This is a genomic window from Thermoanaerobacter thermocopriae JCM 7501, from assembly GCF_001310975.1.
GTDB classification, from domain to species: domain Bacteria; phylum Bacillota; class Thermoanaerobacteria; order Thermoanaerobacterales; family Thermoanaerobacteraceae; genus Thermoanaerobacter; species Thermoanaerobacter thermocopriae.
The window spans coordinates 1-57346 of record NZ_BAZY01000005.1; the positions used below are offsets into that span (position 1 = coordinate 1).

58 protein-coding genes, 13 pseudogenes and 1 riboswitch are annotated in these 57346 nt (G+C 38.8%); of the genes and pseudogenes, 51 read left to right on the top strand and 20 right to left on the bottom strand.

From position 1 onward, the window contains the following. The first annotated feature begins 103 nt into the window (after positions 1-103). The 17 genes and pseudogenes from JCM7501_RS03050 to hypE all read left to right on the top strand — a co-directional run bounded on the left by JCM7501_RS03050 (position 104) and on the right by hypE (position 16244). Positions 104-1225 carry a betaine/proline/choline family ABC transporter ATP-binding protein gene (locus JCM7501_RS03050; RefSeq protein ID WP_281169092.1) on the top strand — a complete coding sequence of 374 codons (1122 nt, stop codon included), beginning with the start codon at positions 104-106 and terminating at the stop codon, positions 1223-1225. 19 nt (positions 1226-1244) lie between these two features. Further along, positions 1245-1883 carry an ABC transporter permease gene (locus JCM7501_RS03055; protein WP_012995600.1) on the top strand — a complete coding sequence of 213 codons (639 nt, stop codon included), beginning with the start codon at positions 1245-1247 and terminating at the stop codon, positions 1881-1883. 19 nt (positions 1884-1902) lie between these two features. Further along, the gene (locus JCM7501_RS03060) at positions 1903-2817 is read left to right on the top strand and encodes an ABC transporter substrate-binding protein (protein WP_028992587.1); all 915 of its coding nucleotides are present in this window, start codon (positions 1903-1905) and stop codon (positions 2815-2817) included. A 148-nt stretch (positions 2818-2965) separates the two neighbouring features. Continuing rightward, positions 2966-4527 (top strand): annotated as a pseudogene (gene cimA, locus JCM7501_RS03065) (citramalate synthase). Positions 4528-4622: 95 nt separating this feature from the next. After that, positions 4623-5525 carry a DUF1848 domain-containing protein gene (locus tag JCM7501_RS03070; protein ID WP_028992589.1) on the top strand — a complete coding sequence of 301 codons (903 nt, stop codon included), beginning with the start codon at positions 4623-4625 and terminating at the stop codon, positions 5523-5525. Positions 5526-5712: 187 nt separating this feature from the next. Then, positions 5713-7596, top strand: a pseudogene (locus JCM7501_RS15755) (NADH-quinone oxidoreductase subunit 5 family protein). Continuing rightward, positions 7593-8445: pseudogene (locus tag JCM7501_RS15760) on the top strand (respiratory chain complex I subunit 1 family protein). Before JCM7501_RS15755 ends, JCM7501_RS15760 begins: the two co-directional pseudogenes overlap by 4 nt. A 5-nt stretch (positions 8446-8450) precedes the next feature. Then, the gene (locus tag JCM7501_RS03085; protein ID WP_028992592.1) at positions 8451-8918 is read left to right on the top strand and encodes an NADH-quinone oxidoreductase subunit B family protein; all 468 of its coding nucleotides are present in this window, start codon (positions 8451-8453) and stop codon (positions 8916-8918) included. Continuing rightward, positions 8915-9292, top strand: a complete 378-nt coding sequence (locus JCM7501_RS03090; RefSeq protein ID WP_012995593.1) for an NADH-quinone oxidoreductase subunit C — start codon at positions 8915-8917, stop codon at positions 9290-9292. Before JCM7501_RS03085 ends, JCM7501_RS03090 begins: the two co-directional genes overlap by 4 nt. Continuing rightward, the gene (locus JCM7501_RS03095; RefSeq protein ID WP_013150574.1) at positions 9285-10367 is read left to right on the top strand and encodes a hydrogenase large subunit; all 1083 of its coding nucleotides are present in this window, start codon (positions 9285-9287) and stop codon (positions 10365-10367) included. The genes JCM7501_RS03090 and JCM7501_RS03095 overlap by 8 nt, the downstream gene beginning before the upstream one ends. 9 nt (positions 10368-10376) lie before the next feature. Continuing rightward, on the top strand, positions 10377-10748 hold the full coding sequence (locus JCM7501_RS03100; protein ID WP_028992593.1) for a 4Fe-4S binding protein: 372 nt from the start codon (positions 10377-10379) through the stop codon (positions 10746-10748). After that, on the top strand, positions 10749-11090 hold the full coding sequence (gene hypA, locus JCM7501_RS03105; protein WP_013150573.1) for a hydrogenase maturation nickel metallochaperone HypA: 342 nt from the start codon (positions 10749-10751) through the stop codon (positions 11088-11090). A gap of 1 nt (position 11091) precedes the next feature. Continuing rightward, positions 11092-11748, top strand: a complete 657-nt coding sequence (hypB, locus tag JCM7501_RS03110; RefSeq protein ID WP_028992594.1) for a hydrogenase nickel incorporation protein HypB — start codon at positions 11092-11094, stop codon at positions 11746-11748. Then, positions 11706-13959, top strand: a pseudogene (gene hypF, locus JCM7501_RS03115) (carbamoyltransferase HypF). Before hypB ends, hypF begins: the two are co-directional and overlap by 43 nt. Positions 13960-13961: 2 nt before the next feature. Next, on the top strand, positions 13962-14204 hold the full coding sequence (locus JCM7501_RS03120) for a HypC/HybG/HupF family hydrogenase formation chaperone (RefSeq protein WP_028992596.1): 243 nt from the start codon (positions 13962-13964) through the stop codon (positions 14202-14204). Continuing rightward, positions 14182-15239: pseudogene (gene hypD / locus JCM7501_RS03125) on the top strand (hydrogenase formation protein HypD). Before JCM7501_RS03120 ends, hypD begins: the two are co-directional and overlap by 23 nt. 15 nt (positions 15240-15254) lie before the next feature. Then, entirely contained in the window at positions 15255-16244 is a 990-nt protein-coding gene (hypE, locus tag JCM7501_RS03130) for a hydrogenase expression/formation protein HypE (RefSeq protein WP_013150568.1), read from the top strand. Positions 16245-16576: 332 nt separating this feature from the next. Here hypE and JCM7501_RS15765 read toward each other — a convergent pair. Then, a pseudogene (locus JCM7501_RS15765) lies at positions 16577-16718 on the bottom strand (peptidase T); the annotation flags it as partial. A gap of 116 nt (positions 16719-16834) precedes the next feature. Then, positions 16835-17332 (bottom strand): nitroreductase family protein, encoded by a 498-nt coding sequence (locus JCM7501_RS03135; RefSeq protein WP_013150567.1) that lies wholly within the window; start codon positions 17330-17332, stop codon positions 16835-16837. A gap of 179 nt (positions 17333-17511) precedes the next feature. Here JCM7501_RS03135 and JCM7501_RS03140 point away from each other — a divergent pair. Next, positions 17512-18866: pseudogene (locus JCM7501_RS03140) on the top strand (glucose-6-phosphate isomerase). A gap of 45 nt (positions 18867-18911) precedes the next feature. On the opposite strand, the gene glgP reads toward JCM7501_RS03140, so the two are convergent. Further along, positions 18912-20537 (bottom strand): alpha-glucan family phosphorylase, encoded by a 1626-nt coding sequence (glgP, locus tag JCM7501_RS03145; RefSeq protein WP_028992613.1) that lies wholly within the window; start codon positions 20535-20537, stop codon positions 18912-18914. Between the two features lie 285 nt (positions 20538-20822). Beyond that, positions 20823-20926: riboswitch (SAM riboswitch) on the top strand. 63 nt (positions 20927-20989) lie between these two features. Between glgP and JCM7501_RS03150 the strand changes: the two are divergent. From JCM7501_RS03150 to JCM7501_RS03160, 3 genes and pseudogenes are all read left to right on the top strand, one after another. Further along, a pseudogene (locus JCM7501_RS03150) lies at positions 20990-21899 on the top strand (methylenetetrahydrofolate reductase). A gap of 14 nt (positions 21900-21913) precedes the next feature. Continuing rightward, on the top strand, positions 21914-24337 hold the full coding sequence (locus tag JCM7501_RS03155; protein WP_028992615.1) for a homocysteine S-methyltransferase family protein: 2424 nt from the start codon (positions 21914-21916) through the stop codon (positions 24335-24337). Continuing rightward, entirely contained in the window at positions 24306-24806 is a 501-nt protein-coding gene (locus JCM7501_RS03160; RefSeq protein WP_028992616.1) for a YbaK/EbsC family protein, read from the top strand. The genes JCM7501_RS03155 and JCM7501_RS03160 overlap by 32 nt, the downstream gene beginning before the upstream one ends. A gap of 18 nt (positions 24807-24824) precedes the next feature. On the opposite strand, the pseudogene JCM7501_RS12515 reads toward JCM7501_RS03160, so the two are convergent. The 3 genes and pseudogenes from JCM7501_RS12515 to JCM7501_RS12520 all read right to left on the bottom strand — a co-directional run. Beyond that, positions 24825-25394, bottom strand: a pseudogene (locus JCM7501_RS12515) (manganese catalase family protein); the annotation flags it as partial. A 13-nt stretch (positions 25395-25407) separates the two neighbouring features. After that, complete coding sequence (locus JCM7501_RS03165) at positions 25408-25665, bottom strand: spore coat protein CotJB (RefSeq protein ID WP_012995577.1); 258 nt, start codon at positions 25663-25665, stop codon at positions 25408-25410. Between the two features lie 4 nt (positions 25666-25669). Next, entirely contained in the window at positions 25670-25843 is a 174-nt protein-coding gene (locus JCM7501_RS12520) for a spore coat associated protein CotJA (RefSeq protein ID WP_012995576.1), read from the bottom strand. Positions 25844-26117: 274 nt separating this feature from the next. Between JCM7501_RS12520 and rlmD the strand changes: the two genes are divergently transcribed. After that, positions 26118-27431: a 23S rRNA (uracil(1939)-C(5))-methyltransferase RlmD gene (rlmD, locus tag JCM7501_RS03170; RefSeq protein WP_407701864.1), complete on the top strand. Its 1314-nt coding sequence runs from the start codon at positions 26118-26120 to the stop codon at positions 27429-27431. Positions 27432-27640: 209 nt separating this feature from the next. Here rlmD and JCM7501_RS13260 read toward each other — a convergent pair whose 3' ends face one another. From JCM7501_RS13260 to JCM7501_RS03205, 10 genes are all read right to left on the bottom strand, one after another. Continuing rightward, positions 27641-27946, bottom strand: coding sequence for a hypothetical protein (locus tag JCM7501_RS13260; protein WP_218184425.1), 306 nt, complete (start codon positions 27944-27946; stop codon positions 27641-27643). Between the two features lie 88 nt (positions 27947-28034). After that, positions 28035-30146 (bottom strand): DEAD/DEAH box helicase, encoded by a 2112-nt coding sequence (locus tag JCM7501_RS03175; RefSeq protein ID WP_218184426.1) that lies wholly within the window; start codon positions 30144-30146, stop codon positions 28035-28037. Next, positions 30147-30803 (bottom strand): hypothetical protein, encoded by a 657-nt coding sequence (locus JCM7501_RS13265; protein ID WP_162199497.1) that lies wholly within the window; start codon positions 30801-30803, stop codon positions 30147-30149. Between the two features lie 161 nt (positions 30804-30964). Next, on the bottom strand, positions 30965-31390 hold the full coding sequence (locus JCM7501_RS13270; RefSeq protein ID WP_162199498.1) for a DNA methyltransferase: 426 nt from the start codon (positions 31388-31390) through the stop codon (positions 30965-30967). 104 nt (positions 31391-31494) lie between these two features. Further along, the gene (locus JCM7501_RS13275) at positions 31495-32454 is read right to left on the bottom strand and encodes a DNA methyltransferase (protein ID WP_218184427.1); all 960 of its coding nucleotides are present in this window, start codon (positions 32452-32454) and stop codon (positions 31495-31497) included. Between the two features lie 20 nt (positions 32455-32474). Continuing rightward, positions 32475-34112, bottom strand: coding sequence for a DUF2326 domain-containing protein (locus tag JCM7501_RS03185; RefSeq protein ID WP_028306830.1), 1638 nt, complete (start codon positions 34110-34112; stop codon positions 32475-32477). Continuing rightward, the gene (locus tag JCM7501_RS03190; RefSeq protein WP_014451309.1) at positions 34087-34329 is read right to left on the bottom strand and encodes an ABC-three component system middle component 7; all 243 of its coding nucleotides are present in this window, start codon (positions 34327-34329) and stop codon (positions 34087-34089) included. The genes JCM7501_RS03185 and JCM7501_RS03190 overlap by 26 nt, the downstream gene beginning before the upstream one ends. Beyond that, entirely contained in the window at positions 34313-35302 is a 990-nt protein-coding gene (locus tag JCM7501_RS03195) for an ABC-three component system protein (protein ID WP_175576949.1), read from the bottom strand. The genes JCM7501_RS03190 and JCM7501_RS03195 overlap by 17 nt, the downstream gene beginning before the upstream one ends. Before the next feature lie 65 nt (positions 35303-35367). Next, the gene (locus JCM7501_RS03200; protein ID WP_054644783.1) at positions 35368-35550 is read right to left on the bottom strand and encodes a hypothetical protein; all 183 of its coding nucleotides are present in this window, start codon (positions 35548-35550) and stop codon (positions 35368-35370) included. A 16-nt stretch (positions 35551-35566) separates the two neighbouring features. After that, the gene (locus tag JCM7501_RS03205; protein WP_028306832.1) at positions 35567-35794 is read right to left on the bottom strand and encodes a helix-turn-helix domain-containing protein; all 228 of its coding nucleotides are present in this window, start codon (positions 35792-35794) and stop codon (positions 35567-35569) included. A 272-nt stretch (positions 35795-36066) separates the two neighbouring features. On the opposite strand from JCM7501_RS03205, the gene JCM7501_RS03210 reads away from it, so the two are divergent. The 17 genes from JCM7501_RS03210 (at position 36067) to JCM7501_RS03280 (ending at position 47124) form a co-directional block, all read left to right on the top strand. Beyond that, on the top strand, positions 36067-36276 hold the full coding sequence (locus JCM7501_RS03210) for a hypothetical protein (RefSeq protein WP_038002252.1): 210 nt from the start codon (positions 36067-36069) through the stop codon (positions 36274-36276). A 152-nt stretch (positions 36277-36428) separates the two neighbouring features. Beyond that, positions 36429-36818: an RNA polymerase sigma factor gene (locus JCM7501_RS03215; RefSeq protein ID WP_028992620.1), complete on the top strand. Its 390-nt coding sequence runs from the start codon at positions 36429-36431 to the stop codon at positions 36816-36818. 408 nt (positions 36819-37226) lie between these two features. Continuing rightward, positions 37227-37649: an SNF2-related protein gene (locus tag JCM7501_RS13280; protein WP_256201071.1), complete on the top strand. Its 423-nt coding sequence runs from the start codon at positions 37227-37229 to the stop codon at positions 37647-37649. Continuing rightward, positions 37607-38584 (top strand): DEAD/DEAH box helicase, encoded by a 978-nt coding sequence (locus JCM7501_RS03225; protein WP_256201072.1) that lies wholly within the window; start codon positions 37607-37609, stop codon positions 38582-38584. The genes JCM7501_RS13280 and JCM7501_RS03225 overlap by 43 nt, the downstream gene beginning before the upstream one ends. After that, a complete protein-coding gene (locus JCM7501_RS03230) occupies positions 38574-38990 on the top strand; it encodes a gp33 family protein (protein ID WP_028992621.1) in 417 nt (138 codons plus the stop codon). Before JCM7501_RS03225 ends, JCM7501_RS03230 begins: the two co-directional genes overlap by 11 nt. A gap of 121 nt (positions 38991-39111) precedes the next feature. After that, positions 39112-39864, top strand: coding sequence for a hypothetical protein (locus tag JCM7501_RS03235; RefSeq protein ID WP_028992622.1), 753 nt, complete (start codon positions 39112-39114; stop codon positions 39862-39864). A 58-nt stretch (positions 39865-39922) separates the two neighbouring features. Beyond that, complete coding sequence (locus JCM7501_RS16415) at positions 39923-40561, top strand: 3'-5' exonuclease family protein (protein WP_256201073.1); 639 nt, start codon at positions 39923-39925, stop codon at positions 40559-40561. A gap of 29 nt (positions 40562-40590) precedes the next feature. Next, the gene (locus tag JCM7501_RS03240) at positions 40591-41844 is read left to right on the top strand and encodes a bifunctional 3'-5' exonuclease/DNA polymerase (protein WP_256201074.1); all 1254 of its coding nucleotides are present in this window, start codon (positions 40591-40593) and stop codon (positions 41842-41844) included. Positions 41845-41848: 4 nt separating this feature from the next. Continuing rightward, positions 41849-42646 (top strand): phage antirepressor, encoded by a 798-nt coding sequence (locus tag JCM7501_RS03245; protein WP_028992624.1) that lies wholly within the window; start codon positions 41849-41851, stop codon positions 42644-42646. A gap of 15 nt (positions 42647-42661) precedes the next feature. Then, positions 42662-43087 (top strand): DUF7768 domain-containing protein, encoded by a 426-nt coding sequence (locus JCM7501_RS03250; RefSeq protein WP_028992625.1) that lies wholly within the window; start codon positions 42662-42664, stop codon positions 43085-43087. Then, positions 43084-43665 carry a hypothetical protein gene (locus tag JCM7501_RS13895; protein WP_054644784.1) on the top strand — a complete coding sequence of 194 codons (582 nt, stop codon included), beginning with the start codon at positions 43084-43086 and terminating at the stop codon, positions 43663-43665. The genes JCM7501_RS03250 and JCM7501_RS13895 overlap by 4 nt, the downstream gene beginning before the upstream one ends. Further along, positions 43653-43934 carry a phage NrS-1 polymerase family protein gene (locus JCM7501_RS13900; protein ID WP_054644785.1) on the top strand — a complete coding sequence of 94 codons (282 nt, stop codon included), beginning with the start codon at positions 43653-43655 and terminating at the stop codon, positions 43932-43934. Before JCM7501_RS13895 ends, JCM7501_RS13900 begins: the two co-directional genes overlap by 13 nt. A 93-nt stretch (positions 43935-44027) precedes the next feature. Next, positions 44028-44696, top strand: coding sequence for a hypothetical protein (locus JCM7501_RS13905; RefSeq protein WP_256201075.1), 669 nt, complete (start codon positions 44028-44030; stop codon positions 44694-44696). Further along, positions 44696-45634: a hypothetical protein gene (locus JCM7501_RS13910; protein ID WP_256201076.1), complete on the top strand. Its 939-nt coding sequence runs from the start codon at positions 44696-44698 to the stop codon at positions 45632-45634. Before JCM7501_RS13905 ends, JCM7501_RS13910 begins: the two co-directional genes overlap by 1 nt. Before the next feature lie 300 nt (positions 45635-45934). Further along, positions 45935-46222, top strand: coding sequence for a VRR-NUC domain-containing protein (locus JCM7501_RS03270; protein WP_028992627.1), 288 nt, complete (start codon positions 45935-45937; stop codon positions 46220-46222). A 105-nt stretch (positions 46223-46327) separates the two neighbouring features. Then, entirely contained in the window at positions 46328-46783 is a 456-nt protein-coding gene (locus JCM7501_RS03275; RefSeq protein WP_028992628.1) for a hypothetical protein, read from the top strand. Positions 46784-46908: 125 nt separating this feature from the next. Beyond that, positions 46909-47124 carry a hypothetical protein gene (locus tag JCM7501_RS03280; RefSeq protein ID WP_054644786.1) on the top strand — a complete coding sequence of 72 codons (216 nt, stop codon included), beginning with the start codon at positions 46909-46911 and terminating at the stop codon, positions 47122-47124. Positions 47125-47170: 46 nt separating this feature from the next. Here the strand turns inward: JCM7501_RS03280 and JCM7501_RS16105 are convergent, their stop codons facing one another. The 4 genes and pseudogenes from JCM7501_RS16105 to tnpA form a co-directional block, all read right to left on the bottom strand. After that, positions 47171-47329, bottom strand: a complete 159-nt coding sequence (locus tag JCM7501_RS16105; RefSeq protein WP_409373523.1) for a transposase domain-containing protein — start codon at positions 47327-47329, stop codon at positions 47171-47173. Between the two features lie 84 nt (positions 47330-47413). Beyond that, positions 47414-48740 (bottom strand): annotated as a pseudogene (gene tnpC, locus JCM7501_RS03285) (IS66 family transposase); the annotation flags it as partial. Positions 48741-48817: 77 nt separating this feature from the next. Then, positions 48818-49174, bottom strand: coding sequence for an IS66 family insertion sequence element accessory protein TnpB (gene tnpB / locus JCM7501_RS03290; RefSeq protein ID WP_028992631.1), 357 nt, complete (start codon positions 49172-49174; stop codon positions 48818-48820). After that, the gene (gene tnpA, locus JCM7501_RS03295; RefSeq protein ID WP_028992632.1) at positions 49168-49488 is read right to left on the bottom strand and encodes an IS66 family insertion sequence element accessory protein TnpA; all 321 of its coding nucleotides are present in this window, start codon (positions 49486-49488) and stop codon (positions 49168-49170) included. The genes tnpB and tnpA overlap by 7 nt, the downstream gene beginning before the upstream one ends. A 330-nt stretch (positions 49489-49818) precedes the next feature. Between tnpA and JCM7501_RS03300 the strand changes: the two genes are divergently transcribed. From JCM7501_RS03300 to JCM7501_RS16425, 12 genes and pseudogenes are all read left to right on the top strand, one after another. After that, the gene (locus JCM7501_RS03300; protein WP_256201094.1) at positions 49819-50091 is read left to right on the top strand and encodes an HNH endonuclease; all 273 of its coding nucleotides are present in this window, start codon (positions 49819-49821) and stop codon (positions 50089-50091) included. A 120-nt stretch (positions 50092-50211) separates the two neighbouring features. Then, the gene (locus JCM7501_RS03305) at positions 50212-50619 is read left to right on the top strand and encodes a hypothetical protein (RefSeq protein ID WP_457921083.1); all 408 of its coding nucleotides are present in this window, start codon (positions 50212-50214) and stop codon (positions 50617-50619) included. Next, positions 50517-50762, top strand: a complete 246-nt coding sequence (locus JCM7501_RS16420; RefSeq protein WP_457921079.1) for a hypothetical protein — start codon at positions 50517-50519, stop codon at positions 50760-50762. The genes JCM7501_RS03305 and JCM7501_RS16420 overlap by 103 nt, the downstream gene beginning before the upstream one ends. A gap of 156 nt (positions 50763-50918) precedes the next feature. Further along, the gene (locus JCM7501_RS03315; RefSeq protein WP_004400065.1) at positions 50919-52217 is read left to right on the top strand and encodes a site-specific DNA-methyltransferase; all 1299 of its coding nucleotides are present in this window, start codon (positions 50919-50921) and stop codon (positions 52215-52217) included. A 5-nt stretch (positions 52218-52222) separates the two neighbouring features. Further along, positions 52223-53474: pseudogene (locus tag JCM7501_RS03320) on the top strand (site-specific DNA-methyltransferase). 115 nt (positions 53475-53589) lie between these two features. Next, positions 53590-54282, top strand: a complete 693-nt coding sequence (locus JCM7501_RS03325; protein WP_004400069.1) for a hypothetical protein — start codon at positions 53590-53592, stop codon at positions 54280-54282. Continuing rightward, positions 54275-54610: a DUF6329 domain-containing protein gene (locus JCM7501_RS03330; RefSeq protein WP_004400070.1), complete on the top strand. Its 336-nt coding sequence runs from the start codon at positions 54275-54277 to the stop codon at positions 54608-54610. Before JCM7501_RS03325 ends, JCM7501_RS03330 begins: the two co-directional genes overlap by 8 nt. After that, positions 54607-54836 (top strand): annotated as a pseudogene (locus tag JCM7501_RS03335) (DUF4314 domain-containing protein). Before JCM7501_RS03330 ends, JCM7501_RS03335 begins: the two are co-directional and overlap by 4 nt. A 141-nt stretch (positions 54837-54977) precedes the next feature. Further along, positions 54978-55877, top strand: coding sequence for an amidoligase family protein (locus tag JCM7501_RS03340; protein WP_004400072.1), 900 nt, complete (start codon positions 54978-54980; stop codon positions 55875-55877). Between the two features lie 61 nt (positions 55878-55938). Further along, entirely contained in the window at positions 55939-56406 is a 468-nt protein-coding gene (locus JCM7501_RS03345) for a gamma-glutamylcyclotransferase family protein (RefSeq protein ID WP_004400073.1), read from the top strand. Positions 56407-56409: 3 nt separating this feature from the next. Next, complete coding sequence (locus JCM7501_RS03350) at positions 56410-56604, top strand: DUF5049 domain-containing protein (protein WP_028992635.1); 195 nt, start codon at positions 56410-56412, stop codon at positions 56602-56604. Positions 56605-56835: 231 nt separating this feature from the next. After that, positions 56836-57318, top strand: a pseudogene (locus JCM7501_RS16425) (terminase large subunit domain-containing protein); the annotation flags it as partial. Positions 57319-57346 lie beyond the last annotated feature (28 nt).

The window sequence follows — 57346 nt, forward strand, 5'->3', positions numbered from 1 at the left end:
AAATAAGAATAAAAAAAGGAGGAAATAACCTAGCTGGTAATGCCTTTTATTGACATACTGACAACTTTATTATATAATATAGGTTGTCACTTAGAAAGGAGGCGTGGTAGCATTGATAAGATTTGAAAATATAGTAAAAACATATGGAGAAACTGAAATATTAAAAGGAATAAATTTAGAAATAAAAGATAATGAATTGGTGGTTTTGATAGGACCGAGTGGTTGTGGGAAAACCACTTCGTTGAAAATGATAAATCGCTTAATTGAACCAACTTCTGGTAAAATATTTATAAACGGCCAAGATATTTCTCAGATAGACCCAATACAACTTCGCAGGAATATTGGATACGTGATTCAGCAAATTGGTTTACTTCCCCACATGACAGTAGGGCAAAATATAGAATTAGTTCCTTTGCTTAAAAATTGGCCAAAAAAGAAGAGAATTGAAAGAGTAAAGGAATTAATGCATCTTGTAGGAATGCCTCCAGAAGAGTATATGAACAGATATCCAAAAGAATTATCTGGTGGGCAACAACAGAGGATAGGAGTTGCACGGGCTTTGGCTGCAGATCCAGACATCATTTTAATGGATGAACCTTTTAGTGCCCTGGACCCTATTACAAGGTCTCAGTTACAAGAAGAACTTTTTGAATTGCAGCAAAAGTTGCAAAAGACCATTGTATTTGTAACTCACGACATGGATGAGGCGTTAAAATTAGGTGACAGGATCTGTATAATGAAAGATGGAAAAGTAGTGCAATTTGATACTCCCGAAGAAATATTGAAAAATCCAGCAGATGAATTTGTGGAGAATTTTATAGGGAAAAAACGAATGTGGATACAACCAGAGCATGTTTTAGCAAAAGATATTATGATTACCAATCCAATAAAGGCTCTTCCTTCCAGGACTCTTGCACAAGCGATAGAAATTATGAGTAATAGTGGTGTTGACAGTATTTTAGTGGTTAATAAAGAAAATCAACTTTTAGGCATAGTAACAGCGGAGGATATAAGGGCTAATAAAAACACTGCAAAACGGATAGAAGAGATTTATACTCGAAATGTTTATACAGTCAAACCTGATGATTCAATTTTAGATGTTCTTAAATTAATGGCGCAAAAAAATATAGGATATGTACCAGTAGTGAATGAAAATAATTTGCTCCAAGGCTTGATCACGCGTAGTGCCCTGGTAAATTATTTAGGTGCAAATTATGCAGAATAGGAAGGAGGACTTTTAAATAGTGTTGGCAGAATATATAAATTTTATGAAAGATAGAGCTGACGATATTTTAATTTTAACAACTCAGCATATTCAATTATCTGTTATGGCTCTGATTATAGCTATAGCTATAGGAGTACCATTAGGTATCTTGATTGCAAAATTTCCTTCAACTTCTTCATTTGTCATTGGATTAGCCAATGCTGTACAAGCAATTCCAAGTTTAGCTTTGTTGGGATTTTTGGTGCCTTTTTTAGGTATAGGCTCAACTCCTTCAATAGTTATGATAGTTATGTATACACTACTACCAATTATAAAAAATACCTATACAGGTCTTGTCAATATAGATAAAGCTATACTCGAAGCGGGTAAAGGTATGGGAATGACGGAGATACAATTAATGAGGATGGTGCAACTGCCATTGGCTTTACCTGTTATAATGGCAGGTATTCGAATAGCAGCTGTGACAGCCGTTGGTTTTACTACTTTGGCGGCGTTGATTGGAGCCGGTGGTTTAGGTCAATTGATTTACAGGGGGATATCTATGGTGAATAACCAGATGATACTAGCAGGTGCAATACCAGCAATGATTTTGGCACTATTGATAGACTATATTTTACTTTTAGTAGAAAAGATAGTAACTCCAAAGGGAATAAAATAAAAAAAGGAGGAGATTTTAAATGAAAAGAATTTTGCTATTAAGTTTGGTTTTTATTTTAGCTGTTACTTTCATGGCATCTTGCGGTATTGGCAGTTCTCAAAGGAATGCAAATGATACTGTAGTTGTAGGATCAAAAAATTTTACAGAGCAAATTATCGTAGCTAATATGGTTGCCGAAATGATTGAAGCACATACCGATCTCAAAGTAGTGCGAAAACTAAACCTTGGCGGTACAAATGTAAACTTTGAGGCGATAAAAAGGGGAGGTGCGAATAACGGAATAGATATTTATGTTGAATATACAGGGACAGGTTTGGTGGACATATTAGGGATGGAACCTACTACTGATCCAGAAAAAGCTTATGAAACAGTGAAGAAAGAATATAAAGACAAATGGAATATAGTATGGTTGAAGCCACTTGGATTCAATAATACCTATACTTTAGCTGTAAAGGATGAATTGGCAAAGCAATATAATTTAAAGACTTTTTCAGATTTAGCTAAAATTAGCGATAAGTTAATCCTGGGAGCTACAATGGAATTTTTGGAAAGGCCTGATGGCTATCCTGGTCTACAAAAAGTGTATAATTTTAAGTTTAAAGATGCAAAATCTATGGATGCGGGTATAAGATATACAGCGATAGATAATAATGAAGTTCAGGTTATTGATGCTTTTTCTACTGATGGATTGCTAGTATCTCATAAACTAAAAATACTAGAAGACGATAAACACTTTTTCCCACCTTATTATGCTGTACCAATTATTAGGCAAGATGTGTTAGACAAACACCCTGAATTAAAAGATGTTCTCAACAAATTGGCAAATCAAATTTCTGATGAAGAAATGCAAAAACTTAATTACAAAGTCGATGGTGAAGGGCAAGATGCAGCAAAGGTGGCAAAAGAATTTCTAAAAGAAAAGGGATTAATTTAGCAGCAGAAATGTAAAGCTTCCTGAATTTAGTCGGTCAGGAAGCTTTATTATTTTATTTTAAGAATTAAAAATAAATTTTCTTCACTTTATCAGTTCAATTTGATAAAATATGTACTATACATAGAAAAGGTATAAAGGGGGATGCATTGTGAAGAACCTACGCATATACGATACAACATTAAGAGACGGAGTTCAAGGACAAGGCATATCTTTTACTGTGGAAGATAAATTAAAAATAGTTAAAGCGCTTGATGAGTTTGGTGTGGCCTATATTGAGGCAGGTAACCCTGGGTCTAATCCTAAAGATATTGAATTTTTTGAAAGAGTTAAAAATATTAAATTAAAAAATGCTAAATTAATTGCTTTTGGTAGCACAAGAAGAGCAAATACAACTACCGAAGAAGATGCCAATGTAATTTCACTTTTAAATGCTGACACAGAGGTAGTAACTATCTTTGGCAAGTCATGGGATTTTCAAGTTATAGAAATTTTGAAAACCACTTTAGAAGAAAACTTAAAAATGATTTATGATACAGTAAAGTTTTTTAAAGACAAAGGTAAGTCAGTTATATTTGATGCAGAGCATTTTTTTGATGGTTACAAACAAAATCCAGAGTATGCTTTAAAGACATTAGAAGTAGCATTAGAGGCGGGAGCAGACAGTGTATGCTTGTGCGATACAAAAGGCGGAGCTTTTCCTATGGAGGTTTATGAAATAACAAAAACTGTTGTGGATAAATTTAATACAGAAGTAGGGATACACTGCCATAATGATAACGGAATGGCTGTTGCAGATTCCATAATGGCAGTTGAGGCAGGGGCAATACAAGTACAAGGTACAATAAACGGTTATGGTGAAAGATGTGGCAATGCGAATTTATGTACCTTGGTACCGAATTTGCAATTACTTATGGGATATAAATGTGTGCCTGATGAAAATCTAAAACAATTGACTCATTTAGCGAGGTTTGTAAGTGAAATTGCAAATGTTGCTCACGATGAAAGAGCACCTTTTGTGGGAAAAAACGCATTTGCCCATAAAGCTGGAATGCATGCTGATGCTGTAAATAAAAATACTTATTCTTATGAACTGATTGACCCGTCTTTAGTGGGAAATAGCAGAACCTTTTTAATTTCTGAAGTTGCTGGAAGAGGAGCAGTTTTAAATGCTATAAACGAGATAGACCCAACCATCAAAAAAAATTCACCTGAGACAAAATTAATTCTTGATAGGCTAAAAGAAATGGAGTATTTGGGGTATCAATATGAAAATGCAGGAGGCTCATTAGAACTTTTGATAAGAAAAGTCCTTGGAAGATACAAGCCAGCCTTTAATTTAAAAGAATTTAAAGTTATTGTAAATGAACCTTCTGTCAATAGTGTTAATTCTTTTGCAATTATAAAGGTGGAAGTAGATGGAGTGGAAGAAATAGCCGCTGCGGATGGCGACGGACCAGTGCATGCTCTTGATAATGCTGTAAGAAGGGTTTTGGAGAGATTTATCCACAGATAAAAGAGATGAGGTTGACAGACTATAAAGTGAGGGTTTTGGATTCTAATTCTGCGACTGCTGCTAAAGTGAGGGTTATAATTGAGTCTACAGACGGAAAAGATTCTTGGAGCACGATTGGAGTTTCTACAGATATTATTGAAGCTAGTTGGAGGGCACTTGTTGATTCAATAGAATATAAACTAAATAAGGAGAATTGATTTATATGCGGAGAAATTGACATAAGTTTATTAAGGTGTTAAAGTAAAAGTGAGCCTGTCAATATCTCCGCTTTTTTATGAAAGGAGAGTACCTCTTGATAATAAGTGCAAGCAGGAGAACGGATATTCCAGCTTTTTACAGCGATTGGTTTTTTAAAAGAATTGAAGAAGGTTATGTTTTGGTAAGGAATCCTTTTAATTTTCATCAAGTCAGTAAAGTTTCTTTAAAGAAAGATGCAGTAGATGGCATTGTGTTTTGGACAAAAAATCCAGACAAAATGATACCAAAATTGTATTTAATAGAGGACTATACTTATTATTTTCAATTTACTTTAAATCCTTATGATAAAAAAATAGAAAAAAAAGTGCCGGAAAGATCTTATGCCATTGAAGTTTTTAAGAGGTTGTCCAGAGAAATAGGGAAAAAACGGGTTATTTTAAGGTATGACCCTATTATTTTAACTAAGGAGTTTGATATAGATTACCATGTGAAAAATTTTAATGAGATAGTGTCTGAACTTTATAACTACACTTCAAAATGCATAATCAGTTTTGTGACTTTTTATCCTAAAGTACGTAAGAGTTTAGAAAGAATAGGTGCTTATGAGATAACCAAGAAACAAAAAATAGAAATTGCACACAGATTTTATGAAATAGCGAAAGAGCACTCAATTCAACTTGAGACCTGTGCTGAAGAATTGGAGTTATCCTACTATGGTATAGAGCGTGCAAGATGTATAGATCCGGATTTAATAGGGGAACTTTCGGGGAAAAAGCTTAATGTAGGAAAAGATAAAAATCAAAGGAAGTTTTGTGGATGTGCAGAAAGCGTTGATATTGGCGCTTATGATACTTGTTTACATGGTTGTATTTATTGCTATGCAAACAAGAAGACGAGTTCTATAAAAATAAATTTAAAGCAATATGATGTAAATTATCCATTGTTGTGTAGCAATTTGGTAGATGGAGACATAGTAAAAGAGAGAAGTGGAGTTTAAAAGAAAAAATATTATTTGCTAGAATAATAACAAAAAGAATATTGTTATTTTGTGATAAATATTATCTAATGTTATTGACTTTATACGAAGGCGGACTTATAATTATTTTAAAAAGGATATTAATTAGTTATAATCGTGTATACAATATGCAAGATTCAAACTAGTAAATTTTAAGAGAGGTGTTTTTATGCAGTCTAATTTGCTGCTGCTAGGTACTATACTTCCTATTATAGCGGGTATTATTATTCTTTTTTTGAGACAACCTTTTATAAGAAAGGCTTTTATTGTAGTATCTTTAAGTGTAATCGTGGCGTTATCTTTGATTATGTTGACGACATTGAAAGTACCAGACGTTTTTAATTACACGACTTATTACAATGTAATGGATTTGGCTATCAAAGTAGGGGATTTTGTTCTTTTGCTTTATGTGATTTATATTTCTTTTAAAATTAAAGAATGGAAAGCTACTTTTTTTGCGGTATTACAACTTGTTCCTTTAATATACTTTGAATTTTTTAGATTAAAAGAACATAAAATTGCGATGTTTTTTGTAGACGAACTCTCTATCATTATGAATTTAATCATATCTATTGTTGGTTCTTTAATAACTATTTATGCTTTTGGATATATGGACCATCATGAAGAAGAAAAAAAAGTTTCTCCTACAAGACAGCCAAGGTTTTTTGCTATTATACTTGTATTTTTAGGAGCTATGAATGGGATAGTATTTTCAAATAATTTGATGTGGATGTATTTCTTTTGGGAAATAACTACACTAAGTTCTTTCCTGTTAATAGGCCATGACCAGACTGAAGGGGCTATTAAAAATGCTTCGAGGGCATTGTGGATTAATATGATGGGAGCTTTGCCCTTTTATTAGGTATAATATTTATCTATACAAACTACAATACAATTTCTTTAGTAGAAGTATTGAGTATAAAAGACGCTACTTATATACTTCTACCCATGTTTTTTATAGCGTTTGCAGCATTTACTAAGTCTGCTCAACTGCCTTTTGAGAGTTGGCTTCTTGGCGCAATGGTGCTCCAACACCGGTTTCAGCGCTTTTGCACTCCAGTACAATGGTTAAGGCAGGTATATATATTCTACTGAGGTTTTCGCCACTTTTTAGAAGTACTTTGTTGAGCGACTTTATAGCAATATATGGTGCTTTTACTTTTATAGCTACGGCTTTCCTTGCTGTAAGTCAAAGTAATGCTAAAAGGATATTAGCATATTCTACTGTGTCAAATTTAGGACTTATGATAGCAAGTATCGGGCTTAATACTTCTGGCGCTATTGCTGCAGCTATATTGCTCTTGATATTCCATGCAGTGTCCAAAGCTTTGTTATTTTTGTGCGTTGGAACAATAGAGCAACACATTGGAAGTAGAAATATTGAAGACATGAAAGGCTTAATAAATAGGATGCCTGTAACAACAATAATAACTTTTATAGGAATTTTAACTCTTATGGCAGCGCCTTTGGGATGCTGGTTTCTAAATGGCTTATAATAGAAGTAGCAGCTAAGCAAATATTGATTTCCCTTATATTGGCGATAGGAAGTGCTTTAACGGTCTTTTATTATACCAGATGGATAGGAAATCTTTTGTCAGGGACATATTTTAGCAAGCGCTCAGAAGAACGTATGAATTCCACAATCGGTATTTCTCTTTACAGCTTAACAGCTATAGCTATTGTGTTAAGTTTTATAGTTTCTAATCTTTATAACATGTTGGTGATGCCGCAGCTATTGACTATGAAAATGAATGTAGCACTAAAGGCTGTAAGAGGTTATTTATATACCTCAGCCGGTGGGTTTACTATATATCCAATTTTCATAACTCTTGGCATAGCAATTGTACTTTCATTGATTTCTATAAGAAAGGCTTCAAGAATTGCGGCAAAAACTGTTCCCTATACGGCTGGTCTTAATTATATAGAGGAGAGTGGATATAATGTAAAGAATTATTATTTTACGACTTTTACAAATGAGGGAACATTGACGAAATATTTTAATTATGTTTCCATTCTTTTAATTGCTGTGATTTTGGGAGGTGCCCTGTTATGACTTTGTATAAAATTATAATATTTGTCATAGCAATAATGGTTGCTCCACTGATTGGTGGTTTTTTGTCTGGCATTGATAGAAAGTTAACCGCTCATATACAAGGAAGATATGGACCTCCCATTTGGCAACCTTTTTACGATGTAATAAAACTTTTGCACAAACAAAGACTATTAGTAAATGACTTTCAAGTGTTTTCAGCTTATATGTATCTTTTGTCGGGGATTCTTTCGGTAGGACTTTTTGCATTAAAAACTGACCTTTTGATGATTTTATTTATAATGTCTGTAGGAGTTGTGTTTTATATAGCAGGAGCTCTTTCGACAAAATCACCTTACAGCCAGGTAGGGGCGCAAAGAGAGCTTATGCAGATGCTGGGTTACGAGCCAATGCTTATATTTTTTGTAATAGCAGTATACAACGTGACAGGAAGTTTTAATTTGGCACAAATAATGATTCATGCAGATTACTTTTGGATTTGCCGTTGATGTTTATATTGTTAGGCTTGGTATTGACAATAAAGTTAAAAAATCGCCTTTTGATTTATCAGCTTCAGAACATGCCCATCAGGAATTGGTAAGAGGTATTTTGACGGATTATTCGGGCCCGTATCTTGGTTTGATACAAATTGCAGATTGGTATGAGCTTGTGTTAATATTGGCTATGATTGCAATACTGTGGTCACAAAACCTTGCGATAGGTGCTCTTATTGCTTTAGCGACCTTTTTTGCGGATATAGTATTGGACAATATTAGTGCGAGAATGACAGTAAAATGGATGTTGGTTTTTAGCTGGAGCATAAGTATTTTGCTTACCATTGTAAATGTAGCTTATATATACTTTAGGAGATGATTTGTATGGGCTTAAAAGAGTTTATAGAAAAATCATTTAAAAAATCACCTTGGGTTATACACTATGACTGTGGCAGCTGCAATGGTTGTGACATTGAGCTTTTAAGTTGCATGACTCCTCTTTACGATATGGAAAGGTTTGGCATGGTCAATGTAGGCAATCCAAAACATGCGGATATTTTAGTTGTTACAGGTACTGTGAATCACAAGAATAAAGTGGTTTTGAAAAATATATATGACCAAATGCCAGAACCTAAAGTAGTAGTGGCAGTTGGGGTTTGTGCTGCTACAGGAGGTATTTTTAGGGAATGTTATAATGTTGTAGGAGGAGTAGATAAAGTAATTCCCGTGGATGTGTATGTGCCAGGTTGCCCCGCTAAACCCGAAGCAATTATAGATGGCCTGTACAAAGCTACTGAAATTCTAAAGGAAAAATATGATAAAATGGCAAAAGCTGAAGAGGTGTTAAAATGATTAACAGTAGAGAAGTAAAAATTGATGAGATTGAAAAAGAAGCAAAGTATTACTATGATAATGGTTATAGATTTGTTACAGAAACTTGTCTGGAGGAAGATGGGAAATTTAAGATAATTTATACTTTTGCAAAAGAGTATGAACTGGAAAATTTTCATGTTTATGTAAATACGTCGGAAGAAGTTCCTAGTATTTCAAAAATATACTTTGCAGCTCTTTTAGTGGAAAATGAAATACAAGAGATGTTTGGCCTTAAGTTTAAAAATCTGGTTATAGATTTTGAAGGATTACTGCTTTTAGGTGAGTATTCTCCTATTTCTCCTCAGGCAAGTATAGAAATTATCAAAAAGAATAAAGGTGATAAAAATGAGTGACAAGAGTACTATACCATTTGGACCACAACATCCGGTTTTGCCAGAACCTATACATTTAAAACTTGTTGTTGAAGATGAAAAAGTTGTGGAAGCATATCCTTCTTTTGGGTATGTTCATAGAGGTCTTGAGATGCTGGCACAAAAAAAGGATGTCAATCAGATGGTCTATGTTGTTGAGCGGGTTTGTGGGATTTGCAGTGCAATGCATGGCCAGGCCTATTGCCAAGGGGTAGAAAGCCTTTTAAACATAGAAGTTCCTGAAAGAGCAAAATATTTGAGGGTGATTTGGGCTGAACTTCACAGGATTCACAGCCATTTGCTTTGGCTAGGCCTTATGGCTGATGCTTTTGGCTTTGAGAATCTTTTTATGTTAACTTGGAGAATACGAGAAAAAATCATGGATATTTTAGAGGCGACTTCTGGCAACAGAGTAATTATCTCTGTAAATATAATTGGCGGTGTAAGAAAAGATATAGATGGTGAGCAAGCAAAATGGATATTAAAAGAGCTTGACAAGATTGAAGAAGAACTTAAAGAAGTTAACAAAGTAGTAAGGAATAATTATACAATAAAACAAAGGACTGTGGGAATTGGCGTACTTACTAAAGATGATGCGTATATTCTTGGAGCAACAGGTCCTGTGGCAAAGGGAAGCGGTGTTGCTATTGACATGAGAATGACAGGTTATGCTGCCTATGGCGATTTGGACTTTGAACCTGTAACAGAGACTGATGGAGATACTTATGCTAGGACTATTGTGAGAATGAGAGAGATATTCCAGTCTATAGACCTTGTGAGACAAGCTATAAATAAAATGCCAGAAGGAGAAATTGCCATAAAGGTAAAGGGGAATTTGCCGGCAGGGGAAGTTATTTCAAGAGTTGAACAATCCCGCGGTGAAGTGTTTTACTACCTTAAATCTAGCGGTGGGAAAAACTTGGAGAGGCTTAGAATAAGGACTCCTACTTTTGCAAATTTAGCCGCACTTTTAAAAATGTTGCCAGGAAGTTCACTAGCGGATGTGCCAGTATTGGTTTTAACTATTGACCCTTGTATAAGTTGTACTGAAAGGTAGGTGGTATAGATGTTGGATATGCTTAAAAACGTCCTCAGCAATCTTATCCACAAACCTGTTACAAGGAAATACCCTTTTGAAAAGAGGGAGCCTTTTGAAAGAGCGAGAGGACATATAAAGAATGACATAGACAAATGCATTTTATGTGGTATATGCCAAAGAGTCTGCCCTTCTAATTGCATACAGGTAAATAGAAAAGAGGGTAAATGGGTTTTTCAACCCTTTGAATGCGTAATTTGCGGTGCGTGTGTTGAAAATTGCCCAACGAAATCATTAAAAATGGAGGCAGAATATAGAGCTGTATCCAATGAAAAATATGAAATAGTTCACAAAAAGGAAGCTAAGAATCCTCCCACCAAGGATAAAAAGGAAGTGGCATAAGTGCATGAATTGTCTGTAACGCAGAGTCTAGTGGACATGGTATTGGAGGAAGCACAAAAAAGAGAGATAAAAAAAGTTACAAAAGTTACCATTGTCATAGGAGAGCTTACTGGTCTTGAAAGCGAAAGTATACAATTTTACTTTGGTGTATTAAGTGAAAATACAGTGGCAGAAGGAGCTGAATTAGTTTTTAAAAAAATAAAGGCACAGTTTAAGTGTGGACAATGTGGCAACATATTTGAACGTGTAAATTTTACTTTCAATTGCCCTGTGTGCGGTTCGACAGGAGTATTAGTGGACAAAGGAAAAGAATTTTATATAGAAAGCATAGAGGTGGAGTAGTATGGAGGAAATAATAATTATTAGAGATGTTCTTGAAGCAAACAACAATGTTGCCAGTGAGAACAAAGCTATAAAAGATGAGAGAAATATCTTGATGGTGAACATAATAGGTTCACCGGGAACAGGAAAAACCAGCTTTATCTTAAAAGCAATAGAACATCTTAAAGTACCTTGTGGTGTCATTGAAGGGGATGTCACTTCTGATATTGATGCTAAAAAAATGGCTGAGAAGAAAATTCCAGTTGTACAAATAAATACAGGCGGGTCATGCCATTTAAATGCTGGTTCAGTAAATAGGGCACTTCAAAGTTTGGCTTTTGACAATGGCATAGTGTTCATTGAGAATGTAGGCAATCTCATCTGTCCTTCTGGATTTGAATTGGGGGAAGACTTCAAATTGGCAATGGCAAATGTAACAGAAGGCGATGACAAATCCTATAAATATCCACTGCTGTTTACTAAAGCGAAAGCTGTAGTTTTGAATAAAATTGACATGCTGCCTTATTTTGAGTTTAATAAAAAATTTTTCTACGATGGAGTACGAGCTTTAAATCCAAATGCACCAATTTTTGAGGTGTCTGCAAGGACTGGAGAAGGGTTTGGAGAGCTTGCAAAATGGTTAGAGGAAGAATATCAAAAATTCAGGCAAAACAAATAGAAATTGCTGGTATTGTACAGGGCGTAGGTTTTCGCCCTTTTGTATTTACTCTTGCCAAAAAGTATCATTTAGGAGGTATAGTCTATAATACGTCTTCAGGAGTTTATATAGAAGTGGAAGGGGGAGAGGAAAATATCAATAATTTTTTAAAAGAGTTAAAAGATAATCCTCCTCCCCTTGCTGTTATCGATGAAATAGAAGTAAAAGACTTAGGAATTAGAGGTTATGAAGACTTCAAAATTATATCTAGTAAAGAAGATGGTGGATTTGTTCCTGTATCTCCTGATATGGGGTCTGCGACGACTGTTTAAAGGAAATGAACGACCCAAATGACAGAAGATACAGATATCCTTTTATAAATTGTACTAATTGTGGCCCCAGGTTTTCTATAATAGAGGATATTCCTTATGATAGATCTAAAACTTCTATGAAAGTATTTCCAATGTGTGAAAAATGTGAGAAAGAATACAATGACCCCAATAACAGGAGATTTCATGCGCAACCTGTTGCCTGTTTTGACTGCGGTCCTAAGCTTGAATTTGTAGGAGGAAGTTGCAAGGAAGATGAAATAAAATGTGCTGTAGCTGCTCTTAAAAAGGGGAAAATTGTCGCTATTAAAGGTATAGGTGGTTTTCACTTGGCAGTAAATGCCCTTGATGAAAAGGCTGTTTCTAGTTTGAGAATTCGGAAAGAAAGATATGGAAAGCCTTTTGCTGTTATGATGAAAGACATAAAGCAGGTAGAGGAGTATTGCATTGTAGGAGAAGAAGAAAAAAAGCTTCTTTTAAGTCAGAGAAGGCCGATTGTGCTTTTAAAGAAAAAAGGAGAAAAACTTGCAAAAGGCGTTGCTGACGGATTAGATACGTTAGGAGTAATGCTTCCCTACGCTCCTATACATTATCTTTTGATGGAAGAGATTAATTTTCCTATTGTGATGACAAGCGGAAATATCAGTGAAGAACCTCTTTGCAAAGACAATAAAGAGGCTTTAGAAAAATTAAAGGATATAGCTGACGTTTTTCTTTTAAACAATAGGGATATAGTCAACAGAATAGATGATTCAGTCACTTCCTTTAATGGAGGTGCTGAGAGAATTATAAGAAGGGCAAGGGGATACGCTCCTCAGCCAATTTTATTGAAAAAAGATGCTAAAGTAAATGTACTGGCGGTTGGTGGCTTTTACAAAAATACCTTTTGCCTCACGAAAGGTCATTATGCTTTTGTGAGTCATCACATAGGAGATTTAGACAATGAAAAGACTTTTGAATATTATAAAGAGCAAATAGAAAGGTATAAAAGACTTTTTAGAGTGACACCTCAGGTAATAGCACATGATATGCATAAAGGTTATCTTTCTACTCAATATGCTTTGACATTAGATTTACCTTCTATTGAAGTTCAGCACCATCATGCCCATATTGCCAGCTGTATGGCTGAGTACAATCTTGAGGAAAAAGTTATAGGAATAGCTTATGATGGTACGGGATATGGTGTAGATGGGAATATATGGGGTGCAGAATTTTTGATATGCGATTTAAAAGATTTCTTAAGAGTAGGGCATTTAGAATATAAACCGCTTCCCGGCGGTGAATTGGCAATAAAAAAGATATACAGAACTGCTTTAGGTTTTATTTCAAAGGATATAAATTTTTATAGAGATTTTGTGGGAAAATTTGATTCTAAAGAAGTTGATTTGATTTTGAAGCAGATTGAGAAGAAGATTAACACTCCTTATGTGTCCAGTATGGGAAGATTTTTTGATGCGGCGGTTTCTTTGATAGGCATAAGAGATCAAGTGCTCTTTGAGGGGCAGGTGCAATGGAGCTTGAGAGCTTAATAGTTGAAGATAATGATTTTTATGATTTTGAGGTTTATCGGGATGAGGAATATATAATAGATCCAGAGGTAATATTGCGTCAACTCTATGAGGATTATAAAAATGGGGTTGACAGAAGAGTAATTGCTACAAAATTTCACAACTCTATTGTTGAGTTTACGTTTTATTTGGCATTAAAATTGAGAAAAGAATTCGGAATAAATAAAGTAGTATTAAGCGGTGGAAGTTTCCAAAATAGGTATTTATTAAAAAAACTATTGACTAGGCTTACTGCTTCAGGATTTGAAGCCTATTCTAACAGCAAGGTTCCTTGCAACGATGGAGGTATTTCATTAGGGCAGGCTGTTATTGCGGGTAAAAAATTGGAGGGATAAACATGTGTATTGCAGTTCCAGCAAAAGTGTTAAAAATTGAAGGAAAAATTGCAGAAACAGAATTAGGCGGGGTTATAAGAAGGGTGTCGATAGAGATGGTGCCAGAGGTTAAAGTGGGAGATTATGTGATGGTTCATGCGGGCCTTGCCATAAGTATTGTGAATAAAGAAGAAGCAGAAATGGAAAGAGAGCTGTGGGAAGAGCTTATGGAGGTTTTACAAGATGCAACAAACGGAAATGATTAAAAAAGCTAAAGAAATAATCGATGTTTTTAACCCAGGAGTGCAATTTAATATAATGGAAGTTTGTGGTTCTCACACAATGGCTATTTCAAAATTCGGTCTAAGGCAGATTTTGCCTAAAAACATAAGACTTATATCAGGCCCAGGATGCCCAGTGTGTGTGACAGCCAGAACGAAATAGATAGTATAATAGAACTTTCTAATAAAAATGTAGTAATTGCTACTTTTGGTGACCTAATAAGGGTGCCAGGAAGTAAATCATCATTACAGCAACAAAGGGCAGCAGGCAAAGAGATAAAAGTGTTTTATTCACCTCTTGATGCTTTAAAATATGCTGAGGAAAATACGACTAAAGAGGTAGTTTTTATAGGAATAGGATTTGAAACGACCATTCCCACAGTTGCCGTTACTATAAAGGAGGCAAAGGAGAAAAATATAAAAAACTACAGTGTGTACTGTCTTCATAAGACAATGCCTGAAGCTTTAAGAGCACTTCTTGAAGGAGGTTCAAACGTACAAGGTTTTTTACTTCCAGGACATGTAAGTGCAATAACGGGAAGCAAGATATATGAGTTTATTCCGAAAGAATTCGGAGTTAGTGGTGTAATTTCTGGCTTTGAAGCAATGGATATTTTAATGAGCATTATAATGCTTCTTAAAAATTACAAAAATTCCTCAATAGAAATTCAGTACAAGAGAGTTGTAAGAAAAGAGGGAAATATTAAAGCACAGAAGATAATCGAAGAAATTTTTGAACCTTGTGACAGCACTTGGAGAGGTCTTGGAAAGATCAAAGGTTCAGGACTTAGGATAAAAGACAAGTATAAAGACTTTGATGCGGCGGTAAAATTTGATATAAAACCAATTGGAGGAGAAATCGAGATAAAAGGCTGTAGATGTGGAGATGTTTTAAAAGGGAGTATTTATCCTAATGAGTGCCCTTTGTTTGGAAAGGCGTGCACTCCTGAAAATCCTGTGGGACCTTGTATGGTCTCTTCAGAGGGTTCTTGTGCAGCTTTTTACAAATATGGGGCGTAAGAAAGGATGAGAAGGATGGATAAAGTTTTGCTGTCCCACGGTGGCGGAGGGACTATGATGGAAAGTTTAATTGAAGAAGTTTTTTCAAAGGCCTTTGACAATGAGTACATAAAAGGGATGGAAGATGCGGCGCTACTTTTTGAGAATATTACTTTTACCACTGACAGCTTCATAGTAAAACCTATTTTCTTCCCCGGTGGAGACATAGGAAGACTTGCAGTGTGTGGGACAGTAAATGACGCGTCTATGAGAGGAGCCAAGCCTTTATATTTAACTTCTGCCTTTATAATTGAAGAGGGTTATCCTATGGAAGATTTAAAAAGAATAGTAAAGTCTATGGCTGAGACAGCAGAAGAAGCAGGTGTTAAAATAGTTGCTGGAGATACCAAAGTCGTAGAAAAAGGCGGTGTTGATGGAGTATTTATAACCACTTCTGGAATAGGTGTGGTATATGAAAATGTAGATGTGTCAATTAAAAATGCAAAACCGGGGGATGTAGTATTGGTTTCAGGGACAATAGGCGATCATGGAATGGCTATTATGAGTGCTAGAGAAGAGTTACAATTTGATCCTCCAATTTTATCTGATGTTTCACCACTTAATAAATTGATAGAAAAGCTTATGACTTTAGGAAAAGCTGTAAAGGTGTTAAGAGATCCTACAAGAGGCGGAGTTGCGGAAGTGCTTTATGAAATATCAAAAATGAGCGGCGTTGGTATTAAAATATACGAAGATAAATTGCCTGTCAAAGATAGTGTAAAATATGCTTGTGACATGATGGGTTTTGACTTTTTGCACTTAGCAAATGAAGGGAAGTTAATTGCCGTTATTGACAGGAAATATGCGGAGGAAGCTTTAGAAATAATGAAGTCAGATAAATATGGGAAGGATGCGGCGATAATAGGAGAAGTAAATGATTCAAAGCTTGTTACACTCAATACGATTTACGGTACTTCAAGGATTGTTGACAGGCCAATAGGAGAGCTCCTCCCAAGAATATGTTAAGGCTAAACTTTGTCAACAAACTGAGGGATAGCTTTTAGCTATCCCTCAGTTTGTTGACAAAGTTAAAAAATATTCAAAGGAAATATTTTGCATCGTCGCTCCGATGTTCCAAAGCGACAAAACTAAAGCTCGACCTTCGGGCTCCGGCAGGGTACCGGGCACAATCGGCCTCCTTGCCTCAGGTGCCCGCCTTCGCCATCCATGGCTTCGGCCCTGCCTCCACCCTCGGTCTTGCTAAGTTTTGTTACCGCTTTGTAACAAGTCGCGCCAAACGCAAAATATCTCCTTTACGAAAGTTTGTCTACAGTCTGAGGGATAGCTTTTAGCTATCCCTATTTTTGTGCATAAAATTCAATTATTTTCACTATTACATCTACGGCTTTTTCCATTACATAGGTTGGTATAAATTCATATTTGCCGTGGAAGTTATGTCCTCCTATAAAATAAATTAGGTGTTGATAGTCCCATATAGCTTTGCAAATATTATTTGTCCTTGGGTGCTTGGATAACTTGAGGAACTTTCATCCGATGCTGTATGATATTTTACGTATTCCAAAAATCTTTCTACTACTTTTGACATATAGTTTCACTTAAAATTTTTCCCAGTGCAAAACTTCAGATAAAGCTTTTTTACTTTTTGGTTGTGGCTCTTCTGCAGGATATCCTAATGATATTATGGAAATCATTCTTAAGTTGTCAGGAATGTTGAGATAGTTATTTATTTCTTCTTCATAGGTTCTGTTATATCCCGCAACCCAGCAGGAAGCTATACCGTAAGCAGTAGCTGCCAGTAATATATTTTCTGTTGCTGCTGACCCGTCCTCTAAATGATGTCTGTTATTTTTATCACAATAGACAATAATGCAAGCTGCTGCATCTTTAATAAATTTACCATAAGTAGCTTTTTCGGCTATAAATTTAAGTCTTTCTTTATCTGTTATAACAACGAAATGCCAGGGCTGTGCGTTATTTCCACTGGGAGCAAGTCTTGCACAGTCTATTATATCTTCTAATATTTCTTTTGGAATGGGTTTGTCAATGTATTTTCTTATACTTCTTCTTTTCTTTAAAGCCTCTAATGCATCCATAAGTTTTACACCTCCTAGATATATTATATCCCATAAAGAAAAAATATCAAAAAGATTGACAAAAATTTATTACTGTATAAAAATAAAGCCAAGTAAACTTATACATACTTTTGAAAAACTTGAACAACATAGATTTATGGTATAAAATAAGTATGTAAATAAGGAATGGAGGTTTACATATGAAGAAATTGATAGGTTTTGATTATTCAAAAGCTCTACAATTTGTAAGTCAAAAAGAAATTGAATATATGGAAAAGCATGCAAAATTATCTCTTGATATGGTGCTTAGTAAAAATGCTCAAGGGAATGACTTCTTAGGATGGGTAAGTCTTCCCAAAGACTATGATAAAGCAGAGTTTGAACGCATTAAAAAAGCGGCACAAAAAATTCAGTCAGATTCTGACGTATTAGTAGTAATAGGTATAGGTGGCTCTTATTTAGGGGCAAGAGCGGCAATTGAAATGCTTTCTCATTCCTTCTATAATTTGTTGCCAAAAAGTAAGAGGAACACTCCGGAGATTTATTTTGCTGGAAACAGCATAAGCTCTACATATTTAAGTGATTTACTTGAACTTATAATAGACAAAGATGTATCAATAAATGTAATTTCTAAATCGGGTACTACCACAGAGCCTGCGATAGCTTTTAGGGTTTTTAGAGATTTCCTTGAGAAAAAATACGGAAAAGAAGGGGCTAAATCGAGAATATATGTGACAACAGATAGAGCGAAAGGAGCTTTAAAAAAATTAGCTGATGAAGAAGGATATGAAACATTTGTGATTCCTGACGATGTTGGAGGAAGATACTCAGTTTTGACAGCTGTAGGTCTTTTACCAATAGCAGTAGCAGGCATTAGCATAGACGATATGATGCAGGGAGCTTATGATGCTTCAACGGTCTATACCAAAGACAACCTTAATGAAAATATAAGCATGCAGTATGCAATTTTAAGGAATATTTTATACAGAAAAGGCAAAGCTATAGAAATACTTGTAAATTATGAGCCAAAGCTTCACTATTTTTCTGAGTGGTGGAAACAGCTTTTTGGAGAGAGTGAAGGCAAAGACAATAAAGGAATTTATCCTGCTTCAGTAGATTTTACGACAGATTTGCATTCAATGGGTCAGTTTATACAAGAGGGAAGTAGGAATATTTTTGAAACAGTTTTAAATGTTGAGAAGCCTACGAAAGATATAGTTATAAATGAGGATAAGGATAATATAGATGGACTTAACTTTTTGGCGGGTAAAACTATAGATTTTGTCAATAAAAAAGCTTTTGAAGGGACCTTGCTGGCTCATACAGATGGAAATGTTCCTAACCTTGTAGTAAATATCCCTGAAGTATCTCCATATTATTTTGGAAATTTGGTATATTTCTTTGAAATGGCTTGTGCTATAAGTGGATATATAAATGGTGTTAATCCATTTGACCAACCAGGAGTAGAGGCTTACAAAAAAATATGTTTGCACTTTTAGGGAAACCAGGATATGAAAAAGAAAAAGAATTGCTAGAAAAAAGATTGGGAAAATAAATTAAAGGCCGGGCAATTGCGCGGCCTTTTTAAATAGGAGTTGACTTATTTTTTTGTGTACATTAGATCGTAGTATTCTTTTAACATTCTATTAGCTGAGAAAGCTTCATAAGTCGTCCTTATGCTTTCTCTCATCATGCTTTCCCATTTCGCTTTATCGTTATAATAGGTTGGTACTACTTTATTTAAAAGGACGTCATACAGTGCTTCAAGGTCGTGTTTGTCTAATTCTTCTATATTATCAGACTCAAAGCCATCTCCAAATTGCCAGCCATTTACTCCGTCTATACAAGCTTCTGGCCACCATCCATCTAAAATACTTAAATTTAACACTCCGTTCATAGCGGCTTTCATGCCTGACGTACCGCTGGCCTCCATTGGTCTTCTCGGATTGTTTAACCATACATCAGCGCCTCGTGTGAGCATCTTTCCTATAGTCATATCATAATCTTCTAAGAATACTACGCTTTCAGGATATTTCTTTGTCATTTCTATTAATTTTGCAACAATTTTTTTACTCACGTCATCTAATGGATGACCTTTTCCAGAAAACACCATTTGAATTTTTTTAGACCTTAGATAATCACCTATAACTTCGTCATTTGTAAATATGAGGTCACTTCTCTTATAAGGAGCAGCTCTCCTTGAAAAACCTATCAAAAGCTTGTCAGCGTCTAATTTAACTCCTGTCCTTTGATATACAAAATCAATTAATTCTTGTTTTAAAATATTATGAGTTTCTAAAAGTCCTTCACCTTTGTTGTAGGCTTCTATTATCCTTTTATCTACCCAAGTATTTCTATCGATTCCATTAGTTATGGAAATTATAGGGGCCTTATTGTCAACATGTTGCCACATTTTGTTTGCAGTTTGACCGTGAAGTTTTGAGACACCGTTTGCAATGCGAGAAAGTCTCAAACCTGCGACTGTCATATTAAAAGGAACACCACCGATTTGAGCCATTTGCTCAATTGAAAGACCGTTGTTTGCACCCATGTACATGAGAAGTTCTAGATCGTGAGATTCGTTTCCTTCTTTAACAGGGGTATGAGTTGTAAATACTACTTCTTCTCTTGTGGCTTTCCACGCCTCTTTAAAACTCATATTTTGATTTTCCATTTTCTCTCTTATAAGCTCAATGGCTGCTAATACTGCATGCCCTTCGTTAAAATGATAAACATCTACATCAATTCCCAAAGCTCTTAAAGCTCTTACTCCCCCAATGCCTAACACCATTTCCTGTGCAACTCTTTCTTCACCAAACCATCCATAAAGCTGGCCTGTTATCCATCTGTCTCCATTTTCTGGTATATCTGTGTCAAGCAAATACAGAGGAGCATTGTCAAAGCTGTCTACCAACCATACTTTACAGTATACATCCCTATTTCTTATTTTTACTTTTACCTTTACTCCTGTGTCTTTTAAAAAGTCATATTTACGTGTGTAATTGCGATAGGCATCATAAGGATAGCCGTCTTCACCTATATGTTGTTCTGTATAACCTTGTTTCCACAGTATGCCTATTCCTACTAAAGGCATACCTAATTCTTTTGCGGCTTTTAGATGGTCTCCTGCTAAGATTCCAAGACCACCAGCATATAGTTTAAAATCTGATTGTAAGCCGTATTCCATGCAGAAATAGGCTACTCTTGGTAATTTTTCGTTATTCATATTAAACCTCCTCATTTTCCAAGTGTTAAGTATATTATAATATTAAAAAATCTATTATGCAAGGGTTTGCACAAAGATTAAAAAAGAAAAGAGCGTTGAATTTGCTCTAATAATTTCTGTCTCAAAGTGCAGGCCATTCAGTAAATGCCATAATATAAATAATTGCCAGTGTTGTAAAAAGAATTTTTAAGTTCATTTGAAAGCATAAAAAATTTTCGTATTGACAGGGGAATTAAACCATAGTATTATATAGCTTAAATAGTTTAACAAGTTAATACTTTAAATCTCTTATCAAGAGTGGTGGAGGGACTGGCCCGATGAAACCCGGCAACCGGCACGTATGTGCGTCTTGGTGCCAATTCCAGCAGCGTTTCGCTGAAAGATGAGAGAATTTTGGTGTCTCTTCTTTTGGCGAAGAGACTTTTTTATTTTTAAAAATGGAGGCGATGTAGATGTTGAAAAATGAAAATTTGTGTAATAAACTTAAGAAAAGGAAGTTTGTTGTAACAGCAGAAGTTTCTACGCCGAAAGGGGTAGATGTAACGAAAACTATTGAGAAGGCGAGAAAATTAAAGGGTATTGTAGATGCCTTAAATATAACAGATTCTCCTATGGCGAATATGCGAATGAGTCCCATAGCGGTAGCTCACCTCTTGCAAGACCATTTAAGCATTGAAGCTATTTTTCATTTGACCTGTAGGGACAGAAATCTAATTGGACTACAGTCAGAACTTCTTGGAGCTTATGCATTAGGGGTGAGAAATATATTGGCATTGACGGGAGATGACCCCTCCCATGGTGATACTCCTCAAGCTAAAGGGGTATATGATGTAGATTCTATTGGGCTTTTAAAAATTATCAGTGCTTTTAATAAAGGCTATGATTATAATGGCAATAAATTAGATTCACCAACAGAATTTTGTGCAGGCACTACTGCTAATCCAAATGATTTAAGAGATGAGGCGATAGAGAAGCTTAAAGTTAAGATAGAAGCAGGGCAGAGTTTATTCAAACACAACCGGTTTATGATGAAGAGATTTTATTTAAGTTTATTGAAAAGATTAAAGATCTCAATGTACCACTTTTAGTAGGTATATTGCCTCTTAAAAGCTTTAAAATGGCAGTTAATTTAAATGAAAAAGTGCCAGGTATAGATATTCCAGAAAAAGTTTAGAAAGGCTAAAAGATGGAGGAAAAGAAGAGGGAATAAGCATAGCTGTAGAGTTTATAAAAAATGTACGCAGTGAAGTTGCTGGAATTCACATTATGCCTTTGGGAAATACAGATGTAGTGTTAGAGATAATTTCTAGAATTGATGATTTGGCTTGTGAGGTTATACAAAATAAAGTTCAGATGAATTGAAACGGAGGTTAAAAATGTTAGACATTTTTAAAGAATTATCAAAGAGAGTAATTATTTTTGATGGAGCAATGGGAACACAACTTCAAGAGAGAGGTTTAAAAACTGGAGAGTGTCCCGAATATATGAATATAACCCATCCAGAAGTAGTATTTGATATCCACAGGGCCTATATAGAGGCGGGGGCGGATGTGGTTGAGACAAACACTTTTGGAGCTAATAGAGTGAAATTGGCAAAGTACGGACTGGAAAATGAGGTTTTCAATATCGTCACTCAAGGTGTCAAAATTGCAAAAGAGGCGGCAAAAGATAAACCTGTGGCACTTTCTATAGGACCTACGGGAGAGCTTTTAACTCATTATGGAGATATGACTTTTGACGAAGCTTATGAAGTCTTTAAAGAGGTAGTGGTGGCAGGAGAAAAAGCAGGGGCAGATATTGTCCTAATTGAGACTATGTCGGATATATTAGAAGCAAAGGCTGCTATACTTGCCGCTAAAGAGAATTCCAACATGAAAGTGATCTGCACAATGACTTTTCAAGAAGATGGAAGGACTCTCATGGGGTCAGATCCTATAACTGTAGTAGTTAGTTTACAAGGGTTAGGATTAGATGCCATTGGTGTTAACTGTTCTACTGGTCCCGATAAAATGATAAATGTGGTTGAAAAAATGTCTCAAGTTTCTCGCATACCTATTATTGCACAACCTAATGCAGGTATGCCTGTGATTAGAGACGGCAAAACAGTTTATGACTTAAAACCAGAAGAATTTGCTAGTTTCTTTCCTTCTCTTGTTGAAAAAGGTGCCTCTATAGTTGGTGGTTGCTGTGGTACTACTCCTCACTATATAAAACTTGTTAAAGAGGCTGTAAAAGATTTGAAACCAAAAGTCAAAGTAAACAAATTTACAGCAGTAGCTTCTAATACAAAAACAGTTTTCATAGGTGACGATTATCCTTTAAGGATTATAGGGGAGCGTATAAATCCGACTGGGAAAAAGAAGTTGAGTGAGGCTTTTTTGGCGGGAGATGTAAGTTTAGCAGTAGAGGAAGCTATAAAGCAGCAGAAATGCGGAGCGGAAATATTGGATATAAATGTAGGAGTTCCTGGGGTAAACGAAGAAGAATTACTTCCAAAAGTAGTTTCTGAAATACAAAATGTAGTAGACCTTCCTCTTCAAATAGATAGTACTAATATTAAAGCTGTAGAAAAAGCTATAAGAATTTTAAGAGGTAGACCCATAATCAACTCTGTAAGTTCAAAAGAGGAAAGTTTAAAAGAAGTGCTTCCTATTGTTAAAAAATATGGAGCTTGTGTTGTAGGACTTACTGTAGGAGATAAAGGGCTTCCCAAAGATAGGCATGAAAGAATTGAAAATGCGAAAAAAATTATAAAAAAAGCGGAAGAGTATGGCATACCCAAAGAGGACATATTGATAGATTGCATTGTACTGACGGTTTCTTCTGAGCAGGAAGCTGCAATTGAGACTTTAGAAGCGATAAAACTGGCTAAAGAAGAGTTAGGAGTAAATACTGTTGTGGGACTTAGCAATGTTTCTTTTGGCCTACCTGAGAGGAAATTGATAAACTCTGCTTTTTTAGCGATGGCAGCGTCATACGGTCTCACTACTGCTATTATAAATCCCTGCGATGAGACTATGATGGATACTTTAAGAGCTACAATGGTTTTGCTAAATAAAGATAAAGGCAGTGTAAATTATCTGAATATATATGGGAAAAAGCAAAAAGAGGAGCTCAGAGAAAAAGAACAACACAAAATTCAGGAAGAAGATTTAAAGTTAAAGTTCTATATACAAATTTTGGAAGGTAGAAAGTCAGGAGTAGAAGATATAGTAAAAAATATTTTAGAGGAGGAAGTTCAGCCTCTTTCTATAGTGGATAACATAATAATTCCTGCCCTAAAAGAAGTGGGGGATAGATACGAAAAGGGCGTGTATTTCTTGCCACAACTTTTAAGTTCTGCTGAAGTGGTGCAAAGTGCTTTTAAGATAATAAAAGAAAAGCTTCCAAAGGGTTCAGTATCTAAAGGCAAAATAATACTTGCTACAGTTGAAGGAGATGTGCACGACATAGGAAAAAATATAGTAAAGGTTTTGCTTGAAAACTATGGATATGATGTAATTGACTTAGGAAAAGATGTCAAAGGAGAAGTGATATTAGAGGAAGTAAAGCGAACAGGGGCACCGTTAGTAGGCCTAAGTGCTTTGATGACGACAACTTTATTTAACATGGAAAAAATTATTAAACTACTTAAAGCAAATACTGATGTGAAAATAATGGTCGGCGGTGCTGTTTTGACTGAGGAATATGCCTATAAGATTGGAGCAGATTATTACGGGAAAACAGCTCAAGATGCAGTTAAAATTGCTGATAAGTTTTTCTTAAAAAATGCTCTTTTATGTAAAACTTGTGGTATTTAAAGGTGGTGTAGAGGTGTCAGTAGAAGCGGTGAAAGAGTTTTTTAAAGAGAAAGGATATGATATTGAAATAAAAATTTTTGAAGATACAAGCACTGTGGAAAAAGCAGCTAAATCTTTAGGGGTAACTCCTGGGGAAATAGCAAAGTCTATGCTTTTTAGATTAAAAGATAAATATATTATGATTATAACAGCGGGAGATAGAAAAATAGACAATAAAAAATTTAAAGATACTTTTAAAACAAAAGCAAAAATGGCATCCCCAGAGGAAGTGTTAGAAGTTACAGGGCATCCTGTTGGTGGCGTTTGTCCTTATGGGCTGAAAAATCCGGTTGAAGTATATTATGATGTGTCTTTAAAAAATTATGAGGTAGTATATCCTGCTGCTGGCGACGTAAACGCTGCTGCTATCATAAAAGTCGAAGACCTCGATAAAATAGTAGAAGGAAAATGGGTAGATGTATGCCAATAGACATACATCTACCTTTTTAAAAAATTTTTTGCTTTCCATATATTCTGTTACTTGTACTAAAGTCTCTCCAAATCTTTGAAAGTGTACAATCTCTCTTTCTCTCAAAAACCTTAAAGTATCTTTTACGCAAGGGTCATCCGTTAGATTTATTAAATGTTCATAAGTTGCTCTTGCTTTTTCTTCGGCTGCCATATCTTCGTGTAAATCAGCGATTGCATCTCCTTTTGCCTGGATATAGGCGGCGGTCCACAGCATTCCAGTTGTATCTGCGTAAAACAAGCCTCTGTCGTGTTCTGTGTAATATTCTCCCAATCCCTCTTTCTTTAATATTTCTACTGGTACTCCCTTTAAAAGCTTGAAAACAAGAGTTGCTATTATTTCAAGATGTGCTAGTTCTTCTGTAGCGATATCTGTCAAAACCGCTTTTGCTTTTCCTGTAGGCATGACAAATCGCTGAGTTTGGTATCTTAAAGCAGCTGCCAGTTCCCCGTCAGGACCTCCGTATTGGGCGATGAGGTATTTTGCCATTTTTACATCTGGTTTGCAGACTTTGGCAGGATATTGCAGTTTCTTTTCATAAACCCACATATCAAAGTCCTCCTCAATATTCTATTTCCCAAGGCCAAGGGTCGTCTACCCATTTCCAGGGATATTGACTTTGCGAATGACCAAAAACCATCAAAGGCCCGTAAAATTGTTCATATTGTTGTTTCAACATAGCCAATTGGTTGGAATAATAGTTATAGTCTTGAAGAGCTTTTTGGTCCTCGGGATGAGTGTCTAAATATAGATTCAAATCTATACAGGTAAACTCTATTTCCATGATTTTTTTAAGCAAGGATATTTGATTTCCATCCATTTTATCACCTCATTTTTTCGCCTGCGTAAGGCATATCAAGTTCAGGAAAGATGGTCCCCTTTTTAATGGCTTCTTCTGGAGGATAAAGGGATACATATTTTTGCAAAGGCACGTAAGCGCGTGCAAGTTTTAGATGTGGAAAAGTATAATCTTGCTCATAAGGATTATAATCGTACATTTTTTAAACCTCCCAAATCGGTTGATTTACTAATATAATATTCTTATATATCTGTTTGTGATACAGAAAAAAAGGTTTTTTGCTTTAAAAAGTCTCCTGCTTTTATGCTTGAATGCAGACTTTTTAATATGTCTTTGCGAAGTTATTTTATTTTTGCTAAAAACATTTTAGTTAATTATTTAGAATTATTGAGTAGGATAAGGTATAATCTAAATAGCGAAGGAGGAATGGTACAGTGAAAAAAAATGATATTATAACAGTTGAGATAAAAGAGATGGAGTTTGGTGGATTTGGAATAGGCTATTACGATGGGAAAAGGGTAAAAATAAAAGGAGCTTTTTTAGGACAAAAAATAAAAGCGAAAATTAAAAAGATAAAAAAAGAGATACTAGAAGCGGAAACGGTAGAAATAGTAGAAAATTCACCCTTGGAAAAAGAGAGCCTTTGCCCGCTTTTTGGAGATTGCGGCGGTTGTACTTATCAAAATGTTGATTATTTAGAACAACTCAAAATAAAAGAAAACATTGTAAAAAAGCTTCTTGAAAAAGAAGGAATAAAAGATTATAAATTTTTAGGGATTGTAAAAAGTCCTAAAGAGCATGGTTATAGGAATAAAATGGAATACACTTTTGGAAAAGATAAAGAGGGCAATGCGGCGTTAGGACTTCATAGAAAAGGTCGATTTTATGAGGTAATCATGACGGATAAATGTAATATTGTTGATGGTGATTTTATTAAGGCTTTAACTCTCACTTTTGAGTATGCGATAAATAAGAGATTGCCTTTTTATGACAAAAAGACTCATGAAGGTTTTTTGAGACATTTGGTGGTTCGGAAAGCTTCAAAATCAAGGGAAATTTTGTTGAATATTGTGACAACAACACAGTTGAAACATGACTTTACAGAGCTTATCGAAATATATAAAAATGCGAATTTTGGAAGTCATCTTGTGGGTGTACTGCATACTCAAAATGATTCTTGGTCGGATGCTGTGGTATGTGAAAGATTAGAAGTGTTATATGGAAGAGATTATCTAATAGAAGAGATTTTGGATTTAAAATTTAAAATAAGTGCATTTTCTTTTTTTCAGACCAATTCATACGGGGCAGAAAAACTTTATGAGACGGTAAGGGAATTTGCTGGAGATGTATCTGACAAAATAGTTTTTGATTTATATTCTGGTACAGGGACCATAGGCATAATTATGGCTCCAATGGCTAAAAAGGTGATTGGGATAGAACTTGTGGAAGAAGCAGTTATGTCGGCGAGAGAAAATGCCAAACTCAATGGACTTAAAAATTGTACTTTTATTGCTGGGGATGCCTCACAAAAACTAAAAGAAATCAAAGAACAGCCTGATGTAGTGATTGCAGACCCTCCGAGGTCTGGCATCAACCCAAAAGCTCTTGAGGATATTGTGAAGTTTAATCCTCAAAAAGTAGTTTATGTTTCTTGTAATCCTGAATCTCTTGCAAGAGATTTAAAAGTTTTTAGTGAAGGAGGATATAAAGTAGATAAAGTAAAATGTGTAGACATGTTTCCTTATACGACACATGTTGAGTGCGTCACATTGATGTCAAGGGTTTAGAAATAAAGAACAGAAAAGCTTGTAAATAAAGGGTTTCCAGACATTTAGTTTTTCCCGAGGCCGATCTGCCGGATGTGGCAATGTCAGGAAACCCTTATTTTGGTTGCTTGAGGGAACATATCAACCGTCCAGAAAATTAATAGTTGAGTTACCAGATTAGATAACCCCCTTTTTTACAGGGGGTTGAGGGTGCAGGATGGATGTATAATTTAATCTTCTCGCTCAGCATCCGTATCAAAAATTCTATCAAGTTCCTCGTTTGATGTAATGCCACGAACTTTATTTCTAACAGCTACTTTTGCCATATCAAGTCTATAGAAATGTTCACGACCGTCTAATCCTTTCTTTTGCCGGATAAGTTGAATTCTTCCAAATTTATCCCAATGTTTCTCTGCGAATTTTGCTAGGCCAACTGCCTTGGGATAATTGTCCTTACGGCTGGGGTCGTGTGGTTCTAGAATATCAAAAATGTAACCTTGTACATCAGCTCTCACTACCACTAAATCAGGAAACATAGAAGTGATAACACCGCCGACCTCATATGGGATTTCAAGTGACCACTTTTTACGATCAAGATTACGTAACCAGCAAACGGCACCGTTTTTAGTTCTTCTTCAATAACTCCCTTTTCCCATGGTTTAGTGATGCTTGGAATGTTCCATCCTCAGAACAATAGAGGTGTCGATCAATTTTTATACTGTTATCTGAAACTGAAAAATCGATTGAATCTGGCAATACCCAAGGAATAGCTATTGGTTGAGCGGAAGCATTTATTAATCTTTCATAGATGTTTTTTCGAGCCTCATTTAATCTTGCAATAGAGCGTTTATTATTCTCATATAGACTAATAAATTTCTCTTCTGCAAAGGCGTTTATTCGCTCCATAGCAGCAGTATCACTTGTAAGCACAATGACTTCAATCTTTACTTCAATATGGTCTCGGGTACTGTGGCGAATCCAATACTCCTTATGTAAGCCTTCTCCCAATATCCTTCCAGCTTGTTCAAAATGTCGAGAAATGTCAAATTCGGTAACAGTCATGGTTTGTGTAGCTTCATCAAATGAATAAGCATTTTCTCCATAGTCAAATGTTAGCGTATTAAGAGCAAATCCAGTGATTGAAGCAACTCGACCATCAAAGTCACCACTTTCTTTTATGCGAGCAATTTCTTCGTCCATTTTTGATAAAACTGCATTTTTAACGGCTTTTTGTGCTTCCAAATCAATACCATCCATTGTTAATGCTCTAGAAAGCTGTATTAATAACTTAAGCGGTGCTTGCTTGCGGGATGAATCCAGGCGGTATGTAATGAGCTTATCCATTGAATCAAACACATCAGAATAAGCGAGGTTGCGCCCGAGTGTTATAAGCTCTTTATTTGTACCAGTTTCAGTGGGCATAACCGATTCACTATCATGTAGAGCATTAACAACATTTTTTACTGTATCTTTATCAAAGTATGGAAGAAACAGACTTACATTATTAAGTTCAGCATCGGAGGCAATTCTTCTTGCCAAAGGAGTGCGAATCATACGCCCCAAAAGCTGTGCTATGTAGGTATAGTCCTGCGCGCTACGAAATGACATCATTGTTTCAGCACGAGGACAGTCCCAACCTGTGGAAAGGTTCATTTTGAAGAACACAACCTTCACATTTTCTTCGTCTTCGATTCTAGAAGCTTCAATTTGATGAATTTCAACGTCACGCACTTTGATCGTACCATAATCATTAAAGGTATGTACCACTTCACCGGGCAATAACTTGCGTACCATTGCCTCTTCCAGCAAATCGATACAAATCCCTAAATCGGTACGGGTTATTTCTCGTTCATTACCATCTTCGACTTGGACGACAAGGATAGGGTTTACCATTTTCTCATTTTCACGTTCACAGTAAGCTTTCCAGTGAGCACATTTATTAAGCCAATTTTCGACTGCACCTTTGAACATTGTCATATCGGCACCAAGTTGGATATCTGGGTAATGAATAATGATTCTGTCCTTTAAAAGCCCCGATTCACGTACTTGTTCAGGTGGAACAATAACTTTTTGTACTGTCGAAGTAGTCCCAGCAATTAAGTTATCAAATCTCTGGGGTGTTGCGGTCACGCCGATAACTAAAGGCATAATACAAAGTCCGTCTTCTTCGCTACCTTTGATGAATTTTTGCATGATGGATTGTGCTTTATTTTCTGCTTGAGCAGATGTATAAGTCCCTCTATGTGCTTCATCAATGACCACATAGAACTGTTTGGGAATGCGTTTAGCTGTATTTGTGAGTGTTTCCCAAATTGTATATTGCCTTGTATCGGACTTAGTTGTTAATAACTTGTCAGAACCGAGTTTTTGTGTGTTAATAAAATAAATACGTCCACCCTCCAAATACTCGGCATCAAAGTTTGAATCTACAGTTACTAAGTCCCGTACACGAATTTTGTCTGATTTGCTTTCAATTTTTAATCGCGTTTGCTCGTTAAGTTCCGGCGAATCGGAAAGCCAAACAAACACTGAATTCGGATCGCCGATATTATCTGAACCTCCATATAGGATTTCTTCAAAAAGTGCAGTCATAATTATAGTTTTTCCAGAACCCGTAGGTGCGGAAAACGATATTACCTGAGGGTCTTTTTCGCTCCACATTAAATGAGCTTTATTAATTTTCTCATGCAATTCTGCAAGAGCCGTTTCCTGAAATGGAAATAAAGTAACTCTCATTTATGAATCCCTCCTACTTCCCAACACAAAGTTATCAATGTAATCTCGGTATAGTTGGTATGTATTTTTTATTTTTATGCCATCAGTCATTTCGCGGAAAGCTTCCTCCGAGTTTGTTACAAAATATACCACTTTAATATTATTTACTTCTGAAATCTTTTTTGCAAACTCGGCATATTTTGCTTCATCAACCAGAACTGCAAAGCCGTTTTGAGGAAGAATTAACATATCTGGTTCTTCATCGCTGTTTATTTCTGGCCTCCGGCCGATAGCACCGGATTTTAGCCAAAGCAATGGTAATATTTCGCGGAATTGTTGACCTAGTGATACGCTGTTTTTATCTAAAAAACCTAGTTTAAAATACTCAACATTTGCAGGAAAACCATCGCTCATGGGACGTTTAACTTGCAATGTTACATTCATTGGACCGAGCAAGTTTGATACCTGTGCTTTAATTTCCTTGAAAGTGGCAGCAGATTTTACCACTATATAAAAGTCTGTGATGTGGTCTTGATCTTCTAAAGCTTCCAGCCATTCATTAACAGCATTTACATCAAACAAGATAGTCGCCGAATGTTTATCCGAAACAATAAATTTACTATCTGCTTTGACTAATGATTGTGGTAATTGCGACTTTCCATCCTTACCGCGTAGCAAAGAAACAAGCTGCTTTTTTGCATTAGTTGTTAGTTCCGTAGGATTATCAATAAAGCCAAGCTGATAGAATGAACGCTCTACCTCTTTTGATACTGTTTGGTTTGTGTAATACTCTCCTGATAGGATAGTGCCATCATCACGTTTTCCAAGGATACTATATTTTATCCTAGGCCAAGTAACCGAGCGACATATACCATGTTTTTCCCATTCTGGTCGCCAGGTTGATATCCTTGTTCGCGTAAAGCTTTTGATTCTGCGTCTGATACTTCGTTATTTGTTACTAAAATACAACGACGGTTACCATTATCCTCTACGTTTAGTAAATTTACCGCATGGAGCGTTGTTCCACTACCAGCAAAAAAGTCGACAATTAAAGCATTTTTCTTTCCTGATACAGCGAATAACAATGCATCATGGACAGCATAGAGTGATTTTGGGTAAGAAAAACCGCCACCAATTATGGTTTTAAGCATATCTGTACCATGGGCTTCTGCATTATATAAAGGATCAGTCCAAACCGTTTTTGGAGGTTCGCTTTCTCTACGTAAAATAATTTCTATTCGATTTCCTTTTTTTTCAATAAACATTCTATCTTTTACTGATTCTACGGTATCACGTCCATATCGCCATTTCTTTTCAATGCCATTCTTATCAATTGGCCAAACATAAATTGTACCATCTGCATTATATTCTACTTGAGCTGTAGGGTGTAACTCTTCATCGAGTAAATCACCAAACCGATGATGTTATAGTTAGAGTCTAGAATTACTGGATAAAAACATGTTGCACCTTCGTAGCGACCTGAAGTGCTTCCCCAACGTCTTAAATTATATACATCTCCACCAGTATGTTGCTTGCGAAAAATAGTACTTTCTGATGAATATGAAAATATTGCATATTCATGAGTCACAGAAAATTTTTTGCCCTGAGTTCCGCCGGGATTATGCTGAATGGTTATGCAGGTATGAGTTAGGTTTGGAAAAATTTCGTGAAGGAGAATCCATAGATGAGCATATTCATTGTCATCTATTGTAGTAATCAAAACACCATCATCAGCAAGTATTCTTTTTGCTATCTTTAAACGTTTCTGCATCATGGATAGCCATTTACTATGACGCCAATTATCAGTGGAATCAACATAATCATTATTATATTTCCAATCCCGAGCACCGGTATTGTATGGTGGATCTATATAAATGCAGTCTACTTTCTTTGGATATAAATATTCTAATAACTGGAGAGCGTGGTAATTATCTGCTTCAATAATAGTGTGCCATAAATTACTGTCAGGTGCATTCTCTACAGCAGCAATTGGCTGAAGCATGGGGAAAATAGGTTCTCCAAATTGAGCAACTGAAACCAACTCCGAAACTGGGATATTTCTAGTATCACCTGTTGTTTTGTTGCGGCAAAGGGCAATATCCTCTTCTATTTTTAACACCGTATACAAATCGTTAATATGACCTGTTTTGAGTGCAACCGTCGAGCCACGTTTTACAGGAACATCATAAAGAGGAGTACATTCAGGAATGTGCTCTTCAAATACAAGACCAAATTTTTTATTTTTTGATAAGCGGGCAAATTCCTGTTCTAATCGATCACGCAAAGAAGTGTCAGGAATTTGACGCAGTAAATCATTGATTGCAGCCATATTTTTCATCCTCCTAATATTTAATCATTCGATTCGTATTTACTCCACGAACGACCAAATAGTTCATTACCATCTGATAATCGCAAGATTGCTGTTTCTTCTAAAATCTTGTGCGCTTTCTCAGTTGTAGAATCAGCTTTATCAAACGCAATGAAAACCTGGCGATTACTGGATTGATAACGTTCCAATATATGTTCTAAGTGTATATCCTCAATACGTTTAAGGATATTGGAGTCGTGGATAAGTGCAGGGATTGGACGTAGTTCAAGTATAGTTAAATCGTATATAACTAGGCTCTTGAAAGCGGTTCCCTCACTTGTGTTTCCGGGTGTTTCAAATATAATTTCCTTTTGAGGAGTTATCTGCAAAAGTGGGGCGATTTCCTGCTGTTCAGTTACTACGTCGTTAATCATTTTCATTCGTAGGTTAATGTTATCTTGTATTTCATGTATTATTTCGGTTTGTTGCAGCAGCAAATCTTTTAATTTCCTCTCCGCTTCAATGCGAGCTTCTTGAAGCTCTTTCTGACGAATTAAATCCGCCGTTTCTTCTTCAAGTCTATCAATTGTTTTAGACACATTAACACACTGTGATAGTATTCTCTCTGACATTTCCTTAGCTAAGCCAGTTTCTTTAATTTTTCTATTAAGGCGATTTATTTCTTTATCATATTGATCAATTATTTGCTGCAAACGCTCAATTTCCTGATTCATCTCTTCGCCTAAAATTTCTCTAATTTTCTCATGAAAATATTCAATCTTTTCAAATGCTGCTATATTAGCATTTGGGAAAAAGTGTAACAATGAATCAAATTCACTTGCGATTTCGGCCTTACTATCAGCTATATTGCTCGTAATAGCATTAAGCTGCGATTGCAAGCGATTACGTTTGCGAATAAAACTATTCAATTCTTTTTGAATTGCAGTTATTTGTTCGAATGTATGTGTATCAAACCCAAAAACTGCTAATTGCGCTTCTTCGTTGTTTTTCATTAATTTTTGAAGCCTTTTCTTTAAAGACTCGATCATTTTTTGATTGGTTTCGATTTTTTCTATATCCACTCTCTGATGTTGGCGGTATTTGAGCTGCGAAAATTTAATCCCAAGTTCTTCTTCCATGCTCTTAATCGCAGATAGAATTTCATAATGCCCAAAAAGTTTTAATAAAAAATCGACTGCCTTTTCATCTTGTTCACGAGGTTTTACAAGTAATGGATACTTTTCAAGCGTATTTTCGCGCCCATAAATGCGGAAAAAACGCTCAGTTATATCTGAAAATGTAAGAGAGGGGATACCAACTTTATATTCTTGAAATAGAAAGCTACGAAATTCATCAAGTGTCAATTTTGTAATAAAATGTCCGTCCTTATCACTTCGATATACATTTTTAGTATCTTCAGTACTTCTATAAAAATAGTACGGTTGTCCTTCAAACTCGTAAGTGAAATGGATGGTATGTGGGCCTATTTCCTTTTTTATATCATCCGACATGGAGTAGTATCTGTCACCGCCGAATGCATAATCTATAACCCACAGAAATGTTGATTTTCCTATTGCATTAGTACCGCTGGAACTGCCCAAAACCGTGTTTAATCCTTCATTAAGTTTTATCACTTGATGATTTGGAGCAAATTTATCGCATCGTATCTCTTTTAACATAGCGCAGTACCCTCTTTTCCTCAATTAGTTTAATTCTGCCTAATGCAAACAAGCAGTCTAAAGCACTTAGAAAATCAGCCATGTTTTTTTGGCGTGGCATGGTTCGTTCAAATAATTCTTTTGGGGACATATCTTGCTGTGACAATGCTTCTAAAATACCTGGAAAAAGCGCAATAATACTGTTTGAATATGATGTTACTTTATTTGGTAATCTCATCGAACACCTCACACCTTTGCACGAAGTAGGAGATTATTATCTCACAAGCCTCTCTGTATTTACGACCGGTCTTTTCAAATAATGTCTCAACAAGGAGGTTGTAAATAGCACTTTGTGAAATCTGTGATTCACTAGCATCTTCATACATCCGTTTAATACTTTTAGCAAATCTATCCACATTTAATTTATTTTCTCCGGCTAACCGATCTAATGTATCATTTACTCCTTCATAAAACCGTCTAACATCAAAAAGCACTCTTTCTTTCAGGCGTTTTTCAGTAATTTTATTTTCAACCTTAATAGGTTCCATTTTGAGTTGTGTATCGGCTGTAACATCCATTAGATCAACTTCTCGAAGTACTTGTTCAATTTGCTTTTCTATTTCATGTCTTGATGTAGCATCTCTTGCCTTAACAAGTATTTCTAAGTCATGCTTGTCGGATAATAAAGCCAATTTATCTTCTTCAGATAAATTTCGAATTTCGCGTTCACAGTCAACACATAGAATAATATCGTCAGTTTCTGAAAGGCGAACGATCTTAGCGTAGTTAATATCGTTGCCTTCTTTTTTTATACCAAGAATTCTACCGCACTTTTGGCATCTGCCGCCCGTTTCAGCTAGTAGCACCAAAGCTCGAGCATCGATCGCAACTTCATTAGCGGCTTCCATAGAAAAATTATTGTAAGTTGTAATAAATTTAATGCTTTTCTTTTGAGTTTCAAAGGATTGTATGTACTCATCGGTTATCTCTCTTACACTATTTTCACAATTCCTGTTTTCGACATTAAGTACTGTATAAAGAAATATTCCGGCAAGAAAGTCTTCCAGAACAAATGAATTACAGGTAACAATATCCTCCTTTGTCATGTTATTTACTTTCTCAACAATTGTTTCAGGTTCGATTGTGTCATCAGAAGCAATGATGTCCTTCAATGCAAGAACTATTAGGCTATTTTTATTACTATCCAACATGGGGAGGACTTTCTCCTTAAAGAAAACCGAAATATCACGAGCATCTACATCCGGAGCAGCATCGGTTACAACAGGTGAAAGATTTTTTTACCTAATATCAAATCTGAAACGGTGCCATCATCGCTGCGAATATCATAAGTAGGCGCAATAGAAAGCAGCATGGTACCGCACAATTGCTTTTGTGTTACTCTTTTTGCCATGCAAATCTTTAAAATTGTTGCAAAAGTGCCAAAACATAGCTTCTTCATGTATTGCGCCCTCCTGTTATTTTGTTTTATTGGTTGGAATATCGTCGTCAACATAGTCGACAATATCGCCTATGTTGACATCAAGAGCTTTACAGATTCTTCCTAACACATCCATGCTTACCGGCAAATCTTTACTCAACTTCGCTATTGTTGTCGATGTTAAATTCGTCATCGCCATCAGATCTTTTTTCATCATCTTTTTATCAATTAATAGTTTCCAAAGTTTATTATAACTAAATGCCATTTTAATCGCCTCCAAGCACTATTGGATGGTATTCCCAACAGGTTATTTATTATTATAGCAATTAACTATACAAATTACAATTAGTTATTTATATATACAAACTTCGGCTTTACAAACGCTTATGTTAGTTTTGTTCCAAAAATAAATGGAGATTTGCGGAGTTTCAGCGGAGTAACAGCGGAGTCATAGCCGAGGACTTCAGGTGCTCGAATTAATAAAATTTAGATAGACGGCGGAACAAAGCTGTAATTTAAGAAAAAGGAGGGTAACTCATGAAAGATATTCGCGATTTCAATGGTCGCTTAGTCTGTAAAGCTGACGCAGCCACAGGTCTTGTAGAAGTTGCATATAAACGATGTAAAACCAGCACACAGATACCTATCGGAGGAACATTGAAGATTGAACGTGATGGGGTTGTCACAATAATCAAACGAATAAATGATGCTGCTTTTCATGTAGAAAGCTATGTCTGCGCAGCATAAGACGTTAATCAACTAAATAGAAAATCCGCGGAGCTGCATGACGGCCAGGATTAATTCTCATACCAGAGAATTATCCCGGCCGTCATTTTTTGTTCTACGGATTTTCGGCTCCTGCGGATTTCAAAAATCTGAAATTCAAGGAGCTGAGAAAAATGAAAATCAAATATCACTTCAACACTGAAACCATTGAAATTGAAGTATCTGAAGAGTGGGGAGAAATTCTGGTCGAACTTGACCGTCAGGAATACAACATTAACCATAAAGAGACTCGCCGACATACATCACTTGATGCAATGAAATATGAGGGAGAGATTTTCGCAAGCAATACCAACATTGCCGCAGAGTACATAAGAACTCAAGAAAATGAGACATTGCTAAAAGCCATCGATAGTCTTCTCCCACAGCAAAAAGAACTGGTACGAAGGGTGTACTTCAATAATGAATCCCTTGCTTCAATAGCACGAGAAGAAGGGGTCAGTAAGATGGCTATTACAAACCGCATGAAAAAGATCCATGAAAAACTAAAAAAAATTTTGAGTTAGGGGGTTTACTTTTACTGTTTTCGTGGCCTAACAGTGAGGGCCAAAACATCAGTCCTAAGAAAGATGAGGTGAAAAGAGCATATGAAACACAAACTCAAAATCAATATCTCGGATAATGACAGAGATTTAGGTATTGTGAAATGTCGCAATGTCACTCTACGAGAAAGGTTTTTGCAATATCTGCTGGGGAGAAAACAGAGAGTAACGATTATTGTTCCTGGTAACAGTGTAAAGTCTGTCGATATCCGCGAAGTTTCGGAGGTAGATGATCTTGATGCATTCTAAACGCGAAGAAATTATTCCAATGCCCATAAAGGGCAGACCATATAAGCATCAGATTCGTGCTTTCAATTTCATCTGCAGTCTATTTGGGCTTTTGAAGGGTGGTGGTGTTTCTGCCATTTCCGGATGGGGTGCAGCGCTCCTGATGGAAATGGGCTGAAAAGCACCGGGAAAACTCTTGTCTCAATCGCCATTATAGGAGCATTGCTTGCTGCAGGAAGAATAAAACGTGTGCTGATTGTTGCGCCACTTTCCATTCTGGGAGTGTGGGAAGACGAGTTTAAACGGTTCGCAGATTTCCCATATCAGCTTATAGTCCTTAATGGCACGATTCAAAAGAAAATCCAACAACTAAGATTTTTAACTGGCGAAGGTGTCCATGTAGTGGTAGTCAACTATGAATCAGCATGGAGAATGGAAAAGGAACTGGCTAATTGGCATCCTGACTTATCATTGCTGATGAAGGACATAAAATTAAAACTCATAACACTTCAGTTTCAAAGGCAATGCACCGGTTGGGCTTGCTTGCCCGGTATCGGCTCTTGCTAACAGGAACGGTTATAACCAACAAAGCCATAGATGTATTCAGCCAATATAAGTTTCTCGATCCACGCATCTTTGGCAACAGCTTCTATGCCTTCAGAAACCGTTATTTCAACATGGTCGGCTATGGCAACCATACACCAGTGCTGAAAAAATCAATGGAACAGGATTTAATGAAAAGGATCCACAGCATCGCCTTCCGGGCGACCAAAGCGGAGTGCCTGGATTTGCCGGAAACCACCGATATTATTCGCCACATTGAGCTTGAGCCTGTCACTTTAAAGAAATATAAAGAGCTTGTCAAACAAAGCTATACTGAGCTGTCAGCAGGAGAAGTAACAGCTACAAACATACTGATACGCTTGCTTCGTCTTTCGCAATTAACCGGCGGCTTCATCGGAAGCGATGACGGTGGGAAAATCGAGCAAGTCAGCGATGCCAAGTTGAAAGCTCTTGAAGATATCCTTGAAAGCAGTATTCAAGAAGGACATAAGCTGGTTGTTATAGCAAGGTTTATCCCTGAAATTCATGCCATATGCAGGTTGCTGGAGAAGAAGAACATCGGTTATGCGTGTATTTATGGTGCAACTAAGGATCGCCAAGGGCAAGTAAACCGGTTTCAATGTGATCCCGACTGCATGGTGTTCGTAGGCCAGATTGCAACTGCTGGCCTCGGTATTACACTAACCGCTGCAAGCACAATGGTATTTTACTCACTTGATTATTCCATGTCGAATTTCGAACAGACAAAAGCCCGTATCCATAGAGTTGGACAAAAGAACGGTTGCACATATATCTACCTTATCGCCAAGGGTACTGTAGACTCAAAAATCCTGACTGCTCTGCGCAATAAGGCAGATCTTGCAAAAATGCTGATAGACGACTACCGCAAAGGAGCAAATCCTTTTGCCCCAGAGGGAGGTGAAAGCTGTGAGCAATAATGCGATGTTTGAACTTGCTGATCGTCTTAAGGAGCTTCGCGATGCAAAAAAGGCCGCGGAAGAGGAAATGAAAAGCATAAATGCGGAGATTGACGATGTCGAATACCGTCTGTCTGAGCTGATGATCAGCAGTGAGACGCAAAACTTCACAAGAGCAGGAACAATGTTCTGCCTTTCAACGACAACAAGAGCCAGTGCTGCCGCAGGCATGAAGGAGGAACTGTTTGACGCACTACGCAGTAAAGGCTTTGGAGAACTCATCTATGAAACAGTAAATGCAAATTCCCTGTCAGCATTTGTTAAAGAACAGATTGCGGAGAATGGGGACGAGCTTCCGGACTGGCTGAAAGGCCTTGTGAATGTCTTCGAAAAGACAACAGTAACTGTGCGGAAAGCAGCAAGGTAAATAGCTTCAGAAAGCAATGCTCCAATATCAATGTTCAAGGAATAACTGTTCGAAGAACAATGCTTCAAAGAACAATGATATAGATTACATTCCAAATTCATAATTACGGAGGTATAAAAGCATGAAAAACAATGAACTCGTAACTATTAACGAAAATACAGGTTTTCTTCAGCTCGCTAATTTCAATCTTGACGAGGCAATGGCATCAGAACTTGACGGTCTTGACATGACTTTTGAACGCATAAAAATCCCGTCCGCAGGCAGCACAGTATTTGAAGTGCCCGGGGAAAATCCCGGAGAACCTGATACTGTCAAGGAATTCTCAGCGGTAATTCTTTATCATCATCCACTTTATGCATACTACAAGGACAAGTATACCGGAGGCAGTAACCCACCGGATTGCGGAAGCTTTGATGGTATAACCGGCGAAGGAGACCCCGGAGGAAGCTGTGCCAAATGCCCATATAATCAGTTCGGTTCGGGGGAAAACGGCAGCAAAGCTTGCAAGAACCGCCGCAGGATATATGTACTGCGTGAAGGGGAGATTTTCCCGTTGATACTCTCATTGCCAACAGGATCGTTGAAAGAGTTTTCCCGCTACATCAAAAGGCTGCTTTCTAAAGGTAAAAAATCGAACAGCGTAGTTACCCGCTTTTCATTGAAAAAGGCGACCAATTCAAGCGGTATCACCTATTCACAGGCTCAGTTTGCTGTAGATCGGGATCTGACCGCTGACGAATATGCGTTGATATCCAAGCTTTCCGAGCAGGTCAAAGCATTCAGTACCCGAGTCGGCCATGACACTGAACCTGCCGGTGAAGAGGTAATAAATGTAGACCCTGAAACAGGTGAAATTACAGAGCCGCTTAAGTGATCAATTGCCCTATCGGAGAGGAACTTTCTATCTCCGATAGGGCGGAAAGGAGAACCGCATGGGATACAAATGTGTTTATACGCTGGCTGAAATACAGGAGTATCTGAAAAACACTGTCCTATTTGCTTTCGACTTTGAAACGTCACCCCGCGATAAATGGAGGAACGATAAAAGTGCAGCTCTGGATGCTCATAAAGCAGATATTACAGGGATCAGTTTTTCAGTATCAGAAGGGACTGCTATATATGTTCCACTTAAACATCGTAGCGGGCGAAATGCAGAGAACCAGGCGGCAATATGGGATTATCTGAAATTACTATTCGAATCAAAAGATGTAATAAAAGTTGCTCATAATCTGGCTTTTGAGTCTATGTTCCTTTACGCAAGAGGTATCGTCCTTCAAAAGCCTTGCTATGACACGATTGCAGCATCACAGCTTACATTAAAAAGCAAGTGGGAGTTCAGAAGTCTTGCTGACAGCGGACTTAAAACGCTTGCGCCTGCACTCTGCAAAGCAGAAATGACAGAATTCTCAACGGTTACTGAAGGTCGGTTTTTCGATGAATTGAACCCTCAGGATGAGAAGACTGTCCGCTATGCTTGTGCTGACAGCGACTATACTCTTCGCTTGTATCATGTTTTCAATCAGTGGTTTGATAGATTTTTACCCAAACACAGAACTATTGTGGAAGAGTAGAATCGCCTACATCAGTATATGTCGGGATAATGAAGTATAACGGCATATTGGTGGATAAGTCAGCCATGCTGAAGAAACAAGCGGAAGCCGCAGAAAAGATTGTCAGTATCAGAAAAGATATTGCCGGAATTATCGGCAATGTAGAGATTGGGGCAAATGCTTCAACTTCAGCATTTAAAAAATATCTTTTTGTGGATCTCGGTCTTCCGGTAATGAAAACGACCGCAAAACATCAGGAAGCTGCCGATGATGAAACCATGATCCTATTAAAAGAATGGTGTGAATCCAACAGGCCTGAACTTGATCGCTTATTTGATCTGGTGCAAGAGTACCGCAAATGGGGCAAACTCAAATCCACCTATATAGACGGTTATCTTCGATTTATTGATGAGGATACCGGCAGGATTCATCCGGACCTTATACCATTGGGGACAGAGACAGGCAGATTTGCGTCAAGAAACCCGAATATGCAGAATTGTCCGCAGAAAGACAATGACCCAATAGGCGTACGGAAATTTATCATTGCACCGGAAGGAAAGGCTATTTTATCCCTTGACTTTTCACAGATAGAACTGCGCGTCGGAGCGTTTTATTGCAGGGACAAACGTATGCTGGAAACCTATCGTACTGGCGGTGATATCCATGCTCAGACCACTTCTGTTATTTACCGCATTCCTTTTGAGGAGGCAGCAGACAAAAATGCTCCACATTATAAAGAGCGCAGGACCATTGCAAAGAACTGCAATTTCGGTGTGTTCTATGGCCTGTTTCCTACTGGCTTACAGAGAACACTTAAATTTAAAGCTGGGCTGAACCCAACTTTGTCCGAATGTGAGACCATCATTCAAAACTTGAAATCCGGATACCCCGATCTTGCCAAATGGCAGGATGAGGTTAAAAAGCGAGCTGCTGTAAGCTGCTATACAGAAACATGGCTGGGCAGGCGAAGATACCTGCTGGGAATTCGGTCATCAGATTGGGGCAAGAAGTCCTTTGCCGAGCGGTGCGCATTAAATACACCTATTCAAGGTACAGCGGCAGATATTCTAAAGCTTGCCTGTGGGCGCATCATCAGTGGACTTCCCGAAAGGCTCTGGCTGAAACCTATACTGCAGATACATGACGAGCTGGTTTTTGAATTACCGGAAGACAAGGCGGACGAAGCAGTTGTTTTTATAAAAGAGTGTATGGAAACACAACCCTTCCCTGAATTTGATGTACCTATTGTGGCAGAGGCTTCGGTAGGGAGAAATTTTGGAGAAATGAAAGAAATGGAGGATTGATGTTATGAATAATTTACAGGTTTTTAAGAATACAGAATTTGGCGAACTTAAAGTACTCGTTATTGATGGAAAGGAATACTTCCCTGCAACAGATTGTGCAAGGATGCTGGGATACAGTAACCCACACAAGGCAGTAATAGATCATTGTAAGTACCTAACAAAACGTGAGGTACCTCATCCGCAAAATCCTGAAAAAACCATAAACATAAATTATATTCCTGAAGGTGATTTGTTCAGACTGATAGTTAAATCCCAACTTCCTGCAGCCGAACGCTTTGAGAGATGGGTCTTTGATGAAGTGCTGCCTACGATAAGAAAACATGGAGTCTATGCTACGGATAAAGTTATCGAAGAGATGATTTCCAATCCAGAGTATGGTATCAGGATTTTCTCCGAACTAAAGGCAGAACGCGACAGACGGAAAGCTTTGGAAATAGAAAATGCAAAGAATAAACAGATTATCAGCGAGTTAAAGCCCAAGGCGAGCTATTATGATCTCATATTGCAAAATAAAAGCCTTGTGCCGATCAGCAAGATTGCCAAGGATTACGGAATGTCTGGCCGCGCTTTCAATAAGCTGCTTCATGAGCTTGGAGTACAGTACAAAATGGGAAACTGCTGGCTTTTATATCAGGAGTACGCCGATCAAGGATACACGCAGTCCAAGACCCACGTTATTGATGCAGAAAGAAGCGTAATGCACACATATTGGACACAAAAAGGAAGGCTATTTATCTATGACCTTCTTAAAAACAAGAAAGGTATATTGCCTGTAATCGAACGTGAACAAAAAAGCGCATAGGCAGGGGGTAATACCATGAGTATCAGCAAGTTTAACGCGGAAGGATATTACGACCCCACACCTTATGAAGCACTGCTTAGGATTGAGCGAGAGGCCAGGAAAGCGCCTTACAGACCGATGGTATTTATCTGCAGTCCATATGCTGGTGATATAGAACGTAATATCCGTAAGGCTCAGGGGTACTGCCGCTTTGCAGTGAGCAGGAATTGCATACCTATTGCTCCGCACCTCTTGTTTCCGCAGTTTATGGACGACGATGATGAACAAATGCGAAATCTGGGATTGTTCTTTGGCATGGTATTGATGTCAAAGTGCTCAGAAGTGTGGGTATTTGGCAGAAAAATTACTAAAGGGATGTCCATTGAGATTGAAAAGGCAAAGCAGCGCAGCATTCCGATCCGGTATTTTAATGAACGATGCGAGGAGGTGCGGTGTAAATGAGCATCTCATTCCCTAAAGAATTGGCAAACCGGAAGCAATGGATCTGCTGGCGTCTGGAACCAAACACAAAGGACGGAAGAGACAGTAAAATCCCTTATAATCCCTTAACTGGTAGAAAAGCCTCAAGCACTAACCCAAACGACTGGTCGACGCTTGACGATGCGATTGCGGCAAAAGAACAATACCTCTATACCGGATTGGGTTTTGTATTCGCAAAAAGCGGAGGTTTAGTGGGGATAGACATAGATCACTGCCGCGACAAAAACACTGGGGAATTAAGCGATACCGCTAAGGATATCCTTGAGCGGTTTCCGTCCTATACGGAAATCAGCCCTTCAGGAACTGGGCTTCATATTTTCTATAAAGGGGAGATGCCTGCCAAGGGCAATAAAAACACTAAAACCGGCGTTGAAATGTATGCCCACAGCAGATACTTCACAATGACTGGCGAACGACTGCCAGGGACTCCTGATTACATTGCTGAAGATAACGGGCACTGGCCTGGATACATGAGAATTATATCAAAAGTAAAAAGCGGAGAGGAAAAAGCAAGAAAGACAGTAAGGTGGTTAAGCTAGAGCCGCTTACAGACGAAGAAATTCTGGAGAAAGCCCGGACAGCCGAAAACCATAAGGAATTTAATCTGCTATGGGAAGGAAAATGGCAGGAAGCAGGGTATCCGAGCCAGTCCGAAGCCGACCTTGCCCTTTGCTGTATGCTAGCTTTCTGGTCAGGCAAAAACAAAGAGCAGATGGACAGGCTGTTTAGAAATTCCGGGTTATTCCGGGAAAAGTGGGATACGTACATCATGCAAGTGGAGCAACATATGGCAGGAGACACTGGATAAGGCCATTGAAGTTACAGAGAACGTATACAGCCGCGAAAGCGAGTCAGTTATCTTTGAACATGAGGCAGGTATTACCGCACCAGAGGCGAAAGTGTGTATCCTATAACAAATTTTATCATTCAACCGGTGGAGATGATTGTATCGGAAGATGAAACGCAGATGACTGCTGATCTTATTACAATTCGTGATGAAATATACCGCCAGACATTTATGACTACCGACTTCAATAACATCCAAAAATTTAAAAATATCTTGAACCGCCGGACAATATCCTTAGGCTATTTTGGCTCAGAAGGAGATTTGGAACTGCTGAAAGGTTATATATCTGAAATGGAGTGGGTAAGGAAAACAGGGGTCAAGGCTCTTGGGATTTATGAGCATGGCGGGCGGATGGTATATGTTTCAACGGATGGTGCCATTGAAGCAGGAGGCAACATTGTTGAAGATATCGTGCAGCTTGATAAGTATAAAAGCATAACAACCGATATCCTAACCTTTGAGCCATTGACAAAGAAACAGCTTATTATGCTTGGTGAATGGCTCCTCAGCTATAACGAACCCATAAAAACGGTATCAGTAATGGCCTGGGTGGCCGGGTGCTTTATCAAACCGCATCTAAAAAATCAGGTATCAAGTTTCCTCATTTATTGCTTGTCGGAGAACAAGGCAGCGGAAAAAGTAATACATTGGAGCGGGTTATTCTGCCGGTATTTTCGTGCAGTAAAATCCGCGCGGCTACACAGGTTACTGCATTTACACTGATGAAGGAATCTGCATCATCGAATCTGATACCACAGTTGATGGATGAGTTCAAGCCTTCAAAGATAGATAAGTTAAGGCTAAATGCCTTATACAACCATCTTCGAGATGCATATGACGGCCATGAAGGTGTCCGCGGTAGGGCGGATCAAAGTGCTGTTACTTATGAACTGTTGGCGCCTATTATTGTAGCTGGTGAGGAATCGCCGGATGAAGCGGCCATCAGAGAACGGAGCATAGAATTGCTATTCAGCAAGAAGGACTTAAAACCAGCCAGCCATAGACAAGCATTTTATAAGCTGTGTGCAAAAGCGGATCTGCTTGGCAGCTTCGGTCGGAGCCTGCTGGATATAGCACTCAGAGTATCGGTTGCTGAGGCAGAGAAGTGGTATGAGGAAGCAAAGTCAGAGATATCTGATGAGTTTCCATCTCGTATCGTCAATAATCTCGCCTGTTGCTATGCCGGATTGAGCCTAGTAAACAAACTGTGTGAATTCCTTAATGTTACATGGTCTGAAGTGTTTCCCATTAACAAAGGGGCGTGTATTCGATATCTTCAAAACGGTGTGCAGGAATACTTGCTGGATGGCGGCAGCAACAACAAGACTATTGTAGAACAGACGCTGGAAATCATGGCCCGGATGAAACTGGCTCCGAATCAAGACTACACTTTTGATAAAGGAGGCAATGTTATCGGGATTCGTTTCTGTGATGTATATGACCGCTATACCAAGTACAGACGCGATTATGCAATCACAGGTGAATGTCTTCCGTATAACCAGTTTCTGAAGCAATTGAGGCAAAGTGACTTTTTTCTGGAGAGCAATAAAACGATGCGTTTCGGGAACGAAACTAAGAAAGCGTGGGCTCTTGATTTTTCGATATTGAAAGAGCGATGCGATGTGAGCGGCTTTGAGATCACAGATATTGAGCCTCTTTAACCTCAAAAAAGGTAACAAGGTAACAAAAAGGTAACACCCGAAACGCTGATGAATAGCCACTTGTTACCTATGTTACCTTTGTTACCTCAACTTTATATATACGCGCGAGAGATGAAATTATTTTTTGAAAAATAAAAATAAAAAAATATAAATATTTGTGTCTATACCTACCCCAAAAAAGAGGTAACAAGGTAACAAAATCCTCAAATGCGCTTGTAAAGCGGGTTTGAGAAGTTGCCTTTTTAGAAATACCGGGGTAACAAGAGGGGAAAAGGTAACATTTTTGGAGGATAAGCGGTTATGTCCGAAAAGAGTATTGTGACTAAAGTACTGCGGTACTTAAAGACAGTACCGGGATGCTTTTGCTGGAAGGAACATGGTGGTATGTACGGGACAGCGGGGATACCAGACATTATTGCCTGTGTAAATGGGCGGTTTATAGCTTTTGAAGTAAAAACCCCATCGGGAAAGACAACAAAACTGCAGGAAGCAACTATAAGGAAAATCCTCAATGCCGGAGGTGTGGCAGCGGTTGTCCATTCGGTAGATGAGGTGAAGGCTATTTTGGAAAAGCATGGCCTTCTATAAAGAACGAAGACATAACGAACAAGGAAACAAAGCACTGCAAAGCAACGCAAAAAAGCACACTGCTTCAAAGATCAAGGTTTTTATCTTGATTTTTGGAGGTGCGATATGCTGATTGCATGGCAGTATTTAGATAAAAAAGCGGCTGCTGTTGAAGCTTTGAAAGATTACAGCAGCATGCAGTACATTATCGAACACAGTGATGAGGATATATATGAAATTGAAACCCGTATGACAAGCCCTCATAGTGCAAAGATTACCGGAGTTCCGGGCAAACACAATCCCAAAAGCGGCGAAGAACGCCTTGCTGCTTGCCTTGACGAGATTGATGTGTTGAAAGAACGTTATAGACGGGCATTGGAATATATGGAATGGTTCAAGCCTGCTTGGGACGCCTTGCCGGAGGAAGAACAGTTTATACTGACAGAATTTTTTGTTAATGATGTGAGCAAGACAGAAGCTGTAGCAAACATCGGAGAGAAGCTGTTTCTTGAAAGAGCACAGGTGTACCGTAGGAAGGACAAGGCACTTAATCATCTGGCACTGCTTTTATACGGGAAGTAGTAATGAGATTTTTATGAGATGTAAAACACAGGTATCCAATATATAATGATATCGTGAAAAAATGACATTAAAACGCATAAGCCTTCGGGGCTTTTTCTTATGACATAAAACGGGAGTGAAGAAAGATGTACGATAATTGTTTTGGCGGTAACGGAAGGAATGGCTGCAATATCCTGACTGTACACAAGTGCTTGCAAGATAAATGTTCCTTCTATAAAAGCACCCAGGAGTTAGAGGAAGATAGAAAAAAGGCTTATCTTTTGCTTGCAGCTTTATCACCCGATATGCAGCGGTATATTTCGGATAAATATTATAATGGCAGGATGCATGGGCAAATGTAAGCGTCAAATAGCCCCCACCTTTGATTTAGCAGGGGCATAATATATATTATTTATTGGGCACTTTGCAATGACCCGGAAGATTTGCTGACCATGGCAACAAGGTGTCTAATGCATGTTGATCCTTGATATTTATATTCGGTAGACGTTCAAAGAGATAAGTAAGATATTCAAACGGGTTCAACCCATTCTCTTTTGCCGTCTCCACAATACTGTAAATTGTTGCGCTGGCATTGGCTCCTTTAGGCGTGTTGCTAAACAGCCAATTCTTCCTCCCGATTACAAAAGGCTTTATCGACCGTTCACTTCGGTTGTTATCAATCTCTAGCCTGCCGTCCAGCATAAAGGCTCCAGCTTGTCCCACTGGTTCCGGCAGTATTGGATTGCTTTTCCTAATGAACTTTTGGGAGTTACTCTTGGACTCCAGTATTTGAGCCATTCCTTGAATTTATCAAGCACTGGCCGGCTGTGTTTCAATCGGCCCTCATATCTTTCTTCCGGTGTAACATCATGAAGCATTTTTTCTATCTCAAACAAGTTATTGCAAAATGCCAAACCTTCTTCTGTTACTGTGGGCTTGTCATCTTTTTTTGGAGGCATGGCTTTTAAGGCGTCGACAAAATAACGCCTTGCATGTGCCCAGCAACCAACCTGGATGATTCCGGGCATGCCACTATAACCATCATACCCATCCGTATGAAGGTAACCTTTGAATCCTTCAAGAAATTTTTTAGGATGTTTGCCAGCCTGGTAGTTTGGTAGTCATAAAGAATAATCGGAGGCCCTTCCCGGCCGGTCCGGTATAGCCACATGTAGGAGGTTGAATCTGCGGCTCGCCCGGGTTCCTTGAGTACTTGGAGGGTAGTATCATCGGAATGGAGGATGTCCCTTTGCTGCAAGTGTTCCCGCATTCGTTCATATATCGGCCGCAGCCACCTGTCGGAGCTTTGTATCATCCAGTTCGCCATGGTTTGCCTGGATATTTCAATCCCCATCCTCTCCCAGTCCTGCTCTTGACGATAAAGAGGAAGCCCTTTTACAAATTTCTCCGTCATTACATGAGCTATGGCGGATGCCGAAGCCAGGCTTCCAGGAAGTGCCGGCTTTGGCATTGGGGCTGTTACTATCGGTGTAGATATTTCATTCTTCTCGCAATTACGGCAGCCATATACATACTGCACATGTTCCTTTACACGCACCTGAGCCGGAATAATTTCTATTTCCCGCCTTACTTCCTTGCTCATTTCATGCAGTTTGCCGCCACAGCAATCACAAACCTGCTCTTCTTCAGGCAAGCGATACTCTATGGTCTCTACAGGAATGTCTTTAAGCATTTCTTCTCTGTGCCCCTGCTTTTTACGACGTTTATATGTAATTTCCTCTAATGTTGGTTCGGGAACTGCAGGCTTGGCTTCTGATTCCGCCTCGTTGAAAAGATTTAGCTGTTCAGGGATTTCCGTCTTTTCACTTGAACGCCCAAAAAGCTTATGCTGATGCAGCCGGAATTGTTCTTCAAACCATTTGAGTTTTGCTTCAAGCTCGGCTTTTTCCTGCTTCAATATTTCAATTTCTGTTTGGAGTTTTTCTATTGTAACCGTTGATTTCACTGTGTTTTCCATAATTTTATTATATCATTTTTCTACGGTTTTTTCCAGGAAAATGATAAAAAATATAAATATTTTTGTCTTGAAAGTATTCATATTACTGCACTTACTGTCACTTTTTTGTGTGCCTGCTTCTGCTCCAAGGATAGTCCATCCAGCAGCCAACCCAGTTCACGGACACCAACCTTCATTGGAGTGCCGCAACTTTCTTTAGGCCATTGGAATTTGCCTTTTTCAAGCCTCCGGTAATATAGCCAGAAACCATTATGTTCCCATTGGAGGATTTTAAGCTTATCACGTTTTTTATTGCAGAACACAAATAGACAAGACGAGAAGGGGTCCAATGCGAAGCTTTGCTGGACGATGGCAGCCAGGCCATCGATAGACTTACGCATGTCGGTACTTCCACAGGCAAGGTAGACCTTGTCGGTGCCGGCTATGCTCAGCATAATTCCCTCAGCACCATTAGCACATCCAACAGATGCTTCTGGTCAAAGCCTGGTTTGACTTGAACTTCAGCTGGGCCAAATTTGATTTCGATTGATTGGCCTTTGCCTGTATGCTCTTTATGATCTACTTCTACCGGAATCCATTTGGGAGATTCTGATTGTATGATTCCGTTTTGTCTTTCTTTTCTCAACCAGTAGCTTAACTGACGAAGACTTATCCCCGCGGATTTGCAAAATGAAGTTTGCGTCTGTCCGCTGGATTTGTACTCTGCAATTATGGATGCCCATTTTTGATAAAGATCTGCTTTGGTCATAAAGTTATACCTCCAGTATATTTTCTGGAGAGATTATCTCATAAGCCTGTTTGCATTTAAATGTGGGTATTATTTACCGCTTACGGGCAAATAGCAAATGTGTTGTTCAATATTCCAGATGAGATTTTTATGAGATGAAATTCATTATAAATCCAAATATAATGGTATTGTGAAAAATTATAGATAATCCTTCATGGGATGAACCTGTGAGGGCTTTTTTATACGCGTAAAGGAGGTGGCCAGATGCCAAGAAAACCAAAAAGGCCTTGCTCCTTTCCTGGCTGTCCTGAACTGACGGACGGAAGGTACTGTGACATGCATCAAAGGCAAATGGATGCTTATTACAACAAATACGAACGAGATCCCCAAACAAGAAAACGCTATGGCCGGAGATGGAAACGCATCAGGGACAGATATATCTCAGAGCATCCGCTTTGCGAGGAGTGCCAAAAGTACGGAAGGCTTACACCAGCCGAAGAGGTACATCATATTATCCCTTTATCCAAAGGCGGAACCAATGCAGACAATAACCTTATGAGCCTGTGCAAACAATGTCACTCATCGCTCACTGCTCGCGAAGGAGAACGATGGGCAAGACGGTAGGGGGGTCAAAATCTCTGGCGGAGTAGTTTTGTGCAACGGGCGGGGGGTCACGCGCGAAAAATCGCAGTTTCAAACGGGGTATATCCCCTGTTTATTTTTACATGAATCGAGGTGATGTGTATGGCAAAGGACGGTACCAACCGCGGCGGGGCACGTATCGGTGCAGGACAGAAGAAAAAGCCTCTGGCGGATAAGATTTTGGAAGGAAACCCCGGCAGACGAAAGCTCATGGTAATGGAGTTTACGGATGCTGCGGAACTGGAAGGAGAGAGCATGCCGCCACCAAGGGATTATCTTGCTGCAAAGCAGAAGAACGGAAAAACAACACTGGCGGTGGAAATATACGAAAAAACATGGCAGTGGCTTAAGGAACGCAGGTGTGTTCACCTTATCCCTGCGCAGCTTATAGAGCAATATGCCAGAGTGTGGCGCGGTGGATCCAGTGCGAGGAATGTATCACTGAATTTGGCTTTCTTGCTAAGCATCCGACAACTGGCAATGCCATCCCGTCACCTTATGTGGCTATGAGTCAAAGCTTTATGAAACAGGCCAATAACCTGTGGTATCAAATTTATCAAGTCGTGCGGGAAAACTGTGCTACCGAATACAAGGGGGCTACTCCTCACGATGATGTTATGGAAAAACTACTGACAGCCAGGAGGGGTGGCTGATGCATAAAACAAATTCAATCTTTCTTAGGGAACTAAGAAAATATAAAGACCATTTAACGAAGCAGCAGTTTAAGACTCTGCGGGGACAAGTAATAAACGGAGATTGTAAGGGCGCAAAAAAGGGTCTTAAGAAAATATTGAACAGGAGAACGCAGAATGAACATACAAAAAATATCTGTTGAAAAACTTAATCCAGCAGCATACAACCCGCGCAAGGATTTAAAACCTGGCGATAAGGAATATGAAAAGCTAAAACGGTCAATAGAGGAATTTGGCTATGTGGAGCCTGTTATCTGGAACCAAAAGACGGGCAATGTGGTAGGCGGGCATCAACGCTTAAAGGTTTTGCTGGACTTGGGACAGACTGAGATAGACTGCGTTGTAGTGGATCTTGACCCGCAGAGAGAAAAAGCGCTTAATCTTGCTCTTAATAAGATTCAGGGAGAGTGGGACGAGAATAAACTGGCCGAGCTGATGGCTGAGTTGGACGCAGGTGCTTTTGATGTTTCGCTTACAGGGTTTGACGCTTCTGAAATAGACGAACTGCTTAACCGATGGTACTCCAAAGAGGCGATACAAGACAGCTTTGACATAGATAAAGCGCATGAGGAAATTGTGCAGCGCGAACCTGTAACGAAGCGGGGCGACATCTGGCTTCTCGGGAATCATCGCTTGATGTGCGGCGACTCTACTAAGGATGAGGATTTTGAGAAGTTGATGGAAGGGTGTCACGCACAGATGGCAGTGACTTCCCCTCCATATGGGGTAGGCAAAGAATATGAAAAAGCCGGGATTGAGCCATGGTTCGAGACAGTACGCCCAGTGATTAGAAACCTGTGCAGGTATGCAGATATTGTCTGCTGGAACTTAGGTGATCTCTATGCCACCGGCTCTCAGTTTATTGAACCCACCAGTGTTTACAGTGTGAATATGTTTTTGGACAATGGTTACCGCCCTATCTGGATCCGCATTTGGAAGAAACAAGGGCAAAATTTCGGTGTAGGACCTTATCATCTTGTTTCAAACAAGCCGGTTCAGCAGTATGAGTATATTTCAGCCTTCAGCAATAAAGGAGAAGTTGAGGAATATAACGATCAGGAATATGTATGGCTTTCAGCCTTTGCGGGACACAGTTATAAATTTGTGAAACGGCTTACAAAGGAAGAACGCAAGAAATGGGGCTATGCTGGGATATGGGAGATGACCACTGTCCGGGCAAACAAGGAGCATCCTGCAATGTTTCCTGTGGAGCTTCCATGGCGGTGCATCAAAATGCACAGCGACAAAGGCGGTATTGTGCTTGAGCCGTTTTCAGGCAGCGGCACCACTATAATTGCGGCTGAACAGACCGAGCGTAAATGCTACGCAATGGAGTTATCTCCTGTTTACTGTGATTTAGCTGTTAAGCGCTGGGAGGAATTCACCGGTGAAAAAGCCATCAAACTGGAGGGTTAAGATTTATGGATATACTGAAAATACCAACAGAAAAACTAAAACCATCTAAATATAATCCGCGGAAAGATTTAAAGCCTGGTGACCCCGAATATGAAAAATTACGTCGGTCTATTGAAGAGTTTGGATATGTAGAGCCGGTCATATGGAATAAACGCACCGGGAATATTGTCGGCGGACATCAGCGTTATAAAGTACTTACAGCTTTGGGGTATAAGGAGATCGACTGTGTTGTAGTTGATCTGGATGAACAGCGGGAAAAGGCGCTCAATGTCGCGCTGAATAAAATCAGTGGTGAGTTTGATATTCCGCTTTTGACCGATCTGCTTATGGATTTAAATGAAGATGGTTTTGACGTTTCTCTTACCGGGTTTGATGCTGCGGAAATTGATGAGTTGTTCCGTGATAAAACAGCCGCTAATGTCAAAGAGGATAATTTCGATACAGAAAAGGCAATTGCAGAGATTAAACTCCGGTTACCAAAAAGGGCGACATATGGTACTTGGCAACCACCGTCTGATGTGCGGTGATAGCACCATGCTTTCAGATGTGCAAAAGCTGATGAACGGACAAAAGGCGAGATTTGTTTTCACCGACCCACCATGGAATGTTGATTACGGTTCAGATACCAGGCATCCAAGCTGGAAGCCAAGACAAATTCTAAATGACAATATGAGCACCGAAGAATTCGGCGCTTTTTTATTGCGCGCTTTTAAATGCATGAAAGAGGTTTCTGAAGCCGGATGCATGACCTATGTGGTAATGAGTGCTCAGGAATGGGGCAGTTTGATGAACGTCATGCGAGAGGCAGGGTATCACTGGTCGAGCACAATTATATGGAAAAAAGACAGCTTGGTACTATCAAGAAAGGACTATCATACCCAGTACGAGCCGATCTGGTACGGTTGGCTTGAAGGAACACGCCTTTGCCCGCTTAAAGACCGTAAACAGTCAGATGTTTGGGAGATACCCCGTCCTAAAGTATCGGAGGAGCACCCTACCATGAAGCCGGTATCGCTTGTAGCAAAGGCAATGCTCAATAGTTCCCATATTGGAGATTTAACTCTTGACCTGTTCGGTGGTTCTGGTACGACAATGATTGCGGCACAGCAGACCGGGCGGGTTTGTTTTATGATGGAGCTTGACTCGAAATACTGCGATGTGATTGTAAAGCGCTATGTTTCACAATTTGGAGCAGATTTAGTATTCCTGCTGTCAGGTGGCGAAAAAATTCCTTACGCTGAAACACAGATTGCTTAAAAATGTCCTTGCTTTCCCCTCAAAACAGAGCGTTAATGTACCCCACCAAAAAGGAAAGGTGGGATTTTTTATGGGAATCAGAAATGGTTTAGCTTATTTGAGGGAGGTGAACGGCATGAGCAATAATAGCTTTCGTTTTTCACAGAAGGTTGTCGGTCAGGAGAGGAAAGCCATTGCCACAGTCATTGCTGAAGCTCTTGAAGGCGGGGTGCGCTATGCCGGAGCGCCGGGTTTTGCGTATGAGGTAAACGACGGGAGCACTGCTGGCAGCTGGACGGTAGACAGGGACAGTGTGGTTCACTCGCCGAAAATCAGTCTTGATGAAATCAAAAGCATCCGTCCCGTTATTGACGCGCTGAATATGGCGGGCTTATCTGCAGAGGGAACCATGACAATTACTCTTTCTTTGGAGGGCTTTGGCGAGACAAGCCTTGAAAACCTTAGAAATATGCTGGCCAGCAAAGAGACGTTGATTAAGAAAGCACTGTCGCTTGACCGGGAACTTGAAGTATTCGCTGAAAATGATGAGATTGCTTTCCCTTTTTGGAACGCGACTTTAAATGCTGATGAAGTGCAGACCTATATAACGCTGGCAAAGCAGATGGCAGAACAGGCAAAAGCTCAGAAGCATGTGCTGCGCATTGAAAAACCGGCAGATAATGAAAAATATGCTTTTCGCTGTTTCCTGCTTAGGTTGGGATTTATAGGAGATGATTTCAAAACCGAACGCAAGGTGCTGCTTTCAAGGCTGTCAGGCAACGGGGCGTACCGGAAAGGCAGAGCAAAGGCGGTGGATGAGAATGAATGATTTTTATAGCACCGCCTTCTTTGTCAAGCATCCGTTTAGGATTGAGGATCTAAAGGTGCCGCATCGGTATGAGACGAGGAAACGATTCGCAGTTGTGAAGACCATTGAGCTTTCAAAGATTGACTATGACAACTTCGTTGCCGACCTATGCGTTGACCGCACATTTATTGAGGAAAACAAAGGGCTTTGCAGAATTGACGAGGATGGAGTATGGCTTTGCTTGCTGGTTAAGCAGCGGGGACGGTCTGATGGAGTGTTGGTAATGCCGGATGGTAGAGATTATCCAAAGTATGCCGCATATTATCCTGGAGAGGAGGACGAGCTATGAGTGCAAGAGGCTTTCCTTCAAAAGAAACAGTCCTTCGCCTTAAAGAGCAGTATCCGCCGGGAACACGCGTTGAGCTTATCTACATGGATGATCCGTATTCTAAGCTGAAACCGGGAGACCAAGAACAGTCTCTTATGTGGATGATATCGGAACTGTTCATATTGACTGGGACTGCGGTTCTTCTTTGGGTGTAGCTTATGGTGTAGATATGATCAGAAAGCTGTAAATGTACACAAATTAAGATGCGGAAAATCGTCCAAAATCCAGCGGAAACTCATGCAGAATTGCCTTGCTATCCTGTGTTTTCAATGGCCTAATGTACACTGCCAAAGGGCAAAAAACACAGAGAAAGCGAGGAGAAAGCGCAATGCTTACAACGAGATTTGGAATCGAGGTAGAATTGACGGGGATTACAAGAAAACAGGCGGCAAAAACTGCAGCAGCTTTTCTTGGAGGAAGGATTGAATCCAGCGGAGATTATTACGATACCCAAAAGGTTATTGCACCGGATGGACGGATATGGAAATTCATGAGCGACGGGAGCATCCGGACTCAGAAAAAGGAAAGCGGCCGGATTGCAGCGGCAGGCCGGGAATACAGTGTCGAGCTGGTAAGTCCGATACTGACATACCGCGAGGACATTGAAACCCTGCAGGAATTGATAAGGAGGCTCCGCAAGGCGGGAGGTTTTGCAAACACAAGCTGCGGAATCCATATCCATATAGACGGGGCAAACCACACGCCGCGAAGCATCCGTAATTTTATCAACATTATCGCCAGCAAGAACGACCTTTTCTATAAGGCACTGCAGATTGAGCCGGATAGGATGCGGTTTTGCAAGAAGATGGATGAGACTCTGGTTGAAAAGATGAACAGGCGTAAGCCCAAAACCATGGCTGCGATTGAGAGCATCTGGTACGAGGGTTACAGCGAAAGCCGAAGCACCCATTATCACAATAGCAGGTACCATTTTCTCAACCTGCACAGCTTTTTTAACGGCAATGGAACAATTGAGCTTCGAGGCTTTAACAGCGAACTTCATGCGGGAAAAATTAGAAGCTACATAGTGCTTGCCCTTGCGTTAAACCATCAGGCATTAACCCAAAAATGCGCTTCCAGCAAGAAGCCACAGGTTGAAAATGAGAAGTTTGCCATGCGGACATATCTCAACCGCATTGGACTTATTGGTGATGAGTTCAAAAACTGCCGGGAGCATCTTTGCAAACACCTTGATGGTAACGCAGCATGGCGGTTTCGGGCAGCATAGATAGACAAGCGCAGGGGTGGATCTCCGCCTCTGCCTTGGTAAATACAAGGAGGATGATACGATGAGCAAAGAAAAAGGAACCATATATTTAGCATACGGAAGCAATCTGAACTTAAGGCAGATGGCATACCGCTGCCCAACGGCAAAAGTGCTGGGGAGTGCAAAACTCACAGGATACCGGCTGTTATTCAGAGGAGGGAATGGCGGCGCAGTAGCGACAATAGAAAAACAAAAAGGTGAAAGAGTACCAGTACTGCTTTGGAGAATCATGCCTAATGATGAGAAGGCGCTGGACAGATATGAAGGTTATCCGCATCTATACCGGAAAGAAACGGTTAAGGTACGTTTCAAAGGGCAGTGGGTACCCGCAATGGTGTATATCATGAATGAAGGTAGACCTTTGGGAGCACCGGGTCGTTACTATTACGAGGTGATTCGGCAGGGCTATATAGATGCGGGTTTTGATATTTCATTTCTCAATAAAGCGGTAAGAGATTCAATTTCAGCGGCAGAGAAGTCAGAGGTGTAGGACATGGGTAACGAGAATCTGATAACTGATAAGATTTATCGGCAGATTATGGCCATGCGGGACAGCGGTGCCTGTAATATGTTTGACTTGCCAAGAGTACAGGAAGAGGCATATAAAATGGGGTTTTATGAATTAGTAGTATTTCTTAATGAACACAAGAAAGAATATGCCGAGTTTATCCTGACAGGCAAACGATAACGTTTATAACGTAACAAGTTTCATAGAAATCCACTAAGGAGAGGAACTTCATCCATGAGGTTCCTTTTTTCTTGCTCAATTTTAGGAAAGGAGGCGGCAAAGCTGCGGAAGTTAAAACGATATAAACCAACCAAGTTTATGGCGGAAGGTTCTCGATATGACAAGGAAGCGGCGGATGCCGCTGTTACTTTTATAAACTGCCTGAAGCATACCAAGGGTGAATGGTATGGAATGCCTTTTGAATTAATTGACTGGCAGGAACAGATTGTCCGGGATATATTCGGAATCTTGAAACCTAACGGATACAGGCAGTTTAACACTGCCTATATAGAAATTCCAAAAAAGCAGGGTAAGAGCGAACTTGCAGCGGCAATTGCTTTATATCTTACCTGTGGTGATTTCGAGCATGGTGGCGAGGTTTATGGATGTGCGTCTGATCGTCAGCAGGCATCCATTGTTTTCGATGTTGCAGTAGATATGGTGGAACAGTGTCCGGCATTAAAATCTCGAATTAAACCAATGCTGTCACAGAAGCGGCTGGTTTATAAACCGTTAGGCAGTTTTTATCAGGTGCTTTCAGCGGAGGCATATACGAAACATGGGCTAAACGTCCATGGTGTGGTATTTGACGAACTTCATGCTCAGCCAAACAGGGATCTTTATGATGTAATGCTTCACGGATCTGGCGATGCAAGAAAACAACCGCTGTTTTTCCTGATCACAACTGCTGGCACAGACCGCA

Excerpts from the sequence above, each read along its gene's own strand:
- JCM7501_RS03060 (WP_028992587.1), top strand. The coding sequence starts at position 1,903 with ATGAAAAGAATTTTGCTATTAAGTTTGGTTTTTATTTTAGCTGTTACT.
- JCM7501_RS03085 (WP_028992592.1), top strand. The coding sequence starts at position 8,451 with ATGGGCTTAAAAGAGTTTATAGAAAAATCATTTAAAAAATCACCTTGG.
- JCM7501_RS03090 (WP_012995593.1), top strand. The coding sequence starts at position 8,915 with ATGATTAACAGTAGAGAAGTAAAAATTGATGAGATTGAAAAAGAAGCA.
- JCM7501_RS03095 (WP_013150574.1), top strand. The coding sequence starts at position 9,285 with ATGAGTGACAAGAGTACTATACCATTTGGACCACAACATCCGGTTTTG.
- JCM7501_RS03100 (WP_028992593.1), top strand. The coding sequence starts at position 10,377 with ATGTTGGATATGCTTAAAAACGTCCTCAGCAATCTTATCCACAAACCT.
- hypB (WP_028992594.1), top strand. The coding sequence starts at position 11,092 with ATGGAGGAAATAATAATTATTAGAGATGTTCTTGAAGCAAACAACAAT.
- JCM7501_RS03120 (WP_028992596.1), top strand. The coding sequence starts at position 13,962 with ATGTGTATTGCAGTTCCAGCAAAAGTGTTAAAAATTGAAGGAAAAATT.
- hypE (WP_013150568.1), top strand. The coding sequence starts at position 15,255 with ATGGATAAAGTTTTGCTGTCCCACGGTGGCGGAGGGACTATGATGGAA.
- JCM7501_RS03135 (WP_013150567.1), bottom strand. The coding sequence starts at position 17,332 with ATGGATGCATTAGAGGCTTTAAAGAAAAGAAGAAGTATAAGAAAATAC.
- glgP (WP_028992613.1), bottom strand. The coding sequence starts at position 20,537 with ATGAATAACGAAAAATTACCAAGAGTAGCCTATTTCTGCATGGAATAC.
- JCM7501_RS03155 (WP_028992615.1), top strand. The coding sequence starts at position 21,914 with ATGTTAGACATTTTTAAAGAATTATCAAAGAGAGTAATTATTTTTGAT.
- JCM7501_RS03160 (WP_028992616.1), top strand. The coding sequence starts at position 24,306 with ATGCTCTTTTATGTAAAACTTGTGGTATTTAAAGGTGGTGTAGAGGTG.
- JCM7501_RS03165 (WP_012995577.1), bottom strand. The coding sequence starts at position 25,665 with ATGGATGGAAATCAAATATCCTTGCTTAAAAAAATCATGGAAATAGAG.
- JCM7501_RS12520 (WP_012995576.1), bottom strand. The coding sequence starts at position 25,843 with ATGTACGATTATAATCCTTATGAGCAAGATTATACTTTTCCACATCTA.
- rlmD (WP_407701864.1), top strand. The coding sequence starts at position 26,118 with ATGGAGTTTGGTGGATTTGGAATAGGCTATTACGATGGGAAAAGGGTA.
- JCM7501_RS13260 (WP_218184425.1), bottom strand. The coding sequence starts at position 27,946 with ATGTTTCCTGATTTAGTGGTAGTGAGAGCTGATGTACAAGGTTACATT.
- JCM7501_RS03175 (WP_218184426.1), bottom strand. The coding sequence starts at position 30,146 with ATGAGAGTTACTTTATTTCCATTTCAGGAAACGGCTCTTGCAGAATTG.
- JCM7501_RS13270 (WP_162199498.1), bottom strand. The coding sequence starts at position 31,390 with ATGTTTATTGAAAAAAAAGGAAATCGAATAGAAATTATTTTACGTAGA.
- JCM7501_RS13275 (WP_218184427.1), bottom strand. The coding sequence starts at position 32,454 with ATGGCTGCAATCAATGATTTACTGCGTCAAATTCCTGACACTTCTTTG.
- JCM7501_RS03185 (WP_028306830.1), bottom strand. The coding sequence starts at position 34,112 with ATGTTAAAAGAGATACGATGCGATAAATTTGCTCCAAATCATCAAGTG.
- JCM7501_RS03190 (WP_014451309.1), bottom strand. The coding sequence starts at position 34,329 with ATGAGATTACCAAATAAAGTAACATCATATTCAAACAGTATTATTGCG.
- JCM7501_RS03195 (WP_175576949.1), bottom strand. The coding sequence starts at position 35,302 with ATGTTGGATAGTAATAAAAATAGCCTAATAGTTCTTGCATTGAAGGAC.
- JCM7501_RS03200 (WP_054644783.1), bottom strand. The coding sequence starts at position 35,550 with ATGAAGAAGCTATGTTTTGGCACTTTTGCAACAATTTTAAAGATTTGC.
- JCM7501_RS03205 (WP_028306832.1), bottom strand. The coding sequence starts at position 35,794 with ATGGCATTTAGTTATAATAAACTTTGGAAACTATTAATTGATAAAAAG.
- JCM7501_RS03210 (WP_038002252.1), top strand. The coding sequence starts at position 36,067 with ATGAAAGATATTCGCGATTTCAATGGTCGCTTAGTCTGTAAAGCTGAC.
- JCM7501_RS03215 (WP_028992620.1), top strand. The coding sequence starts at position 36,429 with ATGAAAATCAAATATCACTTCAACACTGAAACCATTGAAATTGAAGTA.
- JCM7501_RS13280 (WP_256201071.1), top strand. The coding sequence starts at position 37,227 with ATGGGGTGCAGCGCTCCTGATGGAAATGGGCTGAAAAGCACCGGGAAA.
- JCM7501_RS03225 (WP_256201072.1), top strand. The coding sequence starts at position 37,607 with ATGCACCGGTTGGGCTTGCTTGCCCGGTATCGGCTCTTGCTAACAGGA.
- JCM7501_RS03235 (WP_028992622.1), top strand. The coding sequence starts at position 39,112 with ATGAAAAACAATGAACTCGTAACTATTAACGAAAATACAGGTTTTCTT.
- JCM7501_RS16415 (WP_256201073.1), top strand. The coding sequence starts at position 39,923 with ATGGGATACAAATGTGTTTATACGCTGGCTGAAATACAGGAGTATCTG.
- JCM7501_RS03240 (WP_256201074.1), top strand. The coding sequence starts at position 40,591 with ATGAAGTATAACGGCATATTGGTGGATAAGTCAGCCATGCTGAAGAAA.
- JCM7501_RS03245 (WP_028992624.1), top strand. The coding sequence starts at position 41,849 with ATGAATAATTTACAGGTTTTTAAGAATACAGAATTTGGCGAACTTAAA.
- JCM7501_RS03250 (WP_028992625.1), top strand. The coding sequence starts at position 42,662 with ATGAGTATCAGCAAGTTTAACGCGGAAGGATATTACGACCCCACACCT.
- JCM7501_RS13895 (WP_054644784.1), top strand. The coding sequence starts at position 43,084 with ATGAGCATCTCATTCCCTAAAGAATTGGCAAACCGGAAGCAATGGATC.
- JCM7501_RS13910 (WP_256201076.1), top strand. The coding sequence starts at position 44,696 with ATGAAGGAATCTGCATCATCGAATCTGATACCACAGTTGATGGATGAG.
- JCM7501_RS03270 (WP_028992627.1), top strand. The coding sequence starts at position 45,935 with ATGTCCGAAAAGAGTATTGTGACTAAAGTACTGCGGTACTTAAAGACA.
- JCM7501_RS03275 (WP_028992628.1), top strand. The coding sequence starts at position 46,328 with ATGCTGATTGCATGGCAGTATTTAGATAAAAAAGCGGCTGCTGTTGAA.
- JCM7501_RS03280 (WP_054644786.1), top strand. The coding sequence starts at position 46,909 with ATGTACGATAATTGTTTTGGCGGTAACGGAAGGAATGGCTGCAATATC.
- tnpB (WP_028992631.1), bottom strand. The coding sequence starts at position 49,174 with ATGCTGAGCATAGCCGGCACCGACAAGGTCTACCTTGCCTGTGGAAGT.
- tnpA (WP_028992632.1), bottom strand. The coding sequence starts at position 49,488 with ATGACCAAAGCAGATCTTTATCAAAAATGGGCATCCATAATTGCAGAG.
- JCM7501_RS03300 (WP_256201094.1), top strand. The coding sequence starts at position 49,819 with ATGGATGCTTATTACAACAAATACGAACGAGATCCCCAAACAAGAAAA.
- JCM7501_RS03305 (WP_457921083.1), top strand. The coding sequence starts at position 50,212 with ATGGCAAAGGACGGTACCAACCGCGGCGGGGCACGTATCGGTGCAGGA.
- JCM7501_RS03315 (WP_004400065.1), top strand. The coding sequence starts at position 50,919 with ATGAACATACAAAAAATATCTGTTGAAAAACTTAATCCAGCAGCATAC.
- JCM7501_RS03325 (WP_004400069.1), top strand. The coding sequence starts at position 53,590 with ATGAGCAATAATAGCTTTCGTTTTTCACAGAAGGTTGTCGGTCAGGAG.
- JCM7501_RS03330 (WP_004400070.1), top strand. The coding sequence starts at position 54,275 with ATGAATGATTTTTATAGCACCGCCTTCTTTGTCAAGCATCCGTTTAGG.
- JCM7501_RS03340 (WP_004400072.1), top strand. The coding sequence starts at position 54,978 with ATGCTTACAACGAGATTTGGAATCGAGGTAGAATTGACGGGGATTACA.
- JCM7501_RS03345 (WP_004400073.1), top strand. The coding sequence starts at position 55,939 with ATGAGCAAAGAAAAAGGAACCATATATTTAGCATACGGAAGCAATCTG.
- JCM7501_RS03350 (WP_028992635.1), top strand. The coding sequence starts at position 56,410 with ATGGGTAACGAGAATCTGATAACTGATAAGATTTATCGGCAGATTATG.